Annotated in this window: 54 protein-coding genes, 2 pseudogenes and 1 riboswitch (1 of these 57 only partly in view); of the genes and pseudogenes, 4 read left to right on the top strand and 52 right to left on the bottom strand. The window is 41.7% G+C overall.

What is annotated here, in order from left to right; all coding sequences use genetic code 11:
- Window positions 1-181 precede the first annotated feature (181 nt).
- The 7 genes and pseudogenes from HMPREF0833_RS04660 to HMPREF0833_RS04685 all read right to left on the bottom strand — a co-directional run bounded on the left by HMPREF0833_RS04660 (window position 182) and on the right by HMPREF0833_RS04685 (window position 8,096).
- Window positions 182-2,500, bottom strand: coding sequence for an HAD-IC family P-type ATPase (locus HMPREF0833_RS04660; protein ID WP_041818335.1), 2,319 nt, complete (start codon window positions 2,498-2,500; stop codon window positions 182-184).
- A gap of 8 nt (window positions 2,501-2,508) precedes the next feature.
- Window positions 2,509-2,895, bottom strand: coding sequence for an SMU1112c/YaeR family gloxylase I-like metalloprotein (gloA2, locus tag HMPREF0833_RS04665; protein ID WP_013903945.1), 387 nt, complete (start codon window positions 2,893-2,895; stop codon window positions 2,509-2,511).
- Window positions 2,896-2,961: 66 nt separating this feature from the next.
- A pseudogene (locus tag HMPREF0833_RS11125) lies at window positions 2,962-4,425 on the bottom strand (DNA translocase FtsK); the annotation flags it as partial.
- A 143-nt stretch (window positions 4,426-4,568) separates the two neighbouring features.
- Window positions 4,569-5,322, bottom strand: a pseudogene (locus tag HMPREF0833_RS11130) (DNA translocase FtsK); the annotation flags it as partial.
- A gap of 101 nt (window positions 5,323-5,423) precedes the next feature.
- On the bottom strand, window positions 5,424-5,966 hold the full coding sequence (locus tag HMPREF0833_RS04675; RefSeq protein WP_041818338.1) for a hypothetical protein: 543 nt from the start codon (window positions 5,964-5,966) through the stop codon (window positions 5,424-5,426).
- Window positions 5,967-6,005: 39 nt separating this feature from the next.
- Window positions 6,006-6,482, bottom strand: coding sequence for a hypothetical protein (locus HMPREF0833_RS04680; protein WP_013903948.1), 477 nt, complete (start codon window positions 6,480-6,482; stop codon window positions 6,006-6,008).
- Window positions 6,483-7,175: 693 nt separating this feature from the next.
- Window positions 7,176-8,096, bottom strand: a complete 921-nt coding sequence (locus tag HMPREF0833_RS04685) for a DMT family transporter (RefSeq protein ID WP_013903949.1) — start codon at window positions 8,094-8,096, stop codon at window positions 7,176-7,178.
- Between the two features lie 174 nt (window positions 8,097-8,270).
- Between HMPREF0833_RS04685 and HMPREF0833_RS04690 the strand changes: the two genes are divergently transcribed.
- Complete coding sequence (locus tag HMPREF0833_RS04690; RefSeq protein WP_013903950.1) at window positions 8,271-9,116, top strand: peptidylprolyl isomerase; 846 nt, start codon at window positions 8,271-8,273, stop codon at window positions 9,114-9,116.
- Between the two features lie 449 nt (window positions 9,117-9,565).
- Here HMPREF0833_RS04690 and HMPREF0833_RS04695 read toward each other — a convergent pair whose 3' ends face one another.
- The 8 genes from HMPREF0833_RS04695 to tmk form a co-directional block, all read right to left on the bottom strand.
- Complete coding sequence (locus HMPREF0833_RS04695) at window positions 9,566-11,107, bottom strand: ABC-F family ATP-binding cassette domain-containing protein (RefSeq protein WP_013903952.1); 1,542 nt, start codon at window positions 11,105-11,107, stop codon at window positions 9,566-9,568.
- An 84-nt stretch (window positions 11,108-11,191) separates the two neighbouring features.
- Complete coding sequence (locus HMPREF0833_RS04700; protein ID WP_013903953.1) at window positions 11,192-11,545, bottom strand: arsenate reductase family protein; 354 nt, start codon at window positions 11,543-11,545, stop codon at window positions 11,192-11,194.
- Window positions 11,546-11,550: 5 nt separating this feature from the next.
- On the bottom strand, window positions 11,551-12,042 hold the full coding sequence (locus HMPREF0833_RS04705; RefSeq protein WP_013903954.1) for a methylated-DNA--[protein]-cysteine S-methyltransferase: 492 nt from the start codon (window positions 12,040-12,042) through the stop codon (window positions 11,551-11,553).
- Window positions 12,026-12,607 carry a GNAT family N-acetyltransferase gene (locus HMPREF0833_RS04710; protein WP_003008260.1) on the bottom strand — a complete coding sequence of 194 codons (582 nt, stop codon included), beginning with the start codon at window positions 12,605-12,607 and terminating at the stop codon, window positions 12,026-12,028. The genes HMPREF0833_RS04705 and HMPREF0833_RS04710 overlap by 17 nt, the downstream gene beginning before the upstream one ends.
- Before the next feature lie 17 nt (window positions 12,608-12,624).
- The gene (gene rsmI, locus HMPREF0833_RS04715; RefSeq protein WP_013903955.1) at window positions 12,625-13,482 is read right to left on the bottom strand and encodes a 16S rRNA (cytidine(1402)-2'-O)-methyltransferase; all 858 of its coding nucleotides are present in this window, start codon (window positions 13,480-13,482) and stop codon (window positions 12,625-12,627) included.
- Between the two features lie 2 nt (window positions 13,483-13,484).
- Entirely contained in the window at window positions 13,485-13,805 is a 321-nt protein-coding gene (gene yabA, locus HMPREF0833_RS04720) for a DNA replication initiation control protein YabA (protein ID WP_003005416.1), read from the bottom strand.
- A 9-nt stretch (window positions 13,806-13,814) separates the two neighbouring features.
- Window positions 13,815-14,708, bottom strand: coding sequence for a DNA polymerase III subunit delta' (locus HMPREF0833_RS04725; RefSeq protein WP_013903956.1), 894 nt, complete (start codon window positions 14,706-14,708; stop codon window positions 13,815-13,817).
- On the bottom strand, window positions 14,705-15,343 hold the full coding sequence (gene tmk, locus HMPREF0833_RS04730) for a dTMP kinase (RefSeq protein WP_013903957.1): 639 nt from the start codon (window positions 15,341-15,343) through the stop codon (window positions 14,705-14,707). Before tmk ends, HMPREF0833_RS04725 begins: the two co-directional genes overlap by 4 nt.
- Window positions 15,344-15,492: 149 nt before the next feature.
- Between tmk and HMPREF0833_RS04735 the strand changes: the two genes are divergently transcribed.
- Complete coding sequence (locus HMPREF0833_RS04735) at window positions 15,493-16,380, top strand: YitT family protein (RefSeq protein ID WP_013903958.1); 888 nt, start codon at window positions 15,493-15,495, stop codon at window positions 16,378-16,380.
- Window positions 16,381-16,421: 41 nt separating this feature from the next.
- Here the strand turns inward: HMPREF0833_RS04735 and HMPREF0833_RS04740 are convergent, their stop codons facing one another.
- The 13 genes from HMPREF0833_RS04740 to HMPREF0833_RS04800 all read right to left on the bottom strand — a co-directional run bounded on the left by HMPREF0833_RS04740 (window position 16,422) and on the right by HMPREF0833_RS04800 (window position 31,263).
- Window positions 16,422-17,078, bottom strand: coding sequence for a CBS domain-containing protein (locus tag HMPREF0833_RS04740; RefSeq protein ID WP_041818341.1), 657 nt, complete (start codon window positions 17,076-17,078; stop codon window positions 16,422-16,424).
- Window positions 17,079-17,252: 174 nt separating this feature from the next.
- Window positions 17,253-17,963: an ABC transporter ATP-binding protein gene (locus tag HMPREF0833_RS04745; RefSeq protein WP_003005434.1), complete on the bottom strand. Its 711-nt coding sequence runs from the start codon at window positions 17,961-17,963 to the stop codon at window positions 17,253-17,255.
- Window positions 17,963-18,727 carry an ABC transporter ATP-binding protein gene (locus HMPREF0833_RS04750; RefSeq protein ID WP_003005595.1) on the bottom strand — a complete coding sequence of 255 codons (765 nt, stop codon included), beginning with the start codon at window positions 18,725-18,727 and terminating at the stop codon, window positions 17,963-17,965. The genes HMPREF0833_RS04745 and HMPREF0833_RS04750 overlap by 1 nt, the downstream gene beginning before the upstream one ends.
- Window positions 18,727-19,674, bottom strand: a complete 948-nt coding sequence (locus HMPREF0833_RS04755; RefSeq protein ID WP_013903960.1) for a branched-chain amino acid ABC transporter permease — start codon at window positions 19,672-19,674, stop codon at window positions 18,727-18,729. Before HMPREF0833_RS04755 ends, HMPREF0833_RS04750 begins: the two co-directional genes overlap by 1 nt.
- A gap of 3 nt (window positions 19,675-19,677) precedes the next feature.
- A complete protein-coding gene (locus HMPREF0833_RS04760) occupies window positions 19,678-20,547 on the bottom strand; it encodes a branched-chain amino acid ABC transporter permease (RefSeq protein WP_021153669.1) in 870 nt (289 codons plus the stop codon).
- An 81-nt stretch (window positions 20,548-20,628) separates the two neighbouring features.
- Window positions 20,629-21,786, bottom strand: a complete 1,158-nt coding sequence (locus HMPREF0833_RS04765) for an ABC transporter substrate-binding protein (RefSeq protein WP_003016149.1) — start codon at window positions 21,784-21,786, stop codon at window positions 20,629-20,631.
- Between the two features lie 108 nt (window positions 21,787-21,894).
- Window positions 21,895-22,173, bottom strand: coding sequence for a DUF2129 domain-containing protein (locus HMPREF0833_RS04770; RefSeq protein ID WP_003013098.1), 279 nt, complete (start codon window positions 22,171-22,173; stop codon window positions 21,895-21,897).
- A 277-nt stretch (window positions 22,174-22,450) separates the two neighbouring features.
- Complete coding sequence (locus HMPREF0833_RS04775) at window positions 22,451-23,041, bottom strand: ATP-dependent Clp protease proteolytic subunit (protein WP_013903962.1); 591 nt, start codon at window positions 23,039-23,041, stop codon at window positions 22,451-22,453.
- 129 nt (window positions 23,042-23,170) lie between these two features.
- Complete coding sequence (upp, locus tag HMPREF0833_RS04780) at window positions 23,171-23,800, bottom strand: uracil phosphoribosyltransferase (protein WP_003005574.1); 630 nt, start codon at window positions 23,798-23,800, stop codon at window positions 23,171-23,173.
- A 219-nt stretch (window positions 23,801-24,019) separates the two neighbouring features.
- Window positions 24,020-26,680, bottom strand: coding sequence for a magnesium-translocating P-type ATPase (gene mgtA / locus HMPREF0833_RS04785; protein WP_013903963.1), 2,661 nt, complete (start codon window positions 26,678-26,680; stop codon window positions 24,020-24,022).
- A gap of 207 nt (window positions 26,681-26,887) precedes the next feature.
- Window positions 26,888-27,045: riboswitch (M-box (ykoK) riboswitch) on the bottom strand.
- Window positions 27,046-27,080: 35 nt separating this feature from the next.
- On the bottom strand, window positions 27,081-28,244 hold the full coding sequence (locus HMPREF0833_RS04790) for a MalY/PatB family protein (protein ID WP_013903964.1): 1,164 nt from the start codon (window positions 28,242-28,244) through the stop codon (window positions 27,081-27,083).
- A 1-nt stretch (window position 28,245) separates the two neighbouring features.
- On the bottom strand, window positions 28,246-29,343 hold the full coding sequence (locus tag HMPREF0833_RS04795) for a cystathionine gamma-synthase (protein ID WP_013903965.1): 1,098 nt from the start codon (window positions 29,341-29,343) through the stop codon (window positions 28,246-28,248).
- A 291-nt stretch (window positions 29,344-29,634) separates the two neighbouring features.
- Complete coding sequence (locus HMPREF0833_RS04800) at window positions 29,635-31,263, bottom strand: putative polysaccharide biosynthesis protein (protein WP_003014575.1); 1,629 nt, start codon at window positions 31,261-31,263, stop codon at window positions 29,635-29,637.
- An 87-nt stretch (window positions 31,264-31,350) separates the two neighbouring features.
- Here HMPREF0833_RS04800 and HMPREF0833_RS04805 point away from each other — a divergent pair, with 87 nt between their 5' ends.
- Complete coding sequence (locus tag HMPREF0833_RS04805; protein WP_013903967.1) at window positions 31,351-32,796, top strand: UDP-N-acetylmuramoyl-L-alanyl-D-glutamate--L-lysine ligase; 1,446 nt, start codon at window positions 31,351-31,353, stop codon at window positions 32,794-32,796.
- A 57-nt stretch (window positions 32,797-32,853) separates the two neighbouring features.
- Here the strand turns inward: HMPREF0833_RS04805 and HMPREF0833_RS04810 are convergent, their stop codons facing one another.
- The 7 genes from HMPREF0833_RS04810 to treP all read right to left on the bottom strand — a co-directional run bounded on the left by HMPREF0833_RS04810 (window position 32,854) and on the right by treP (window position 42,227).
- The gene (locus HMPREF0833_RS04810; protein ID WP_013903968.1) at window positions 32,854-33,504 is read right to left on the bottom strand and encodes a DUF1803 domain-containing protein; all 651 of its coding nucleotides are present in this window, start codon (window positions 33,502-33,504) and stop codon (window positions 32,854-32,856) included.
- Window positions 33,488-34,000 carry a YiiX/YebB-like N1pC/P60 family cysteine hydrolase gene (locus HMPREF0833_RS04815; RefSeq protein ID WP_013903969.1) on the bottom strand — a complete coding sequence of 171 codons (513 nt, stop codon included), beginning with the start codon at window positions 33,998-34,000 and terminating at the stop codon, window positions 33,488-33,490. Before HMPREF0833_RS04815 ends, HMPREF0833_RS04810 begins: the two co-directional genes overlap by 17 nt.
- Before the next feature lie 63 nt (window positions 34,001-34,063).
- Complete coding sequence (locus HMPREF0833_RS04820) at window positions 34,064-34,999, bottom strand: manganese-dependent inorganic pyrophosphatase (protein WP_003005572.1); 936 nt, start codon at window positions 34,997-34,999, stop codon at window positions 34,064-34,066.
- A 124-nt stretch (window positions 35,000-35,123) separates the two neighbouring features.
- Window positions 35,124-35,918 (bottom strand): pyruvate formate-lyase-activating protein, encoded by a 795-nt coding sequence (gene pflA, locus HMPREF0833_RS04825; protein WP_003017660.1) that lies wholly within the window; start codon window positions 35,916-35,918, stop codon window positions 35,124-35,126.
- Window positions 35,919-36,131: 213 nt separating this feature from the next.
- The gene (locus tag HMPREF0833_RS04830) at window positions 36,132-38,444 is read right to left on the bottom strand and encodes an endonuclease/exonuclease/phosphatase family protein (RefSeq protein WP_013903970.1); all 2,313 of its coding nucleotides are present in this window, start codon (window positions 38,442-38,444) and stop codon (window positions 36,132-36,134) included.
- 129 nt (window positions 38,445-38,573) lie between these two features.
- Window positions 38,574-40,196 (bottom strand): alpha,alpha-phosphotrehalase, encoded by a 1,623-nt coding sequence (gene treC, locus HMPREF0833_RS04835; protein WP_013903971.1) that lies wholly within the window; start codon window positions 40,194-40,196, stop codon window positions 38,574-38,576.
- A gap of 54 nt (window positions 40,197-40,250) precedes the next feature.
- On the bottom strand, window positions 40,251-42,227 hold the full coding sequence (gene treP / locus HMPREF0833_RS04840) for a PTS system trehalose-specific EIIBC component (protein WP_013903972.1): 1,977 nt from the start codon (window positions 42,225-42,227) through the stop codon (window positions 40,251-40,253).
- Window positions 42,228-42,407: 180 nt separating this feature from the next.
- On the opposite strand from treP, the gene treR reads away from it, so the two are divergent.
- Entirely contained in the window at window positions 42,408-43,121 is a 714-nt protein-coding gene (gene treR, locus HMPREF0833_RS04845; protein ID WP_013903973.1) for a trehalose operon repressor, read from the top strand.
- A gap of 135 nt (window positions 43,122-43,256) precedes the next feature.
- On the opposite strand, the gene tnpA is transcribed toward treR, so the two are convergent.
- The 17 genes from tnpA to HMPREF0833_RS04925 all read right to left on the bottom strand — a co-directional run.
- Complete coding sequence (gene tnpA, locus HMPREF0833_RS04850; protein WP_041818345.1) at window positions 43,257-43,721, bottom strand: IS200/IS605 family transposase; 465 nt, start codon at window positions 43,719-43,721, stop codon at window positions 43,257-43,259.
- Window positions 43,722-44,061: 340 nt separating this feature from the next.
- On the bottom strand, window positions 44,062-44,865 hold the full coding sequence (locus HMPREF0833_RS04855; protein WP_003005034.1) for an ABC transporter ATP-binding protein: 804 nt from the start codon (window positions 44,863-44,865) through the stop codon (window positions 44,062-44,064).
- A 9-nt stretch (window positions 44,866-44,874) separates the two neighbouring features.
- Complete coding sequence (locus HMPREF0833_RS04860; protein ID WP_013903975.1) at window positions 44,875-45,768, bottom strand: ABC transporter permease; 894 nt, start codon at window positions 45,766-45,768, stop codon at window positions 44,875-44,877.
- Between the two features lie 10 nt (window positions 45,769-45,778).
- The gene (locus HMPREF0833_RS04865) at window positions 45,779-46,756 is read right to left on the bottom strand and encodes an ABC transporter substrate-binding protein (protein WP_013903976.1); all 978 of its coding nucleotides are present in this window, start codon (window positions 46,754-46,756) and stop codon (window positions 45,779-45,781) included.
- A gap of 408 nt (window positions 46,757-47,164) precedes the next feature.
- Complete coding sequence (locus tag HMPREF0833_RS04870; protein ID WP_037608034.1) at window positions 47,165-48,514, bottom strand: hemolysin family protein; 1,350 nt, start codon at window positions 48,512-48,514, stop codon at window positions 47,165-47,167.
- 617 nt (window positions 48,515-49,131) lie between these two features.
- Entirely contained in the window at window positions 49,132-50,607 is a 1,476-nt protein-coding gene (locus tag HMPREF0833_RS04875; protein ID WP_013903978.1) for a M protein trans-acting positive regulator PRD domain-containing protein, read from the bottom strand.
- Between the two features lie 133 nt (window positions 50,608-50,740).
- Entirely contained in the window at window positions 50,741-51,868 is a 1,128-nt protein-coding gene (locus HMPREF0833_RS04880) for an AI-2E family transporter (RefSeq protein WP_013903979.1), read from the bottom strand.
- A 403-nt stretch (window positions 51,869-52,271) separates the two neighbouring features.
- The gene (locus tag HMPREF0833_RS04885; protein WP_013903981.1) at window positions 52,272-53,231 is read right to left on the bottom strand and encodes a hypothetical protein; all 960 of its coding nucleotides are present in this window, start codon (window positions 53,229-53,231) and stop codon (window positions 52,272-52,274) included.
- Window positions 53,231-53,650 carry a Panacea domain-containing protein gene (locus tag HMPREF0833_RS04890; RefSeq protein ID WP_013903982.1) on the bottom strand — a complete coding sequence of 140 codons (420 nt, stop codon included), beginning with the start codon at window positions 53,648-53,650 and terminating at the stop codon, window positions 53,231-53,233. The genes HMPREF0833_RS04885 and HMPREF0833_RS04890 overlap by 1 nt, the downstream gene beginning before the upstream one ends.
- Before the next feature lie 311 nt (window positions 53,651-53,961).
- Window positions 53,962-54,378 (bottom strand): DUF1492 domain-containing protein, encoded by a 417-nt coding sequence (locus HMPREF0833_RS04895; protein WP_013903983.1) that lies wholly within the window; start codon window positions 54,376-54,378, stop codon window positions 53,962-53,964.
- A gap of 23 nt (window positions 54,379-54,401) precedes the next feature.
- The gene (locus HMPREF0833_RS04900) at window positions 54,402-54,827 is read right to left on the bottom strand and encodes a hypothetical protein (RefSeq protein ID WP_174260430.1); all 426 of its coding nucleotides are present in this window, start codon (window positions 54,825-54,827) and stop codon (window positions 54,402-54,404) included.
- A 56-nt stretch (window positions 54,828-54,883) separates the two neighbouring features.
- The gene (locus tag HMPREF0833_RS04905; protein WP_041818494.1) at window positions 54,884-55,264 is read right to left on the bottom strand and encodes a hypothetical protein; all 381 of its coding nucleotides are present in this window, start codon (window positions 55,262-55,264) and stop codon (window positions 54,884-54,886) included.
- 46 nt (window positions 55,265-55,310) lie between these two features.
- On the bottom strand, window positions 55,311-55,919 hold the full coding sequence (locus HMPREF0833_RS04910) for a hypothetical protein (protein WP_013903986.1): 609 nt from the start codon (window positions 55,917-55,919) through the stop codon (window positions 55,311-55,313).
- A 102-nt stretch (window positions 55,920-56,021) separates the two neighbouring features.
- Complete coding sequence (locus HMPREF0833_RS10900) at window positions 56,022-56,183, bottom strand: hypothetical protein (protein ID WP_013903987.1); 162 nt, start codon at window positions 56,181-56,183, stop codon at window positions 56,022-56,024.
- A 41-nt stretch (window positions 56,184-56,224) separates the two neighbouring features.
- Window positions 56,225-56,386, bottom strand: a complete 162-nt coding sequence (locus tag HMPREF0833_RS04915) for a hypothetical protein (RefSeq protein ID WP_306420058.1) — start codon at window positions 56,384-56,386, stop codon at window positions 56,225-56,227.
- A gap of 23 nt (window positions 56,387-56,409) precedes the next feature.
- Window positions 56,410-56,886 (bottom strand): hypothetical protein, encoded by a 477-nt coding sequence (locus HMPREF0833_RS04920; protein WP_013903989.1) that lies wholly within the window; start codon window positions 56,884-56,886, stop codon window positions 56,410-56,412.
- 424 nt (window positions 56,887-57,310) lie between these two features.
- Window positions 57,311-57,671: the 3' portion of an AAA family ATPase gene (locus tag HMPREF0833_RS04925; protein WP_013903990.1), read on the bottom strand. Its footprint extends 869 nt past the window's final position; only the last 361 of its 1,230 coding nucleotides appear in the window; its start codon lies off the right edge, out of view — the gene reads right to left on this strand; its stop codon occupies window positions 57,311-57,313.

The raw sequence follows: 57,671 nt of genomic DNA on the forward strand, positions 1-57,671 counted from the left end.
AGAGGCTGGGACAAAAGTCCTAGCCTCTCAATTATTTTTGGATTGTCGAGCAAGACGCAGTGGTTGAGTGGGCTCTACTACGCTGATTTCATCAGCTTTTACAGCCCTACTCAACTGTGCGGAGGTGGGACGACGAAATCGAATTCTAACGAATTACCGATTTCTGTCCCACTCTCTTTTTTTATTTTTTCCGATGAAAGAACCAGCCCACTAGTTTTTTGAAGACTTGAATCAAGATGAGAGCAAGAACGGCCATGATGGCGCAGATAAGCAGCGTTTGAAGTCTCAAGGGGCTCATGTTGAAGAATCTACCTAGGATACTACTTGAAACCAGGAAGGCTAGGATATTTCCTAGAAGAACCAGTCTCTTGTAGTGATTGATAGGCTGGGATTCTTGGTAGATAATGGTAAAGCCGACGAAGGCCATCAAGCAGATGGCTGCACTTGAGAGCTCTTCCGATGTCATACCAAATGCTGAAGAGAGCAATACCAAACTGAAGATCAGTATAAAATCCGTCAAGGCAGCAGGTAGCGCATTTTTAAAGACCGTTTCGATAAAGCGCCCTTTGATGCGCTCGCTATTGGGCTCAAGCGCTAGGAAGAATCCTGGAATCCCAATCGTAAAGCCACTGATCAAGGACATCTGCGACGGCATGATGGGATAGGTAAAGGCTAAGAGCGTCACTGAGATAGCCAACAAAATAGAAAAGATATTCTTGATCAAAAAGAGACTGGCTGATCGTTGAATATTATTGACCACCCGTCGCCCTTCTGCCACGATGGACGGCATCTTCCCAAAGTCAGAATCCAGTAAAACCACTTGCGCCATCTTTTTGGTCGCATCATTTCCAGATTCCATCGCAATACTACAATCCGCTGTTTTGAGAGCCAGAATATCGTTGACGCCATCTCCAGTCATGGCGACTTTATGCCCCTTTGCCTGCAAGCCTTCTACAAGGCTTTTCTTTTGCTCTGGTGTCACTCGTCCAAAGACCGTATATTGACTCGCCGCTTGGTGCAAATCTTCTTCCGTCAGTAAGGTTCTGGCATCGATTAGATCCTCTGCTCCTTCAATGCCTGCTTTTTGTGCAATAGCTGAGACCGTAGCTGGGTTGTCTCCTGAAATGACCTTAATAGTCACTCCTTGTTGTTTAAAGTAGGCGAAGGTTTCTTTGGCATTTTTTCTCAACGGATTGGAGAGAATAATCCAGGCCACCAAGTCTACAGGAGCCTCTAAAGTCTCTCTCAGGTGATCTCCCCGATATTTCCCAAAGGCCAAGACCCGATTGCCTGCCTGAGTAGCAGGAGCTATCTCTTGTTCAAGCTCAGAAAAGCCCTCTCGTAAAACAAATTCTGGTGCCCCTAATACATAGATCCCAGATTCAAAGGCAATGGCCCCATATTTTTTCTTGGACGTAAAGGGCTGAATGTCGAGAGCCTTCCATGGCTGGCTTACTGGTGTCTTGTGAAATTTTCGGATGGCATCCATGGTATCGTTTTGATCCATACTAGCCTCTACATACTGAGCTAGAGCTTCCAAGTCTTGAGCGTCTTTAACTGGACGAATCGCTGTCACTTCCATACCTGGCTCTGTAATAGTCCCTGTCTTATCGACACAAAGGACATCCACGCGCGATAAGGTCTCAATCCCCTTCATGCTATTGAGCAGAACCTTTTCCTTGGCTAATCTGACAGCCCCCAGAGCCAGTGCCAAGGTCATCAAGAGATACAAGCCTTCTGGAATCATCCCGATCAAGGCCCCGACTGTTGAAGTCACACTGAGCTTGAGGCTATCGCCTAGGCTGATATAGCTACGAAGAAAAAGGAGCGAGCCTAGCGGAATGATAAGGAGACCAATGATCCCCACGATTCGGTTGACCGCATGGACCATATCGGACTCCTCATGAGACTTGACCTGCTTGGCTTCCAGGCTCAATTGGTTGATGTAGGACTCGTTCCCAACTTTTTCCAATCGCGCCAGTCCTTGACCAGCGATCACAAAACTACCTGACATGAGTGCGTCTTGCGCTCCTTTTTTGACCTCATCAGCTTCACCTGTCAATTGCGATTCATCGACTTTTAGCTCACCCTCCAGCAAAATCCCATCCGCATAGATCTGGTCTCCAGCTTGAAAGCGAACTAGATCGCCCTCCACCAGCTGGTCGATAGGTAGAGCGACTTCTTTTCCTTTGCGAAGAACGATCGCTTCACTCATATGCAGAAATTGCATCTGACGCAAGATCCGTCGAGAGCGGACTTCCTGCACAATTCCAACCAAGGAGTTGACCACGACAATCGGGACAAACAAGAGATTGTTCCAAGACTTCACTGCAACCAGCAAGAACGCTAAGACCAGGAAAATCAGATTAAAGTAGGTAAAGACATTATCTCGAATGATCTGCCCAATACTTTTTTCTGTCTTAATCGTGACCTTATTTTGCTTGCCCTCTTGGATCTTTTTCGCTACTTCTTCCTGACTGAGTCCTTCTAATCTAACCATTGCTTTCCTCACTCATGTATTTCCAAGGGCAATCCTTCTGGATCGAAGAAAAATGCCATCTTCTTGCCATCAAAGTCATCATAGCGAAGGCCTGTATTCTCAATACCTAGCTGATCCAATCTAGCTAGATAGGTCTCTACATCGTCCACTTTAAAGGCCAGATGACGCAGTCCCGCATGCTCGGGCAAGGGGAGCTTAGGCCGTACTGGGGCCGTCGGTTTGATAAAGAGTTCTAAAGTCAGCTCCCCCTGGCGGAGATTGATCAAGATATCTCCGCGTTCGGGACGGTCATACTCACTGACAATCGCAAAGCCCAACTGGTCCACATAAAAGTGCAACATGGCGTCGCGATCCCGTCCAATGATGGCAATATGATGAATCGTGTCTAACTTCATCTGGTCCTACTTTCTATTTTCTATAAAAAGAAAAGGGAGTGGGGCATATGCCCTTTTTCCCTATCCTTATGATTGTTGCAATACTTTTCGAGGCTTGGTCCCTTCAGCTGGTCCAATCACACCCGCTGCTTCCAACTCTTCCATGAGGCGAGTCGCCCGATTAAAACCAACCGATAAGCGGCGCTGGATCATCGAAGCACTGGCTTTTTGGGTCTCGATGACGAGCGCTTTGGCCTCTTCAAAGAGTGGATCGCCTTCGTCTGAGCCACCCATACCTCCATCAAAGTCTGACTCAGATACTTCACCTGGATCGAAGGCATCATCATAATCCGCTTCAGCTTGTTCTTTGACGAAGTTGACAATCCGCTCCACATCATCATCAGAGATAAAGGAGCCCTGCAGACGGATCGGATGATTTTCATCGATCGGTTTAAAGAGCATGTCTCCGCGACCGAGCAATTTCTCCGCTCCATTTTCATCCAAGATGGTCCGTGAGTCGGTCCCGGATGATACCGCAAAAGCGACACGGGAAGGCACATTGGCCTTGATCAAACCTGAGATAACGTCAACCGATGGCCGTTGGGTCGCCAAGATCATGTGGATCCCTGCTGCACGCGCCTTCTGTCCAAGGCGAATAATAGCATCTTCCACTTCTTTACTTGCGACCATCATCAAATCTGCCAACTCATCGACAATGACCACGATCAATGGAAGGGGCACTTGCTTCATCTCAGACTGGGCATTGTACTCAGCTACCTTGGCATTAAAGCCAGCAATATTACGAGCACCCACTTTCGAGAAGAGCTCATAGCGATTTTCCATCTCATCAACGACCTTCTGCAGGGCTCGACTGGCCTTACGTGGGTTGGTCACAACCGGAATCAAGAGGTGTGGAATATCATTGTAGACAGAAAGCTCCACCATCTTTGGATCGACCATCATAAACTTGACTTCGTCCGGACGAGCCTTCATCAAGATACTCGAAATAATCCCATTGACCGCTACTGACTTACCAGATCCAGTAGAACCCGCTACCAAGAGGTGGGGCATCCGAGCCAAATCAAAAGTCCGAGCTGAACCATCTACAGCCTTCCCAAGAGGAATCTCAAGGAGTTTAGCCGGGTCTGTTTTGGACTGCTCCCACAATTCACGGAAGGAAACGGTCGCAATCTCTGAGTTGGGCACTTCAATCCCGACCAGAGACTTCCCTGGAATCGGTGCTTCAATCCGCACATCCTTGGCTGCTAGAGCCAAGGCCAAATCATCTGCTAGGTTCGAAATGCGATTGACCCGCACACCGACAGCTGGCTTGACTTCATATTTGGTAACAGAAGGACCGATTTCTGCCCGCTCCACTGTCGCCTTGATATTGAAGCTTGCAAAGGTCTCTTCCAAAATGCGGATGTTCTGGCGAACGATGTTTTTCTCTTTTGATTGATTTTTCGGCTTGTCAGGTGCGAAGAGATCAATGGTTGGAAGCTTGTATTGAAGCAATTCCTTAGGTGTGAAATCCACTTGAACTTCTTCCCCATCGTCCTCGAATTCTTCGGCTACTGGAAGCTCTTCGTACGCTTCAGGCTCTTCAGGCCATTCTTCATCTGGCAGGTAGATTTCTGGTGTTGCCGGTGCAACAATTTCTGCTTCTGGGAAAGACTCTGTGAACGGCTGCTCCGCCAGCACCTCTCCCGTTTCAGGATCTACAGGATGCCCTTCCATTGAAAGGGGAGTTGGAAGAACTGCACTTGCTTCTTCTTGCTCTCTTTCAGCTGCCACAGCTTCCTCAGCAGCTCTCGCTTCCTTTTCAAGGAATTTCTGTTCGCGACGTTCTTTGCGTTTTTCCATAGAAGCATGGAAGGCTTCCGACCCCTTTTCAAACAAATCATAGATGGAGTAAGGACTCATCAAGAGAATCCCCAATCCAATAAAGAGAAGGCCAATAAAATAAGAGCCAATATTTGAAAAGAGGAAGGAAATCGGAGCATAAAGAAGGGCACCGATCATACCACCACCAGCAAAACTCTCCACTCGCAGATGAATCAGATCTGCCATGATTCTTGAAAAGGTGACCTTGATCCCATTATTGTCCAAATGAAGGGAGGATACAAAGAAGGCCTGAAACATCAAGAGAAGCCCAGCAAAGAAGCTTAGGAATCCTGAAATCACCCCTTCGTGTTTGTCCAGCCATTTAAAGGCATAGAGGTAGAAAAAAGTCGCTAAAATAGCCAAATAGGCTAAACTTCCAACAAAGAGTCGGATTAAGTTGTAGGCCAAGACCCCTACTGCTCCCAATTTCAAGGCCGCAAAAACTAAAACCAGACTAATGAGAATGGTCGCAATCATGCGATGAATCGCTTTTTTTCTTTCTAATTCTGCTTTGGACAGTCGTCTCGTCGACCGTGTTTTTTTCGATTGATTATTGTTTGCCATAACCTTTATTATATCACAATTCCAAGCCAGTTCTCTAGTAAAATCATTTCCGAACATTTGCAGCATAAAGCAAAAAAAAACAGCACCGAGTGGGTACTGTTTTAGATGTTTTTCTTAGGGTGGCGGTCAATGATGGCTTGATAGTCTTTCAGCGCTTGCTTTCCTTTGTCCGTCAACTGGTAACCCCGAATTGTGAACTGCTCCGCCAGTTCTTCCTCCGTAAAATGTTCAGCCAAAGCTTGGTTCAAATCGGCCGATTTCATCTTGGACAAACCCGCGACTCCCTTCTTTTTGAGAATGGCTTTTTTCATGGTCGCATTGATATGGTCCAATGAATCAAAAGCTGATTCAATAAAAGCATAGCCCTTGTCCACCAAAGCCTTCAAGTGTTCCGAAGCATGAATCCCATAGGTGTATTCAAAATACTTGGGAAACCAAGTCTCTGTCGTAAACGTTCCAAAATGGATCCGCCACAAGAGAATGATATCCCCTGCAAGCAAGCCATCTCGAAGGAGCTCCATATTTCGTTTGGAAACAGGTTTTGGATCTAACAACCAAGCTTCTAAATCTCTCTCAGGCGAAATATAGGGTTTCACCTCGTGATCGGAGTAAAATTTTTCTAGTATATCTGAAATAGTAGGCATCCTTTTCATCTTTCTTTTTAAAAAAACTAGACTGTATCCTTACCAATCTCTTTCAAGATGAGTCCATTCCGCAAACTCTTGATAGGTCTCTAATACCTTGGTTTGCTTCTCACCATCATTACTTTCATTTGTTCCAATCACTTCTAATTTATCTTGACCAAGTGGTGCAAACCAATGCCTAAGCATTTGGTAGGATTCTTCAACTGATATTTTTTTCTTCCGAAATGCCACTACCATTTTATCTTCTTTATTAGCCTTTCCTAACTGAATAAACTTAGGGTAGTCCTTTTCAAAGTTAATACAGTCACAATACGGATAAGAGAAGATAAAGAAATCACTATCGTTATAAACATTGCTATTATTGATGGCGTCTCCAAGTGATGAAGAATTATAACTAGTAGGATAATTTGTTCTGAAGAGTTCTTCTGTCGTTTCACCCACTATTTTGTTGGTAGTCAAGTCCATTTTAACAGTGATTTTGTTCTTTTTTTCATAATGTTGGAGTTTTAATAACAAATACTCCTTCCCATCTTCGAGTATGATGGTCCCTTGATTTTTTAAATAAAAGTTTTTATCATAATTCTTAACAACTTGGTAGAGATCAACCTTTTCAGGTTTCTTATCTAGATAATCTAAATCATAAACAATCGCATGCCAAGTCCACCCTTTTTTGGGTTCTTCATCTATTCCTTCGTTACTTGCAGTCCGTGTTTTTAAAACTAAATAACGATCACCAATTGATGCCCATCCACTAAAAGTAATGAAATTTTTAGATGCTCGAAAGGAGATAACTCGTTTCTCTTTATCAAGATAGTGTAATTCTTTGATCGATCCCGCATCATACCGTTCTCATTTTACTTTCTGTTCATTTTTTTGAACGTTTAAATTTTTCTTATAGACAATCATAGAGATAGATAGAATCGATATTAGAAGTAAAACTACAATTTTCCATTTTTTCATCTTCTTGCTCCACCTTTTTGATAAGTAATGACTAACGTTTTGCCTTTTCTAAAGAGGCTACTCATATAATTTTTTATACGTTCATTTTCCAATAAATCAACTTACCTCCCATCATACCGAATTTTCCATCTCTACGCAAGATCCTTCTTAATTAGTGATTTAGTCCAAAAAGAAAACACCCTCGTGGGTGTTAGCATTAATAGACTGAATCGCAATATCATCTTTTAAGTTTTACTTTTCTACCACTATCTAGTCTAAAGACGTCAGCAGACTATTTCCCACTATACCGACGATCACAATGAAGACCCCTAAAAATCCTAGTGGGGTTGGGATCTGATCTCCCAGAAAGAGACAGCCTCCAAATAAGGTGAAGAGGACCTCGCCGGCCTGGGTAGCTTCAACAACTGCTAACTGCTGATGGTTGTGTTTCACCAAGTTGGTTGCTTCAAAGAAGAGCATGGTCGCGATAACTCCTGAAAATACAGCTACGATCAAGGATTGGAGCATTTGCCCACCTGATGGCAAGCCTGCATCAAGTCCTGCAAAAACGGATAAGAGCAACCAAAAAGGAACACTCATTAAGGTCATCCCAAAGACCCGTTGGGTCGTTGACAATTGCTCTCCTTTACAATGAGCCAGCATCTTGCGATTTCCTAACGGATAGGAAAAAGCAGCGATCAAAATTAAGATACTAGCTCGCACCACGCCTTCTCCGAGACCTCGTCCAAAATATGGAATTTGAATCAATACGATTCCTAACAAAATCAGCAAAGTCATTCCTAACTGTTTTCTTGGAATCTTTTGGCCAAAAAGTGGGGTCAGAAGGAGACCCGCTAAAATCGTAATCTGCCAGGTCGCAGCCACAAACCATGATTCTCCATAGATAGAAGCCATCGATAAGGGCGCATAAAAGAGACCAAAGCCGACCGTACTCCAGAGCAACCAAGTCCACGGGGCTCGTGCAATTGCTGACAAGACACCCTTCAACTCGCCTTTCTGCCAAACTAAAACAGCCATCATGGGCAAACTAAAAAGGTAGCGCAAACTAGCACTCCACATCCAGGAACCACCTGCCAGGTTCATGCTTCGATTAAAAATAAAGGTAAATGCAAAAAAGAGAGCACCTAGGATACCAAACCAAAGGGCTCTCGCAAAATGTGATGATTTCATTTTTTGATGATCGTTCTCCTGTAGTCATCCTATTATACAGGAATTCGGAAATACTTTCATCTATTTTCTGCAAATTTTCAGAATAGTGTTTTCGCCTTAAATTTTATCCAGATTTGAAAGTATCGCAAAATTAAGGTACAATAGAAAAAGACAACTATGTTGGAAAGGAAGAATATGAAAAAATTAATCGCACTACTATTATTTTCCGGCTTGGCTTTAACAGCTTGTTCGTCCAATAAAACAAACGCTAACTCTTCAAGCTCAAGCAAAGAAAAGACAGAGCAGACAGCAACTTCCAGCTCTAGTGAAAAAGATCAAAAGAAAATTGAAGAAGAACAAAAGAAATTAGAACAACTGCGCAAAGATTTTAACGATGCCATGACCAATGAAAATGCCGTCTTCCCACAACTCTCAACTGATGTGGCTGAAGACGAAGCAGAGGTTAAAATCACAACAACTGAAGGCGATATCACTGTGAAGCTCTTCCCTAAATATGCGCCCCTTGCAGTTGAAAACTTCTTGACCCACGCAAAAGAAGGCTACTACAATGGCTTACTTTTCCACCGTGTCATTAACAACTTTATGATCCAAACTGGGGATCCTAAAGGAGACGGTACGGGTGGCGAATCTATCTGGAAGGGCAAAGACAAATCCAAAGATTCAGGTACTGGTTTTGAGAATGAGTATTCTCCATACCTTTACAACCTTCGTGGAGCCCTTGCCATGGCCAATTCTGGTCCAAATACCAATGGTAGTCAATTCTATATCAACCAAAATAAGGATGATATTTCAAGTAAACTTCCAACTGATCGTTTCCCAACTAAGATCATCGATGCTTATAAAAATGGTGGAAATCCAACCCTTGATGGTGGCAACTACACTGTCTTTGGCCAAGTGATCGATGGCATGGATGTGGTCGATAAAATTGCATCTGCCGAAACTGATGATAAGGACAAACCAAAAACAGACATCAAGATTGAAAAAATCGAGATTTTAAAAGACTATAATTTCAAAAAATAATGAAAAGAGAACCGAGAGGTTCTCTTTTTAAGATATTGATAAACATTTTACATAAAATTAGCTAATAGATTCATTGTAAAAAAATGAATTCTAATTTTTTAAGTCATTCATCTACTGAAACTTTCCGCCGTGAGCAAAGTGAGGCTGGGACAAAAGTCCTAGCCTCTCAATTATTTTTGGATTGTCGAGCAAGACGCAGTGGTTGAGTGGGCTCTACTACGCTGATTTCATCAGCTTTTACAGCCCTACTCAACTGTGCGGAGGTGGGACGACGAAATCGAATTCTAACAAATTACCGATTTCTGTCCCACTCTCACTCGGAATTATTGAGACCTTAGGCTCAATAATTAGTCATGGAACTTCGCAGAAGTTCGCTGACGTCCGTACTCACCTAAGGAAAGTTTCTAAGAAGAATCTGAAAAGAGAACCATGCGGTTCTCTTTTTGTCTTTACGTCAATTCATTAAAGTCCCAGATTTGGTCCATCCAGCCTTCATAGAAGTCTGGCTCGTGGCAAACCATGAGGATCGATCCCTTGTACTCTTTCAGAGCCCGTTTCAATTCTTCTTTGGCATCCACATCCAAGTGGTTGGTCGGCTCGTCTAGTACCAAGACATTATTTTCACGATTCATCAAGAGACAGAAGCGTACCTTGGCTTGCTCTCCACCGGATAACACCTGGATTTGGCTCTCGATATGTTTGGTGGTCAAGCCACAGCGGGCAAGGGCGGCACGAACTTCTGCTTGGTTGAGAGCCGGAAAGGCATTCCAGACTGCTTCAAGCGGTGTCTGGCGATTGCCACCTTCGACCTCTTGCTCGAAGTAACCAAGTTCTAGGTAATCTCCCCGCTCTACTTCTCCAGCAATCGGTGGGATGATTCCCAGCAAGCTCTTCAAGAGAGTGGTTTTCCCGATCCCGTTAGCTCCGATGATGGCTACCTTTTGATTGCGTTCAAAGGTTAGGTTCAAAGGCTTGGTCAAAGGACGGTCATACCCAATCTGGAGATCCTTGGTCTGGAAGATAAAGCGACCAGGAGTCCGGGCATTTTTAAATTCAAAGGATGGCTTTGGTTTCTCACTTTGCAACTCAATGAGTTCCATCTTGTCCAGCTTCTTCTGACGAGACATGGCCATATTCCGTGTAGCCACACGCGCCTTATTGCGGGCTACGAAATCTTTCAAATCAGCAATCTCTTTTTGCTGGCGCTCATAAGCCGCTTCCAATTGCGATTTCTTCATTTCATAGACTTCAAGGAATTGGTAGTAGTCTCCTGAATAGCGGGTTAACTGCTGATTTTCCACATGGTAGACGATGTTGATCACATCATTCAAGAAAGGAATATCGTGAGAAATGAGGACAAAGGCATTTTCATAATTTTGCAAATAGCGCTTAAGCCAATCGATGTGCTCTGCATCCAAGTAGTTGGTTGGCTCGTCCAAGAGAAGGATATCTGGTTTCTCAAGTAAGAGTTTGGCCAAGAGGACCTTGGTCCGTTGCCCACCTGACAAGGAGGTCACATCCGTATCCATGCCAAAGTCCATGACCCCAAGAGCACGCGCCACTTCATCGATCTTGGCATCCAAGGTATAAAAATCACGACTTTCTAGACGCTCTTGGAGTTCTCCTACCTCTTCCATCAGAGCATCGACATCGGCTCCCTCTTCCGCCATGGCCATATAGAGGTCATTAATGCGAGCTTCAGCTGTGAACAACTCATCAAAAGCGGTCCGTAAGACATCGCGAACTGTTTGTCCTTCTTCTAAGACCGAATGCTGATCCAGGTAACCTGCCGTCACATACTTAGACCACTCCACCTTTCCTTCATCAGGTTGCATTTTACCTGTCACGATACTCATGAAGGTCGATTTCCCTTCACCATTGGCCCCGACAAGACCGATATGCTCTCCCTTTAACAAACGGAAAGACACATCCTCAAAAATCGCACGGTCCCCAAAACCGTGGCTTAAATTTTTCACTTCTAAAATACTCATGCTTGACTCTCTTTCATTGAATTCACTCGTATGATTATATCATCTTCACTGCAAAATGAAAAGGGAGCCCAACTCCCTTTTCTTTTACAAAACTAAGTCTGCGTACGGTTTCCGGTAGCCCACTTGAACAACTTTTTCGTCTTCTACAAGCAGAGGCCGCTTGATCAGCATACCGTCTGAAGCAAGGAGATCCGCCGCTTCTTTCACTGTCAGTTGATCCACCTTATCTTTCAAACCGAGTTCACGGTATTTCATTCCGCTAGTATTGAAGAAAGACTTGATCGGTAGGCCAGATGCTGCCATCCAGTCTTGCAATTCTTGGCTAGTCGGTGTTTCTGTGACAATGTTTTGGCTTTGAAACTCACATTGGAGACCGTCCAATTCTGATTTAGCCTTTCGACAAGTCGAACATTTTGGGTATTCAATAAAGGTATACATCGCTTTTATTTCTCCTTCCAGGTAATTCCTTCATGGTGTAAGAGCCAGCGTTTGCGATCAAGTCCAGACGCATAGCCCATCAGTTGTCCATCTTTTCCCATCACACGGTGACAAGGGACTAAGATCGTCAAGGGATTGCGTCCAACAGCCTGTCCCACGGCTTGGGCTGAACCACAAGAAAGATCCTGGGCAAGCTGGCCATAGGTTTTGGTCTCACCATATGGGATCTCTCGCAACAACTGCCACACCCGCTCTTGGAAGGCTGTCCCTTGCGGTGCTAGTGGAAAACTGATAGTGATTGGATCTCCCGCAAAATAGTGGTCCAACCACTCCTTCACCTTCTCATGGTAGGGATGGACCTGTTCCAGCGCCCCATAGGGATCAGGTGCCTCTTCTTTCGGATCATAAAAATCAAGCTCAACAAGGCCTTCTTCACTGACAACGATCGAAAGAAGCCCCATAGGGCTTTCATAAAATTGTTTAAGATAGAGAGTCATTGTAGGCTGCTTCCGCTCTTTGGTCCCAGCGGTCCTCTTCTGAGACCACTTGGAATAGACTAGTTTCTGCTTTTCGTTTGATCTTTTGATAAGCCAGACGGACTCCATCAATAGGGACCTTTCCACAATAATGGTAGCCCAATTTTTCAAGCAAATGTTGCATGACCAGATTATCCGGGTGCGTATCGCAACGGAAATCCGGCCCTTTTTCTCCTTCGATTAAACCTTGAAGGAAGGTCTGAGCCACCCCTTTGCCAGCAGCTTCTTTAGCTACAGCGACGCGGTGAAAAGTGACATACATATAGTTGTCATGCTCCCACTTGCCATCGTAAATCTCATTATAGGCCGCTTCGTTGCCCTTGTAGACAGCTGCATAGGCGACAACTTCCTGATCTTCAACTGCCACATAGCCACGACTTTCTAGAATATCCTCAAAAATGATCTCTTCATCTGGATAGCCATCCTGCCACTGGTCGACCTGTCTTTGAGCCAGGCTTTCCTTGGCATCTTGGATGATTTCCATAATTCGCTTAATCTCGTTGGGATAAGCCATTCTAATTTCCATCCTGCTTCCAACCTTTCCTAGTCTTGATGGTAACGAGCATAGAGCTCACTCTTTTGCAGGCCGTATTGTTTGGCGACCTGTTTAATTGCTTGATTTTTCTTCATGCCCTCTTGGACCAAGGTATCGATTTCTTGGATCAAGTCGACCTCTTCTAGATCTAGCTCTTCTTCCTTGGCTCCTTCGACAATCAAGAGGCATTCCCCTTTGAGGGGATTTTCTTCAAGAAATGCGACTAACTCAGAAATACTGCCACGAGTATATTCCTCGTAGATCTTGGTCAATTCACGAACCAGGACAACCGGACGATCCCCATAGACAGCCAACATATTCTCTAAGGTTGCCTTCACTCGATGGGGAGACTCATAAAAGATCTGGGTCTCAGGATAGGCCACTTTTTCTTGGAAAAAGGCCTTCTGTTGCCCCTCTTTGCGAGGCAGAAATCCATAAAAAATATGAGGTTGAGGGGCTAGGCCACTGGCAATCAAACCCGTTATACCCGCACTAGGACCAGGCACAGCTACGACAGGAATCTCTCGTTCGATCGCTGCCTTGACCAAATCATGACCGGGATCAGAGATACTAGGGAGTCCTGCATCTGAGACTTGCGCCACATCCTTTCCGGATTCTAAATAGGCGATCAGATCTGGAATTTTCTCCATGGCATTGTGCTCATGAAAGCTAGTCTGGGGCGTCGCAATCTCAAAATGCTTGAGCAAGAGGCCTGTATTTCTAGTATCCTCAGCTGCGATCAAGTCCACATCCTTTAAGGTCTGGACCATGCGGTAACTCATATCCTCCCGGTTACCGATCGGTGTTGGGACCAGGTAAAGCACCCCTGTTTTCTTTTCCCCTTTAAAACTTCGTTGGATCTGCATGCTTACTCCCTAAATAACAACTCGTCACAAAACATACACTCTTCATCGTTCTCACGGCGTTGACCGTAGGAATAAGTGCAGATATGAAAACCGTCGTTGTAAATACGTTGCAAATTTTCACGACCATGGTGTTGGGACTTGGCGGATGAGGTCTTCTCCACTTCCCCCAAACGCTCTCTCAATTTATCATTTTCTAAGCGAAGAGCTGTATTTTCTTCGATGACTTGTTTCAAATTTTTCTTGATGGCTTCGACTTCAGCCAAGGTGACCAACAAATTCTGAGAAAAGCCGTCTAAAGCATCAAATAATTCTTTTTTATTCATTCTGACTCCTTAACTTTCTAAGCTCAAAACCATATATTCTAGAGCATTTTGAAAAGAAACATTGGCCTTCCACATGGTGCGAGCAAGACTCAATTTCTCAAGCAACTGCTGGGATCTACTAAAGCGCAACTGCTCTTCTAAAGCCAACTCCATCAAACGAAAGGCCTGGTTTTGTTTTTCCTTATCATCTGCTAAGCTCACCAAGCGGGTCACTTCCAAATAAGCACGATTCAAATTGGATTGACAACGTTCGATGAACTGATCACAAACTTTTGCCAGTTCAAAAAACGTAGCATTCTTTTTTTGCTGCTCTGCATCTTCGAGACTAAAACTAAAACGAGCTACTAAATTTGCCTGTGATTTGATCAAGCCTTCTTTTTCTAGTAGTTCGGTTAGGTAGGCTTGCTTTTTAGGAAAATGGACCTGCTGAGCCCGACTCTTGATGGTCGGTAAGATCAAGTTTTCATCGGAAGTCAACAAGAAGAGATAGATCTCACTCTGGGGTTCTTCCATGACTTTCAAGAGAGAGTTGGCTGCATTGGTATGCATCTTATCCGCATCTTGGACGATAAAGACCTGCCGGCTCCCTTCAAATCCTGATTGAGAAAAGTCTTGAACCAGCGAACGAATGCGGTCGGTCTTAATGATCTGGTTGACTGGACGCACGATCTTTACGTCTGAGAATTCTTCTTCTTCAATCAAGCGGCAGGAACGGCATTTGCCACAAGGCCAGACTCCCTGCAAATCTTCGCAAAATTGACTTTGAGCTAGCAAGAGGGCCATCTCAAAACTGGCAAAAGAGCCTGTAAAGAGATAAGCATGACTAAGCTGTTTGTGTTCTAAGATCTGGGTGAAACGCTCCACCAATTCCGGCTGGAGCTGTTGGATCTCTTCTAGCTTCATTTCAATATCCCCAAGCGAGTTTCTAAAACAGCCAAGACATCCGCAAAGACTGCTTCAAAGGATTGACTGGCATCGATTTTCACAATGCGCTCTGGTTCCTTTTCATACAAGGCCAAATAACCTTGTCTGACTTTTTGGTGAAGCTCCAAACCTTCCAAATCTAAACGATTGACTTCCCGCTCTTGGTTTTTCGCAATTCTAGCGAGCCCTTCTTCGACATCCAGATCAAAGTAAAGGGTGAGATCTGGTTTAAGACCATCTGTCGCGAATTGATTGAGCCACTCGATATCTTCCACACTCAAACCGCGACCATACCCTTGATAAGCGACCGAGCTATCAATAAAGCGGTCCATCAAGACAACCTTCCCAGCTGCAAGGGCTGGCAAGACACGTTCCACCAAATGCTGCCGGCGACTAGCAATATAAAGCAACAACTCGGTCTTGGCATCCATACGAGTATGGTCTGGATCTAAAATGACTTGGCGGATCTTTTCTGCAATGTCTACACCGCCTGGTTCACGGGTTGTAATAAAAGGAATTCCTTTTTCTTCAAGTAGAGGCAAAACGGCTTCTAGGACCGATGATTTCCCCGCTCCTTCTGGACCTTCAAATGAAATTAATGTACCGTTTACCATAGTATCCTCTTTCTAGTTTTCTACTTTTTATTTTACCAAAAATAAGGGTAAAAATCTTGTATTTTAGGAGAGAAAATTTTTCAAAGTCATTTTCATTTTTTCACTTTTTTGTTACAATGTTCTTATAAAGTTTTAGGAGACAACCTATCATGTTTAAATTTAAAGATATTCTGGCTATCATCTTGGGGGCCGGCATCTTTTCGTTTGGGATCTATTTTTTGGTCATTCCCTTTCACTTCTATGAAGGAGGAGCGACAGGGATTACCTTAATCACCTATTACCTCTTAAAAGTCCCCGTATCCCTGATGAACTTGCTGATCAATATCCCTCTTTTCATTCTGGCTTGGAAACTGCTGGGCAAGAAATCTCTTTACCTGAGCTTACTGGGGACTTTCTCGGTTTCCGCTTGGATGGCGATTTTTGAAGCGATACCCCTCAGCCACCGCTACCATCACTTCATCTTTAACGCCTTTAAAGGAGATATTCTGCTTGCCTGTATCGCCTCAGGGGTTGTACTTGGTTTGGGGCTAGGGATTATCTTCAATGCTGGAGGAACCACTGGAGGAACAGATATCCTCGCTCGCATCTTTAACAAATACACTTCCCTCAGTATGGGAAAGCTCATGTTGATTGTAGATGCCATTGTTCTGACAACTGTGGTCATTGTCTTCCAAGATGTCCGTACCGCTATGTACACCCTCTTCTTTATCCTGATTGACACCCTTGTGATTGACTTGATTGGAGAAGGTGGTTTTGCTGGAAAAGGCTTCCTCATCGTTACATCTAAACCAGAAGAAATTGCCCAAAAGGTATCTGACGACCTGGGTCGCGGGATTACCTTTATCCGCGGGATGGGCTATTACAGCCGTAAGGACCTGGATATCGTCTACTGTGTCGTTTCACGGAATGAGATGAAACAAATGAAAGACATCATCAATCAGATTGATCCATTCGCCTTTATCACCATTTCAGAAGCCCATGAAATTCTCGGCGAAGGCTTCACTTTAGATAAAGAAAAACAACCCATTACCCGTTAATAGAAAAATCAGGCTGGATGACGTCCAGCCTGATTTTTCTATTAAATAGCTTTTGCGGTTGTTCGAGTAATTTCATCGACTTTCAAACCGTTGGCTTCAAATTTACTACGGATTCCTTCTAGATCTGTCACCCCATCAATTTGAACCTCGATAACGACACGATCGTCTTTGGTTGGGATATTGACTGTATTGGCGATGTTATATCCTTCTTCTACAATCAAGTGAATGATTTGTTCTAGAACGCCAACCTTATCTTCTGTCACAAAGCGAACACGAACTCCTTCCTCACCATAACCGGATACTTCAAGGAAGGCACGGAAAATATCACGGTCTGTGATGACACCAGATACTTGCTCATTGTCCACGACTGGAAGAATTCCCACCTTGTTCTTATACATGAGGTAGGTCGCATCTTCTAAGCTAGCAAATTTAGAGACAGTAATGACATCGCGAAGCATGACATCTTTAACCTTGGTCTTGTTCAATAGATAGTTCATCTCAAAAATAGACAAGCTTGTTGCTTTAGATGGACTTGCTTCTGCAATCGTACCTTCTGTCACCAACCCAACCAATTTATCATTTTCAATGACTGGCAAACGGTGCAAACCTTGTTCCCGCATCAAATCTGCCGCATGGGCAATTGTAGTATCTGGACTAATGTAAACCACTTTACGTGTCATAAAATCTTTAACAGCCATAACAAGTTCTCCTATGCTTTTATTAGTTTTATTATACTTGATTTTAAGAATGATTTCAAACGCTTTCAGCAGTTTTCTCTTGTTTTCAAAATTTAGAAAAATCAAACAAGAGAGATGAAAAAAGAAAGGTCTTCAGGACCTTTCTTTTTGACATTCTAGTGAACTTTAGAAATCTTATCCACCAAGGTAAGCCTTGCGGACTTCTTCTGAGGCTAAGAGTTCTTTTCCTGTTCCGGTAAGAACGACTTTCCCTGTTTCCAAAACATAACCGCGGTCTGCGATGGCAAGAGCCTTGTTGGCATTTTGCTCGATCAAGAGAACAGTTGTCCCTTGTTTTTGGATATCTTGGATGATATCAAAGATTTCTTGGATAAAGATTGGGGCCAATCCCATAGAAGGTTCATCCAGAAGCAAGAGTTTTGGCGTTGACATAAGTGCACGACCCATTGCTAGCATTTGTTGTTCCCCACCAGATAAGGTTGCTGCATCTTGGTTCTTCCGTTCTTCCAAACGTGGGAAACGGGAGAAGACTTTCTTCAAGTTAGCTTGATTTTCTTCTCGATCTTTCTTCAAGAAAGCTCCCATCTCCAAGTTTTCCATAACAGTTAAGCCTGGAAAGACGTGGCGGCCTTCTGGAACTTGAGAGAGTCCTGCTGCTACAATCTTTTGAGCCGGAACCTTTTGAATCTCCTGACCCAAAAACTCAATTTTCCCAGCACTTGGACGCACCAAACCTGAAATGGTACGAAGAATGGATGTTTTCCCAGCACCGTTAGCACCGATAAGAGAAACAACTTCCCCTTCGTTTACCTCGAAACTGACATCACGGACAGCCTGGATCATGCCGTAGTGTACAGAAAGATTTTCAACTTTTAACATAGACATTAGGCTTCACCTCCTAGATATGCTTCGATTACGCGTTTGTTGGTCTTGATTTCATCTGGCGTACCATGGGCAATCAAGCGACCGTATTCCAATACATAAATCCGTTCTGTTACTTCCATAACCAAGCTCATATCGTGCTCGATCAGCATGATCGTAATATTAAATTCTTTTTGAATGCGACGGATCAATTGGGTCAATTCTGCTGTTTCTTGAGGGTTCATCCCTGCAGCAGGCTCATCCAAGAAGAGGATTTTTGGCTCTGTAGCAAGGGCACGAACGATCTCCAAGTGACGTTGTTGTCCGTAAGCTAAGTTTTTGGCCAAGGTATCTGCTTCTTTTTCCAAACCAAAAATCGCTAACAATTCAAGAGCTTTCGCTTTCAAAGCTTCTTCATTCTTGTAATAGCTTGGCAAGCGGAAAAGACTCGCAAAGACATGTGGTTTGTGGTGATTGGCAAAGGCAATCAAAACATTGTCCAACACGCTCAAATCTTTAAAGAGACGAATATTTTGGAAAGTCCGTCCCAGACCACCTGCAGCGATTTTATAAGGTGCTTTACCATTTAGTAGCTGACCATCTAAGGTAATGGTCCCTTCACTTGGTTCATATACCCCTGTTAGGAGGTTGAAGAGGGTTGTTTTCCCGGCACCGTTGGGCCCGATCAACCCAACCAATTCCCCTTCATTGAGTTCCATGGTCACATCCCCAACGGCTGTCAAACCACCAAAGTTTTTTGTTAAATTTTTTACTTCAAGAAGTGCCATTAGTTAGCCTCCTTTTTTGAGAGTAGTTTTTTCAAGCTGAATTCCCATGTTCCAAGAAGACCACCTGGACGGAAGATCATCACGAGAATCAAAGCCAATGAGTAAATGATCATACGTACACTTGAGAAGTCTTGAAGCACCATGTTCAAGATACCCAAGACGATGGCTGCCACAACTGTTCCTGACATTGATCCCAAACCACCAAACACGACAATGATCAAGACATTAATAGTATTGGTGAAAGAGTAATCTTTAGGAACAACAGAGCCGATAAAGCCAGCTTGGAGAGATCCAGCAATCGCCGCTGTGATCGCACCAAATACAAAGGCGATGACTTTGACTTTGGTCGTATTGATCCCAACAGATTCTGCTGCGATTTCATCTTCACGAACAGAAAGGGTAGAGCGTCCAATTGGACTGCGTAAGAAGTTAATTGTAAAGATCGTTGTAATCACAACAAAGAGGTAAACCAATTGCCAAGTTGTAAAGGCTGGCAAACCAAGGATCCCAGCAGCCCCATTGGTGAGAGTACCACCATTAACGATCAAGATCCGGATGATTTCAGAAACCCCAAGTGTCGCAATTGCAAGGTAGTCCCCTTTCAAACGAAGGGTTGGAACCCCAACGATCAAGGCAACGATACCAGCAATCAAAGCACCTAAAACCATCGCACCAAAGAAAGCACCATAGGTTGGTGATTTGGAACCAAGAATAGCTGCAGAGTAGGCACCAATCGCCATAAATCCGGCATGCCCGAGTGAGAATTGACCTGAGAAACCAACAATGAGGTTCAAGCCAACTGCAAGGATAATATTAATTCCGATTTGTTCCAAAATTTGGATATAGAAGAGGTTGAGCACACCTGCTGCAACCAAGACTTGGATCAAGGCAAAACCTGCGACCAAAAGACCAAGCCAGACTAAATTCACTTTTAAATTTTGTTTCATGGCTTACACCTTCTCTTTCACATTTTTACCGAGGATACCTGCTGGACGGATGAGCAAGATCACAATCAAGATGGCATACACAATGGCATCACGGAAGTCTGAAAGACCAATCGCTGTAGCGAAGGTTTCCAACAAACCGATAACAAATCCACCTAGGGCAGCACCTGGAATAATTCCGATTCCTCCAAGAACGGCCGCGACAAAGGCTTTGATCCCTGGTGTCATCCCCATCAAAGGCTCGATCGAGTTGTAATACAAACCAATCAAGACACCACCAGCACCTGCCAAGGCTGATCCCAAAGCAAAGGTAAAGCTGATCGTACGGTTTACGTTGATCCCCATCAACTGAGCGGCATCACTATCGACAGATACAGCCCGCATGGCTTTCCCCATCTTTGTCTTTTGAATAATAAATTGAAGAGCGACCATCAAGAAAACAGACACTCCCAAGATCATCAACTGAATATTGGAGATTGAAATAGGACCGAAGTTGTAACGAACCGTTTTAATCACTTGCGGGAAGGAACGGGTATTGGCCCCTACGAAGAAGACCATCCCATATTCGAGCAAGAAGGAAACCCCGATGGCTGTGATCAAGGCTGCAATCCGAGTCGAATGACGAAGCGGACGATAAGCCAGATATTCAATTACAACCCCTAAAATAGCTGTCCCAACCATCGCTAGGAGCAAGGCTACAAAGAAGTTCACTTTCCACGAGTTCAATAAGAAATATCCCATAAAGGCACCTACCATGTAGATATCCCCATGGGCAAAGTTGATCAATTTGATAATTCCATACACCATGGTATAACCAAGGGCCAAGAGTGCATAGACACTCCCCAAGATTAGACCGTTCACTAATTGCTGGAGCATTTGAACCATCCTTTCTAACAATAAAGAGCGAGGCCAGGAATTTTCATTCTCCCAGCCTCTTGTACAAACAACAAATGATAATTATGGTTTAACAGACTCAACTGATTTGACTTTACCATCTTTCAAGCCAATCATAAGAGCTGATTTAACCGGGTTGTGGTTCTTGTCAACTGACATTGTACCAGTCACACCTTCCAAGTCTTTCAACTTCGCAAGGTTGTCTTTCAATTCGACAGAGTTCTTAGCACCTTTAGATGCTTCGGCAACCATGTAAACTGAATCATAAGCCAAAGCTGCGAACATTGAAGGTTCTTCATTGTATTTCGCTTTGTAGGCTTCTACGAATTTCTTGGCTTTATCAGTCATTTCACCTTCAGTAGAGAATCCAGCTACGTAGTAGATGTCTGTAGCTGCAGCAGGTGTTGCTTGTTCAACGAATTTAGCATCGCTAAATCCATCCCCACCAATGATTGGTTGTTTGATTCCCATACCACGCGCTTGGTTTACGATCTTACCAGTTTCTGTGTAGTAACCTGGAAGAACAATCGCATCGAAGTCTTTATCTTTGATTTTTGTAAGGGCAGCTTGGAAGTCTGTATCCTTAGATTGGAAGGTTTCTGTTGCTACGATTTCACCTTTGTAAGATTTCTTGAAGGCTTCAGCAATCCCTTTCGCATAGTCAGATGAGTTATCGTAGTAAAGAACGACTTTCTTCGCTTTCAAGTTATCCGTGGTGTATTTGGCAATGATTTTTCCTTGGAAGCTATCGATGAAGGTTGCACGGAAGAGGTATTCTTGACCTTTTGTCAAATCATCTTGAGTTGCAGATGGTGTAACCAATGGAACACCTGCTTTACCAGCATTGGCAACCGCTGCTGCAGTGGCACCTGAAGTTGCAGGTCCTACAAGAGCATTTACTTTTGATTGAGTGACAAGGTTTGTAGTGACTGTAGCTGCTTCAGCTGTTTCAGATTTGTTATCTTTATCTGTGACAACGATCTTCTTACCGTCAGCTCCACCCTTAGCGTTGATTTCATCAACGGCTAATTGAGCACCTTTTTGTTCGGCACTACCGTAGGCTGCTACTTCACCAGTTTTTTCAAAGTTAAAACCGACTTTTAGTTCTTTGCCGATTTCGTTACCGGTTGTGTTTGAACCTGAAGTAGAAACTTCACCACAAGCAGCAAGAAGAGCGACACTTGCAATGGTTAAAAATGAAAGAGCAAATTTTTTCTTCATTTGTAATGATCTCCTTAAATGAATCTTAAAATAAATACATTAAGAATATACCGAATTATCTGACAATTGTCAATAAAAAAAGCGCAATCCATCAAATGATTGCGTTTTCTAACCTTCTGTGACCACAGATGGGGTCTCCAATCGTTGTAAACTCCCCACAAAATCTGTATCTAAATCTTTGAGATGGCAAGGCAAGACCTTTTTGACATAACGTTCTTTCTTTAAGTCTTCCATGACTTGATCGGCCTTGTCGCTGTCCACATACAATTGGACATAACGGCATTTCTTAGAATGGTACAAGACATCTCCGACAGATTGTAATTTTTTCCCATCTCGATTGTAATACAATTTAACAATCAAGCCTGTTCTTTCTTGTTTCTCAAACATGGTTAATCCCTTTCTCGTTCTGTTACTAGTATATCAAATTTCAAGAAAAAGAACTACTCTTTTATGAGAGCAAAAAAGAGAGTGGGACAGAAATCGGTAATTCGTTAGAATTCGATTTCGTCGTCCCACCTCCGCACAGTTGAGTAGGGCTGTAAAAGCTGATGAAATCAGCGTAGTAGAGCCCACTCAACCACTGCGTTTTGCTCGACAATCCAAAAATAATTGAGAGGCTAGGACTTTTGTCCCAGCCTCTTGACGGACCTTCCCATAGGATGGTTTAGTCCAATTTATTATTGGCCATGATTTCATCAATAAAGCCATATTCAAGTGTTTCTTGCGCGCTCATCCAATTGTCACGTTCAGCATCAGCATGCACTTTTTCAATGGATTGACCTGAATTGTTCGCAAGGATTTTTTCCAAGTTATTCCGTGTTTTGAGCAAGTGTTCTGCTGCGATCGCCATATCGGTTTGTTGGGTACCACCACCAGTACCACCCATTGGTTGGTGAATCATGTACTCTGCATTTGGCAACATGAAGCGTTTGCCCTTCGCACCGCTTGAAGCAATGATAGTTCCCATAGAAGCCGCCATCCCCATAACAATAGTTTGGACATCTGACTTGATAAAGTTCATGGTATCTACGATGGCGAGACCTGCAGAGACAGAGCCACCTGGAGTATTGATATACATATAGATATCTTTTGTATTATCTTGGGCATCCAAGAAGAGCAATTGAGCGATAATGGAGTTAGCCATTTGGTCCTCAACTGGTCCTGTTACCATGATAATTCGATCTTTCAACAGACGGGAATAAATATCGTAAGAACGCTCTCCACGACTGGTTTGTTCAATAACTACTGGAATCATCTATTCTTCTCCTTTAGTATCCATTCATTCTCACGATTCGTGAGGTTCAAAGTATATGTGCTATTATAAACCAATGGTCAAAAAAGGTCAAATCTAAAGCACCTTTCGGACTTATAATGAATGGTTTCTTTATTTGGTACCGAATAAACGGTCACCTGCATCTCCAAGACCAGGAACAATGTAGCCATGTTCATTCAAATGATCATCGAGGGCTGCTGTAAAGATATCAACATCTGGGTGAGCTTCTTGAAGAGCTTTCACCCCTTCTGGCGCTGATACCAGGCAGACAAATTTAATATGGCTAGCGCCACGTTTTTTCAAGGAATCAATAGCTAGAATAGCGGATCCACCCGTAGCAAGCATAGGGTCTACTACAAAGATGCGACGTTGATCGATATCTTCTGGCAATTTCACCAAGTATTCAACTGGTTTCAGAGTTTCCTCGTCACGGTACATCCCGATATGTCCAACCTTAGCAGCTGGTACCAAGCTCAAGAGACCATCGACCATCCCAATCCCTGCACGAAGAATTGGGACAATAGCCAATTTCTTCCCTGCAATCTGTTTTTGAACCGTTTTAGTAATAGGAGTTTCAATCTCAACATCTTCAAGAGGCAATTCACGCAAAACTTCGTAGCCCATCAACATAGCAATTTCATCTACCAATTCACGAAAGGCCTTCGTAGAGGTATCCGTGCGGCGGAGAATAGACAATTTGTGTTGAATCAGTGGATGTGTAATAACTTCTAATTTTCCCATTTTGAGATCCTTCTTTCTAAGCTGTTATTATTCAAAAAAGAGCCATGATAAAAGCGGAGTCAAGCTCTACTCTTTCTTTCAGTCCCTCTTTGATACTCACAGCACATGGAAATCTTCATTTCCAACTTTACATTCTTCTTATTATACCAAATTTTACAAAAAAAAGAGAGCCCTTACACTTAATTTTTTAAGTTCGGACTCACTCTTTCTATAAATAAATTACAACCATTCTTTGTATTTCTTAATATAGATACGTTTGACAACCGTCACACTCAGCATATAGAGGACGATAATCGCAAACAATAGAACAAAGTATAATCCATTTAGTTGGCTCAACTTCAAGATAGAAGCCAAAGGACTATATGGAAGGGAGGTTACAAAGAAGGCTGCTACTAGGGTCGTCACCACGACTGAGAAGGCTGGACGACTTTGGATAAATGGAAGTTTTGGTGAACGCAACATATGAATAACCATCGTTTGAGACCACATGGATTCGATAAACCATCCGGTTTGGAAAACCATGATAAAGGCTGCTGCATCTACTGCTCCATGGTTGTACCCATGACCTAAAATCATTGGGACAACAAGGAAGTAAAGAAGCATGTAGGTAATAATGTCAAATACAGATGAAATTGGACCGATCCAGGCCATGAAGCGCATGATGGAATTTGCTTCCCAGATACGAGGTTTCTTAAGGAAATCCTTATCGACATTGTCAAAAGGAAGGGCGATACAGGAAAGATCATAGATAAGATTGAGCACAATCAAATGAACGGGGGCCATAGGAAGGAAGGGCAAAAAGATGCTGGCAAAGAGAAGAGAGAAGATGTTCCCGAAGTTAGAAGAGACCGTCATCTTGATGTACTTGGTCATATTGGCATAGACCTTGCGGCCTTCAACCAAACCTTTTTCAAGGACCATCAAGTCCTTATCCAGAAGGATGACATCTGCCGTTTCTTTGGCAATATCAACAGCGGTATCCACGGAGATCCCAACGTCTGAGACCTTCATGGATGGAGCATCGTTAATACCATCTCCCATGTAACCAACCTTGTGGCCATTGTTCTTGAGACTGAGGATGATCCGCGCTTTTTGATCGGGTGATAGTTTGGCAAAGACCGTTGTTGTTTCTACAACTTGTGCTAACTCTTGGTCTGTCATCGTATCGATTTCGCTTCCCAAAAGAATCCGCTCGACATCTAGTCCTACTTTTTCACAGACAGCTTGGGTGACCTTTTCATTGTCCCCAGTTAAGATCTTGGTGGTTACCCCATATTCTGCAAGAGCTTTGATTGCGGGAGCTGCAGAAGGTTTTGGTGGATCAAGAAAGGCAAGGTAACCGGTTAGGATCATATCTCCTTCATCTTCAACACTAAAGATTTCATTTTCGTCCAAGTCAGTTTTGTAGCTGACTCCCAAAACACGAAGTCCTTGTTCATTTAATTGAGCAACTTCAGCAAGGACCTCTTGACGAACTTCATCTGTCAGGCGTTTAATCTCCCCCTTGTATTCAACATAAGTCGATACAGAAAGCATTTCTTCCAAGGCACCCTTGGTCACCATGCTGACCACATCGTCTTCGTCTTTGACAATGACACTCATGCGACGACGTTCAAAATCAAAAGGCAATTCATCAATCTTATGGAAAGTTTGATCCAGATCGCGAACGATTTCATGTTTCTTGGCTTCTTTCTGGGTCCGATTGATAATCGCCCGGTCCATCAAATTTTTTAGCCCGGTTTGGAAATAGGAATTCAAGTAAGCCCGGCGAAGAACTGATAGATCCAAATCGCCATGGATATCAAGCGGATACTCCAAAACGATTTCATCTTGGGTCAAGGTACCTGTCTTATCAGTACACAAAATATCAATAGCCCCAAGGTCTTGAATGGCATTGAGTTTTTTGATAACGACTTTTTCCTTGGCCATGATGATGGAGCCCTTCGCAAGACTCGCTGTAATAATCATCGGCAGCATTTCAGGAGTCAAACCAACCCCAACGCTGAGGGCAAAGACACCTGCTTCTAACCAGTCACCATCTGTGAGACCATTGATCACAAAGACAACGGGCACCATCACTAACATGAGCCGAATCAAGAGCCAAGAGATGGTATTCATTTCTCTCTCAAATGAGGTTGGTTCGTCATAGGTGTTGATGGTTTGCTCAATAGCTCCCATCATGGTTTCATCCCCCACGACCAAGACCAAGGCTGTTGCCCGTCCGGAGATGACATTGGTCCCCATAAAGGCCAAACTTTCACTTTCCAAGAGACTATCTAGATTTTGACTGTCGGCTTTTCTGAGACAAACTTTTTCAACAGCATCACTTTCCCCTGTGAGGCCAGATTGTTGGACAAAGAAGTCACGGGAATCAATCAAGACCACATCTGCTGGAATCATATCGCCGGCACTTAGTTTGATCACATCTCCTACGACGATTTCATCGATCGGAATTTCTTGTTCCGACCCATCACGAAGAACGGTCGCTGTATTGACAATCATACGTGATAAGTTGCTGGCAGCTTTATCACTCCGCAATTCTTGAATGAAGCGGATACCACCAGAGATCAAGACCAAGGTCACAATGATGATGGAGGTTGTTGGATCCTGTTCACCTGGTTTTGCTAGCCAGACATTGGTGATGAAGGAAACCAGCGCAATGACCAATAAAATCACCGTAAAAGGATTGATGATCGATTCGTAGATCTTTTTGATCATGGAATCTTCTTGACCTTTTGTGATGACATTTTCGCCATAGGCATCACGGTTTTCTTCTACTTGATCGTCAACCAAACCAAGGGCACTGGTTTTGTAGGTGGCAAAGGTGCTTTCAAGTGGTTCTTGAAGAGCAGCAATGAGTCTTTCTTTATTTGTTTGCATTGGTATCTCCTTTTTCAATCAGGAGCCAATCACTTTTGGAGTCCCTACGACACAAATCAGCGATTGGCTGGTTCGGTGCGGTTCGGGATGATCGTCGATTTGTATCATAGCTCTCTCCTTTCTCTTTTCTTGGTAAGGCATAAAAAAGAGTCCTACCCTCGATCGGTAGGACTCATGAAACTCGTCATTAATTTTTCAATCAAAACTCTCAAAAAACTGACCGTCCAAGCTTTAGCTCCACAAGGCAATGAAATGAGCTTAGTCTTGACCTTTGCGATCAGGACTGTTGACCAACGAGTAGTGTCTCCACTGCTTTGCGGTAGTCATCCGTATCCTTGTGGTAGCCTCACCTACCGTATTTCGAGTTTATTGTACTCCTTCACTTACAGAAAGTCAACACTTATTTGTGAAAAATTTCCACCAAGCGTTTGGTGATTTCTTCAATGAGGGTGAAAGGGGCTGCTACATTGAGGCGGGCATGCAAGTTTCCTTCTTTTCCAAAATCTGTTCCACGGTTCAAAATCAATTTGGCTTGGTCATGAATTTTAGCATGCAGCTCATCATCGCTATAAGGATAGGCGGAAAAGTCCAACCAAAGAAGATAAGTTCCTTGGGGCTTCATGACACGGATATGGGTCTTTTCATGCAGTTCATCTACGACATAGTCAATGTGTTTTTCAAAGACTTGCTTGAGCTCTGTCAACCAAGGTTTACCATGGCGATAAGCCGCTTCTGTTGCAATATAGCCCAAGCCTGAGATTTCATGTTGGTTATTGGCCAATTGTCGTTGTTTAAAAGCCGTACGAAGCTTTGGATTTTCAATGACCACATAGGAATTTTTTGTTCCTGCAATATTGAAGGTCTTGGTTGCACTGGTTAAGATAAAACTGAAGTCTTTAAAGCTTGGATCAACCGTATTAAAGCTGGTATGACGGTGACCAAACAAGGCCAAATCTTGGTGGATCTCATCTGAAACGAGAAGGACACCATGTTTTTGACAGAGGTGGCCGATTTTTTCCAAGACTTCACGATCCCATACACGGCCTCCAGGATTGTGCGGATTGCACAAAACATAGAGTTTAACGTCTTGCTCCACAATGTCTTTTTCTAGCTGATCAAAATCAATTTGGAAAAGACCGTCTTTTTCGACTAACGAATTTTCGATCAATTTTCGACGATTGAGTTTGACACTTCGTGCAAATGGAGGATAGACCGGTGTATTGATTAAGACCGCATCCCCTTCCTTGGTGAAGGCTTGAATAGCTGTTGAAATAGCTGGAACAACACCTTCGATAAAGACGATCGCTTCCTTGTCAAAGGAATAGCCGTGCTCTTCTTTTTCCCAATCAAGGATAGACTGGTAGAGGCTATCCGATGCATAGGTGTAACCATAGACCATTTGGTCAGCATAGCCGATAACAGCTTCTCGTACTTCTGGAATGACATTAAAATCCATATCCGCGATCCAAGCCGGAATGATTTCTGGATCTGTTTCTGTTTCTTTCCACTTGTAGGTATGGTGGGTCAAGCGATTCGGTAAAGTCGTGAAATCATATTTGGTCATCTTAAGCCTCCAATGCTTGTTTCAAATCTTCAATCAAATCATCCGCTTCTTCGATTCCGATGGACAAACGAAGAAGATCATCTGTCAAACCGTATGAATGGCGAACCTCTGCAGGAATGTCTGCATGAGTCTGAGTGGTAGGATAAGTGATTAAGCTTTCAACTCCGCCAAGACTTTCTGCAAAGGTAAAGACTTGAAGGGAATTCAACAAGTTGGGAATTTTTTTCTCATCTTGAATTTTAAAGGAGACCATTCCACCTTTTCCAGTGTAGAGGACTTCTTTGACCTGAGGGGATGTTTTCAAAAACTCGACCACCTTGCGAGCATTCTCTGTGGAGCGCTCCATCCGAATAGAAAGCGTCTTGAGACCACGGATCAGCAGATAGCTGTCAAATGGGGAAAGAACAGCACCTGTCGTGTTCAGATTGTAAAAGAGTTTGTCATACAAGTCTGCCTCATTTGTCACGACAACACCAGCCAAGACATCGTTGTGACCAGCTAGGTACTTGGTTGCTGAATGAAGAACAATATCAGCACCCTCTTCAATCGGACGTTGATAGATCGGGCTATAGAAGGTATTGTCCACCACGACTTTGGCACCTTTTGCATGGGCCAATTTGGCTAAATAAGCAATATCAAATTCCAACATCAATGGATTGGTTGGTGTTTCAATATAGAGGACATCTACCGGATCATTATCTAGATGGTGGATCAGTTCTTCTTCTGTATTGGCATAGGTGAAAGAGAAACGACCTTCTTGCTCTTGTTGGTTAAACCAGCGGAAAGAACCTCCATAAAGGTCACGAACGGCCAAGACTTTTGAACCAACAGCGAAAATGCTAAAAGCAAGTACGATGGCTGACATTCCAGAGCTTGTCGCCAAAGCATAGTCTGCACTTTCGATAGCTGCCAAAGTCTTCTCCGCTGTTGCGCGTGTTGGATTTTTCGTACGGGTATAGTCAAAACCTGTAGACTGACCAAATTCTGGGTGTTGGTAAGTCGTAGAGAAATGCAAAGGAGTCGTCAAAGCTCCCGTTGCTTGATCCGACTTGATTCCTGCCTGTGCCAAGATAGTATTAATATTGCGTTTTTTACTCATATTGCCCTCCGATAAATATTCAATCTAACTGATTACTATTTTATCACTATTATGAGGAGAGCGGTTTTCCCATTTCCAAGACCTAGCTATAGCTTCAAACTATAAGAAAAGAGAGTGGGACAGAAATCGGTAATTCGTTAGAATTCGATTTCGTCGTCCCACCTCCGCACAGTTGAGTAGAGCTGTAAAAGCTGATGAGATCAGCGTAGTAGAGCCCACTCAACCACTGCGTCTTGCTCGACAATCCAAAAATAATTGAGAGGCTAGGACTTTTGTCCCAGCCTCTCAGGTTTATTTCATTCGGAATTTTTGTCTGAGACGTGTGGCTTGACCTCCGATAAAGCGGTCAAAATATCGTAGCCATAATCCTAAGGCTCCATAAATAGCAACTCCTAATCCGCCAATGACGATGATATAAATCATGCTCGATACACGACCATTTGGTGGGAAAATCCAGCCCAAAATCAAGCCTGCAATCAAGACTCCAAGTAGCATCACCACGGTCAGAATAGAACCAAGTAAGGTGCGCTTAAAGACGATGGTTCGATTAAACTGAGTGATGGTTTGGATCTCTCGATACATGAGAACAATTGGCACCATTAACGCAATGGTCGTTGACAAAAGTGGTCCATAAGAACGAAAGACCAAAATAAATGGAATTTGTAGGACCAATTTCACCACTACACCATAAAAGAAATAGCGAATAGCCTTGCGGTTTTGAAAGAGGGCTTGAATCATTGGAGACAAGACCATATAAAGACCTAAAATAATGGTCTGCAACATCGCTACAATGAAGAGTCCCAATGCTAAGCTATCTGGTTGCCCATAGAAAACCGTATAAAGTGGTTTTGCGACCGCAACTGCACCAAAGGTCGCTGGAAGCAAGAAAGCCAATAACATGGTCAAGTTATCCTGTACGAGCTTCCCAGCAGCTTTTAGGTCACCCTTCACGTAATTCTCTGTCAAAAGAGGAATTCCGACTCCCCCAATCGAAGTCGCTACTGCGATCAAGATCATAGTAATTTTGTTTGGATTAGCAGAGAAATAACTAAACATGACCAAGAGCTGTTTCTGACTATAATCTGTGAACCAGGACATAATATTAATAAAGGTCATCTGGTCGACAATTTGGAAGAGCTGGATCGCGGAACCAGTAATGATAAAAGGAATGGCTTCCCGTATAGTATCGATCAAGAGTGCCCGGGTATCAATTTCTTCACTTTCCTCTTGTTTTTTAAAAATAGATGAGAGCAAGCCTGTCTTTGCAAGGTAGTAAAAGAGAACCAACAAGCTTGCTACCATTCCGATAAAGGCAGCAAAGGTTGACTGCGTAACAGCTTGCACATAATCTCCAGAGCCAATCTTCATAATGAAGAAGGTCGTGAGCAACATCCAGATGACCCGAATGACTTGTTCTGCAATCTGGCTTATAGCGTAAGGCTTCATGTTGTTAAAACCTTGGAAAAATCCCCGAATGACACTCATCGAAGGAAAGATCAAGACAGCCCAAGAAAGGCTCTGCATGATCGGAATCAACTCTTTCCCCCCACCTGAAAGGCTAGCAAAGACAGGAGATAAAAGATACATGAGAATGGCAAATCCAAGGCCTAGAATTCCCATGAATTTCAAGAAGCCCCGAATCAAAGCAAAACTATGATCGGCTTGGTCCCGGGTATTGTATTTGGCTACTTGCTTGGCAACAGCTACGGGTACTCCGGCTGTCGAAATCAAGAGAAACCAAGCATAGATATTGTAGCCCATTGTAAAAAGACCATTGGCTTGTGGCCCATATTTGCCCATCCAAATATACCAAGGAATAATATAAGCAGCTCCTAGCAAACGGCTGATAAAGTTGCTGGCTGTCATCCAGGCAGTCCCGCGAAGCATCTGGGCTTGCTGGTCATTTTGTTCGTGACTCATTGGTGTCCTCTTTCGTTTCTTCTTCTCTTCATTATAAACTTTTCCATGACACTTGTAAAATAGGGACTTTAGGTTTACAATAGTTTTATGATTACAATTGAACAAACCCTCAACATTTTAAAACATGACCAAAATTTCCGAGAAGTTCTAGTAAATGGTGAATACTACTACCATTTAGAAGGAACACGTTTTGATGCCATTAGCTATGATAGCCGTAAGGTTTCTGCTAGCACCCTCTTTTTTGTCAAAGGGGCCAACTTCAAAAAAGAATACCTGGAACAGGCTATTTCTAATGGACTCGGTTTTTATGTCTCTGAAAAAGATTATGAAGTTGGTATTCCTGCCATCCTCGTCAATGATATCAAACAGGCCATGAGCTTAATTGCCATGGAGTTTTATGGGCACCCTGAGAAACAATTAAAACTATTGGCCTTCACAGGGACTAAGGGAAAGACAACAGCGGCCTACTTTGCTTACCATATTTTGGAACAAAGTCACCGACCAGCTATGCTGTCTACCATGAATACAACACTGGATGGTAAAAACTTCTTTAAATCAACCCTGACAACGCCAGAGAGTTTGGATCTTTTTGCTATGATGGCCCAGGCAGTAGCCAATGATCGGACTCACCTGATTATGGAAGTTTCCAGTCAAGCTTATCTGGTGAAGCGGGTTTACGGTCTTACCTTTGACGTCGGTGTTTTTCTCAACATCAGTCCAGACCATATTGGACCGATTGAACACCCAACTTTTGAGGATTATTTCTACCACAAACGTCTCCTCATGAAGAATAGCCAAGCCGTTGTCATCAATAGCGATATGGATCATTTCCAAGTTTTAGCGGATCAAGTCGCGAACCAAGACCACGATTTTTATGGAAGCCAGTCTGAGAATCAAATTGAAACCTCCAAAGCTTTCAGCTTCTCAGCCACTGGTAAGCTAGCAGGCGACTACGATATCCAACTGATTGGCCATTTTAACCAAGAAAATGCTGTAGCAGCAGGTCTTGCCTGTCTTCGTCTAGGTGCGAGCCTCGAGGATATCCAAAAAGGGATTGCTAAGACGCGAGTTCCTGGCCGAATGGAAGTCTTGACTCAGAAAAACGGCGCTAAGGTTTTCATCGACTATGCCCATAATGGAGATAGCTTGAAAAAACTGCTATCAGTTGTTGAAACCCATCAAACGGGGACTATTTCACTGGTTCTTGGATCAACTGGGAACAAAGGAGAGAGCCGTCGCAAGGACTTTGGCTTACTCTTAGAAGACCATCCTGAAATCCAAGTCTTCCTCACAGCGGATGACCCCAACTATGAAGATCCTTTGGCTATCGCTGAAGAGATTAGCAGTTTCATCACGCGCCCTGTTGAGAAAATTTCAGATCGAGAGCAAGCCATTCAACTGGCCATGGCAACAACCAGCAAGCCTGAAGATGCCGTCATTATCGCCGGAAAAGGAGCGGACTGCTACCAAATCGTCAATGGCGTAAAAGAAGAGTATCCGGGTGACGCCACCATCGCTGAACGTTATTTATAATCAAACGATAATCAAACGATAATCAAACGAAACAAGGCTAGGAAGTTTTCCTAGCCTTTATTTTTTTATAAAAATGAATCGTTCTTTATCAAATTCGACAGCTAACTCATACTTCCCATCTTCATTTTGAATGATGTAGCCCAATAAAACTAAACTGTCGACAAAGATGTCTCTGCGCTTTTGCTGGACTTCTTCTTTTTTGAGGAACTTGAGCAAAAAGCTGGTCATATACTTGAGAGCATACTCGGGATTGACATCTCCCAAAATAGCATAGAGCGTTTCTTGCTCCTCTGTCAAAGGGTATTGGTGTTTCACCTTGTAGAAGTAATTGGAAAGGGTCTGTGCATTTCGCGCAAAGTCCGTCTCCTCCACCAAAATCGCTTCATTGGTAGTATTGCGGAGTTCTGTTTGGAAGACCTTAGCTTTTAATTCTTGATAAACTGCACTGTCCTCTCGAACAAAGACCTCTTGATCCAAGTCAACAAGATCAGCTGACTCCAAGAAGGGCAGGTTGAGGGTGTAGCGTTTATTTTCTCGAAGGATGAAGCCCGCTTTGATATATTCCTCCATCAGCTTATCCACTGGTTGATCTGGAAATTGGGCCTTGATTTGCCGCAGGATCACATCGTCGTGCTGATCCAAATAGTTGATCAAGTCCTTGAAAAATGGCTGACGTGTCAAACGTGTGGGATTAATGATTGTAATCATCCAAATACCTTTCTTTAAACTGTAGCTGTGGTGATTGGGCTAATAGACTAGGATTGGTCCCGGGCTGATCTAAAGGAACTGCTAGACCAAGCTCTCTGTAGTAATCTTCCCAAAACGAACTAATCTCTTGTTCTCCTTCCCCAAACTTCATGGGAATGGTCTCAAATATAGGAAGTAGTTCAGCAATGAACTGGGAACAGTAATAACCATCTCCATCCGGATAAAAGGAAGCATTGTAGGGAGACCCTAAAAGGTTTTCTGCCCGCTTTTTGACCTCTGGACAATCAATCCGCGCATAGCGATAAAGGTCATAGACTTTCCCATCTTCAAAGAAATCTTCGGGAGACTGGGCAAGGACACCACCTTCCACCCTAGCATGATAAATAAAGCCGTCTAAAAAGAGAGCCACATGGCTATACTTGCCAGTAGATGCCTGGATGGCCTGTCCCATATCTGACAAGTCCTTTACAAAAATCAAATCACCATTTTCTAGCATGATCTACTCCTAGCAAAAAAGGAGTTTCGACTCCTTTTTAACGATGGGTTTCCCCATCAATCCTTATGCATTAAAGCTTTCAGTCAATTGAGGAACCACTTGTTTCTTACGTGAAACGGCACCTGGAAGGAAAGCATGGTTGTTTTCAAGTTTGAAGTTGAAGGCTGCTTCCACCTTGTCCATATTGGCACCAAGAGCCAAAATTTCTGAGTTTGAGTTGACAATATCTGTAATCATCAAAACAAAGTCAGAGTATCCGTTAGCTGCATTGGCAGCTTGGATGGCTGCTTCAATTTCAGCTTGGCGTTCCAAAACTTCAGCAATATCAACTGTATTGACCTGAGCCACACGAACGTTATTTCCGTTCAATTCAAAAGTCTTGGCATCGATGTCGATCAATTCTTCTGCTGATTTGCTTGCCAAGTTAGTACCAGCCTTGAGCATTGCAAGACCGTATTCTTCCAAGTTGACACCAGCCAATTCAGCCAATTCTGGCGCAATCACTTTATCAGATGGGTGTGTTGTTGGAGATTTCAAAAGAAGGGTATCTGAAATCAAACCTGAAAGCATCAAACCTGCCAATTCTTTTGGTACTGCTACACCGTGTTCTTTGAACATGCGGTAAACGATAGAAGATGCTGATCCAACTGGTTCCAAACGCATGTAAAGTGGGCTAGCAGTTTCGAAGTTAGCCACACGGTGGTGATCCACCACACCGTAAACTTCTACTTCAGCGATATCTGAAACAGATTGTTGGAATTCATTGTGGTCCGTCAAGATGACTTGCTCTGCACCTTCTGCTTTAGCAGATGTGATAACGCGTGGTGCTTCCACACCAAAATAGTCCAATACAAAAGCTGTTTCTTCATTTGGAGTTCCAAGAGCCACTGCTTCTGTATCCAAACCATATGCTTCTTTTGCAAGATAAGCAAAAGCTACAGATGAGCCGATAGCATCTGAGTCAGGATTTTGGTGACCAAAAACAAGAATTTTTGACATATTTCTACCTCTTTATTTCATTTATAGATTCACTCTATTTTAACACGTTTTTCCGTTTAAAGAAAGGGAAGAACAATGCATTTCACTAGAAAAAACAGTTGGGATTGCCAACTGTTTTTCTTCTTTATCCTTTGACCCGTTTCAGGTAATCTTGGTAACTTTCTGTTTCCATCAAATCTTTTGCATTTTGGACCCGTTCTTTTGTCGGTGGTTTCACACCCTCCAATTTGTACGGAATTCCCAATTCACGCCATTTGAATTCCCCCATAGTATGGTAAGGCAGAATTTCAAATTTATCGACATTTTTAAGGGTTTTAACAAATTTTCCAAGCTCGATCAAATCATCATCTCGGTCCGTTAAACCTGGTACCAAAACGTGACGAATCCAGACTGGTTTTCCAATATCAGATAGGTACTTGGCACAAGCTAGAATGTTTTTATTGGTTTGACTGGTCACAAATCTGTGTCGTTCATCATTGATTTCCTTGATATCCAGGAGCACCAAGTCAGTCACTGCCATCAAGCGGTCAAATTTTTCCAAATAACGAGGCGTATTCCGAAAAGGAAGAGCACAGGTATCCAAGGTACAATGAATGCCCAACTCTTGAGCCTTAGTGAAAAGAGCAATCAAGAAGTCAATCTGCAAGAGGGCTTCTCCACCACTGACTGTGATCCCACCTTTTTGGCCCCAAAATCCACGATAACGGAGGGCTTCTTCTAGGACATCATCCACTGTCCGTTCACGGGACTTGTTGGTTTCCATTGCCCAAGTATCTGGATTGTGGCAGTATTGGCACCGCATTTGACACCCTTGAAGAAAAACAATAAAGCGGATCCCAGGCCCATCTACTGCTCCAAAACTTTCTGTTGAGTGTACCATTCCTGTTACTTTTCCATAGTCAACTGTTTCATTTTCCATTGAGGAACCTCTTCTCTTGAAAACGTTTTATGATTTTATTATAACACGATTCCATCTATTTTAAAGAGTTGAAGCTTCTTTTTGAAAAGAAACTGTTCTTTTCAGTAGTTTTCATTGTCCTAGTACAGTTTCCAATATGGGACTATCTGTCCTGTATTTTAGGAGAAAAAAGGAGCCAGCGACTCCTTTTTTAGATCTTTCTTACAAAACACGTTAATGAGTAGTCTTTTTCTTCTTGTTCAAGGCAAGACTCATCGTAGCTACTGCCACTCCAAAAAGAGCTAGATAGCTTGTTTCTTGTCCAGTAGATGGAAGGATTTTCCGCTTGCCTGGTGTCTTGGTTTCTGTTGTTGCCTCTTCCTTGTCGTCTTGCTTCTCATCTTCGTTCTTGCCCTTCTCTTTGCTTTCAGATGTTGAACTCTTTTGTTCATTGGCTTGAGTCTGATGAGGGACTAGTTGAGATCCTGTATTCGATGAAGAAGGGCTGGTTTGATCCGTTGATTGTCCCGTATTTCCTTGTTGATCATCTGTCGGCGTTCCTGAAGTTTGTGCTCCACTAAATTCGATTTGGACCAAAACAGGATCATGGTCTGATGCACGACCGTGTTCCTTCATAAAGGAAGCATTGATATGGACTGGTTCAAACCTTGCTTTGGCTGCCATGTTGTTTGAGATAAAAATGTTATCCAAAACTTGATTGCTTCCACGATAGAAATAGGAATAGCGATCGCCTGCATCATGTTGGTCCATTAAGTTGGTTAGTTCATTGCCCGCAAGGATCTGTGCCGTGGTTGAGAAATCGTAATCATTAAAATCACCCGTCAAAACAAAGGTGGTCTTCGAATTTTGCTTCAAGCCTTCTTGGACGAATTGATGAATGACACTGGCTTGTGCTTCACGAGTTGGCAAGGTATGTTCCACTGCTGGTTGGCTTGCCCCATAAATAGCATCATCTCCGATTTTTGATTTCAAGTGATTAGCAATCACCACAACTGGTTGGCCTTTGAATTCAAACTCAACGGCTAAAGACTTGCGAGTATGATCAAACGATGGGTCATTAGGGGCAATCCGAGCTGGATTTTTAACCAGGTGTCCCTTGTCAAATTGTGCTGCTTCGTTGCTAGTTGCTGCCTCTTTTTTGGCTAAGCTCACGCGTTCTGGATTGTAGAGGATTCCCAAACGAATATTCGAACCAGGCTTTCCTCCGTCAGCGCCATCTACTGGAGCAACTTCCGTATACTCATAGCTCTTGCCACCCAATTCCTTGATCCGATTGGCTAGTTTGCGTCCACTTTCAACACCACTTGTCGTTCCGTCATCCACACTACCATTATTGTCCTGCACTTCGATCAAAGTAATGATGTCTGGATTGTGAATTTCATGGATAAAGGAATTGGCAATCAGCGTCACCTTATCCTCTGGGGTTTCATTTTTGGCATTGTTGGCCGAGAAATTTTCAATATTGTAGGAAGCAATGGTCAGCTTGTCCTCACTTGGTTGGGTTTGAGCTGCTTGACGCTGCAAGCCACCGTCTTGGACTGTCAACTGTTGAGAAGGTTCTAACTTATAAAAGCTATTCCGATACGTTACCACTCCTGTTACGTCTTCTGCAAAGTAATCCTTGGCTTTTGCGACAAACTGATTCCCAACATAAATCGGGATCGTCGCTGTATTTTGCGCATGTGGCCGTAGATTCAGACCTCCAATATTGTTTAAAGGAAGACCTGTGAAATCTTCTCCCAATACATAGATATCTCCTTTGTACTGGGGACCAAGGACATGCGGTTTCTTCACCACCGTGAGCATTCCTTCCAGGCTTTCCCAATAATCGAGAGCATCAGTTTCTGGAGCATAAGCAGTCGGATTAGGCTTCACCTCCGCTGGCATCCCTGCAGTGAGATTCACAGCTTCTGGAAGAGGGGCTGTCCCATCTTTTGTGATCCAAGCATCGACTAACATGGTCACCGTTAAACTATTCGTTGGTTCCTTAAAGGTCTTCCCAGCTCCCAAGGTAACCTCTTCCATATAGCCTTCCTTGACGGTACCAGTGATTTTAACCTTGTCACCGACTTTCACCTTGTATTTGGAAACAACATAAATCCCATCTGAGGTCCGACTATTGCCATCCGATTCAATATCTTGGGCATAAAAACCATAGCGGTCTGTTTTCGTCACCACCACATTTTTGATGGCTACCTTTTGGCCTTCAAGTGGAGAGCGTTGCGATTCCCCTTGAATTTCCCCGATCTTAACCGTTTTCTCCTCAGTATCGTCTGAGGAACTGCTAGATGTCTCTTCTTTATCACTCGAAGCTCTCGTCGTAGCTTCTGTAGTTGTTGTTGTAGCGGAAGTCGAACTATTTGTCGAGCTCTCCTCGCTACTAGTATTCGTCACAAGCGCTGGCTCTGAAGTCGAAACTGTGGTCTCGTCTGCAACTACCGTGAGGGCACTGCTAAAGACCCCCAACTGACTAGCCAATAAGGTGGCTACTGCTAATAATCGAATCTTTTTTCCATGTTCTTTCATACTATTCTCCGTACATAAAAATATTTCCTCTTTTATTATAAGGGAATGACTTTGCGTTTTCAAGCGCTTTCAAAAATATTTTTCAAAAATAAAAACACTTCGACCCAAAAAGATCGAAGTGTAAAATACTTAAACTAAAATCGCCAGTGTCTGATAAGGTTTGAGAATTACCTTTTCAGCAAGCTCTGCATCGTCATAGTTGGACAAGAGCACGCGCCCTGTTTGGTAGTCTTCTGGAATCGCTACTTCGACTTCACTTCCATAGAAATGATTGAGTACCAAGAGTTTTTGACCATCTAAGTGGCGTTCAAAAGCGTAGACTTCTTGACTATCCTCCAATGCTGGCAGGTAGCTTCCTTCTGAAATGATCGGCATTTCTTTACGCAAGCGAATCAATTCTTTATAAAATTTAAAGATTGGACCATCCATTTCCTTTTCAACGTTGATGTCTTTATAGGACTTCCCAACTTTCAACCATGGAGCGCCTGTTGAAAAACCTGCATTTTCAGAAGCATCCCATTGCATAGGCGTACGTGAATTATCACGGGATTTGGCTTGAATGATTTGGAAGGCCTGCTCAGGTGACTTACCTTGATCCAAAAGCATCTGGTAAGCATTGATGGACTCGACATCCACATAATCTGCCATCGAATCATAGTCTGGATCAATCATGCCGATTTCTTCGCCCATATAGATATAAGGGGTCCCACGTGACAAGTGAATGCTAGCTGCGAGCATGGTCGCTCCTTCATTGCGGAAGTTCTTGATATCTACAAAGCGATTCAAAGCACGAGGTTGGTCATGGTTATTCCAGAAAAGGGCACTCCAACCACCACGTTCACTCATTTCCTTGCCCCAAGTGTGATAGAGACGTTTGAGCTCTTCAAAATCAAAGGGAGTAATGGTCCATTTTTGACCATCTTCATAGTCTACTTTAAGATGATGGAAGTTAAAGGCCATAGACAACTCGTGACGCTCCGGTGCCGAATAGAGAACACAGTTATCAATGGTTGTCGATGACATCTCTCCAACTGTCATAAAGCTATCGTCAGCGCCAAAAGTCGCTTCATTCATCATGTGAAGATAGTCATGGACAATGGGTTTATCTGTATAAGCTGGTTTCCCTTCATTTTCAGGGCAATCCACCAAGACTTCATCTTTCCCAATCAAATTGATCACATCGAAACGGAAGCCTTTGACGCCCTTGTCCCGCCAGAAGTTGACCACCTTAAACAACTCCTTACGAACATTGGGATTGCGCCAATTGAGGTCTGCCTGCGTCACGTCAAAGAGGTGAAGATAGTATTTCCCTGTATCTCCAAAAGGAGCCCAGGCAGAACCACCAAATTTAGATAACCAATCAGTTGGTTGGTCCTGAATGAAGAAGAAATCTTGGTAATACTTATCCCCAGCCAATGCCTTTTGGAACCACTCATGCTCCGTTGAGCAATGGTTAAGTACCATGTCTAGCATGAAGTCAATATTATGCTCTTTAGCGACACGGACCATTTCTTCAAAGTCCGCCATATCCCCAAAGACAGGGTTAACAGCTGTGTAGTCTGAAATATCATAGCCATTATCACGCTGAGGACTTGGATAGAACGGATTGAGCCAAACCATATCAACTCCCAACTCTGCTAGATAAGGAATCTTTTCAATGATTCCTCTGAAATCACCGATTCCATTTCCTGTAGTGTCCTTATATGATTTTGGATAAATTTGGTAAACAACCTTTGTTTTATCTAATGCCATTTGTTTAACCTCTTTTTTATCAAAGGGTGGACCGTAACGTCTCCACTCCTTCGCTTATTTCGTTCGATGAGCAATCATGAGAACATCGCCACGCTTAATATCACGTGGAAGATCCCCTTCAACATCTGCTTGGAAATCATCTTGATTGGTAATGATAACGGGCGTCTCAGTGATCAAACCAGCTTCTTTGATAACATTCGTATCAAAGCTAATCAATTGTTGACCAACAACAACTTTATCCCCTTGAGCAACGTGAGCCTCAAACCCTTTTCCATCAAGGCTAACCGTATCCATACCAATGTGCATCAATAATTCCACGCCTTCTTCAGAAACGATACCGACTGCGTGCTTAGTTGGGAAGAGTACTGTCACTGTCCCATTAACTGGTGAAACCAATTCCCCCTGGCTTGGTTCGATGACGACACCTTGTCCCATGACACCTGATGAAAAGACTGGGTCTGTGGCTTGGCTAAGCGGTTTAACTTGTCCATCAAGTGGGCTCACCAGTTGGACTGTTTTTACAAGGGCTGTTGGTTCTGTATGAGCTGCAAATTCTGGTTCTTCTTGAGCCGCAAACTCTGCTTGAAGCTCTGTGCTATCTTCTGTTTTTGTGAAGAGACCAGCCTTGCGGAAGAAGAAGGTCAAAGCTATAGGAACTACTACCGCTACAACCATAATCATTGCGAACGGCAACATATATTGTGGTTGAATGGATAGAATCCCTGGCAGCCCACCAATTCCGATAGATGCTGCTGTGATGTTAAAGGTAACAGAGAGAAGACCGGCGATAGAAGAACCAATCATTCCTGCTACGAATGGATAGATGTACTTGACATTGACCCCAAAGAGGGCTGGTTCTGTCACACCAAGATAGGCTGAAATTGTTGCTGGAAGAGAAATCTGAGCTTCCCGTTCATCATGACGGTGCATGAGGAAATAAGCAAAAACAGCTGAACCTTGAGCAATATTTGAGAGGGCAATCATTGGCCAGAGACCTGTGCCACCTGCGTCCGCAATCAATTGGGTATCGATGGCATTGGTCATGTGGTGAAGACCTGTGATCACAAATGGCGCATAAAGAGCACCAAAAATAGCACCAAAGAGCCATTTAACAGGTCCTGTTAAACCAGCAAGAACAACGGTTGACAGACCTTGACCGATTGACCAACCAATTGGACCAAGAACCGTATGGGCCAAGATAAGAGCTGGAATCAAAGACAAGAAAGGTACAAAGATCATTGACACCACTTCTGGAATGTGTTTGCGCCAGAAGATTTCAAGGTAAGAGAGGGACAGACCAGCAAGCAAGGCTGGAATAACTTGCGCCTGATACCCAATTCGATTAACCGTGAAGAATCCAAAGTCCCACACCCAATTCTTAGCAATTTCTGCAGCAGGTGTTGAAGCAACGGAATAAGCATTTAGCAATTGTGGAGAAACCAAACAGATCCCCATAACAATTCCCAAAATTTGACTGGTTCCCATCTTACGAGAAACAGACCAAGTGATCCCTACCGGTAAGAACTGGAAGATGGCTTCACCTGGTAACCAGAGGAAATGGTTAATTCCTGCCCAAAATTGAGAAACTTCTGTAATGGACTTACCATTTAACATCGACCAATGAACGCCCTCAAGGACATTACGGAAACCAAGAATCAATCCCCCAACGATCAAGGCTGGAATAATCGGTGTAAAGATTTCCGCCAAAGTTGTCATAACCCGTTGGACAGCATTTTGATTGCTCTTGGCTGCAGACTTAGCTGCTTCTTTTGAGACTCCTTCAATCCCAGACACGGCTGAGAAATCATTGTAAAAAATTGGTACATCGTTTCCGATGATGACTTGGAATTGACCTGCATTGGTAAAGGTTCCTTTCACCGCAGGGATGGATTCTATGGCCTTGATGTTGGCTTTCTTCTCATCTCCTAGTACAAAGCGCATCCGTGTCGCACAGTGGGTCACGGCAGTGACGTTTTCTTTGCCTCCGATTGCTTGGAGCAGATCCTTAGCTTCTTGTTCAAATTTTCCCATTTGATACACCGCTAGCTTCAGCTAGCATCTCCTTATGTTTATTTGTTGATCTCCATCAACTGACAAAACCAATTGTAAACGATCCCAAACTTGTCTGCAACTTGTTTGTGGTTTTTTTGCTATATTTTTGATAAAATTTAGGGTGTTGTATGTAAAAAAACAGACAAGCGAGTCCAAATCATGAAAAAATACCAACAAATCTATCAAATTTTAAAAGAACAAATACTAGAAGAAAAATATCTAGTCGGGGATTTTCTGCCTAGCGAGAACGACTTAAAAGAGCACTACCAGGTCAGTCGAGATACCATCCGTAAGTCCCTCAATCTCTTGCAGGAGGAAGGCTTTATCAAGACTGTTCAAGGAATGGGATCGCAAATTTGTAGGCAAGCTCACTTTGACTTCCCTGTTTCCCAATTAACCAGCTATCAAGAAATCGTCAAAGCTTCTGGTCTTCGCTCAGAAACTAATGTCATTCGTTTGGAAAAGATCAGTATTGATGAAAAAGGAGCTAAAAAGACAGGCTTCCCCCTTCACCGTTTGGTTTGGAAAGTAACCCGACAACGGGTAGTGGATGGCGTCGCTTCTGTCTTAGATATTGATTACCTAGACAGAGAGCTGATCCCTGGCCTAACCAAGGAAATTGCCCAGCACTCTATCTACCAATATATAGAAGAAGACTTGAAATTGCAGATTGGCTATGCAAAGAAAGAAATTTTGATTTCACCAATCGATAATCGCGACAAAATCTTACTGGATCTTGGAAAAGACCAACACGTGGTAACGGTCCGTTCCCAAGTTCACTTAGCAGACGGACGCCAATTCCAGTTCACCGAAAGCCGACACAAATTAGACAAGTTTCATTTTGTCGACTATGCAGAGCGGAGGAAATCATGACCACCCGTCAAACGGGTGGTTTGTACCAGGGCTATAAGCCCAGATAACTAGCCAGCGCCTAAAGACGCTGGCTTTCACTTTGTTCAAGCCTTATTGCATTTGACTCGTCACAGACCTCTCAAAGAGGTATACGTACTACTTGCCACTATCCCTAAAGGGATCTTCATATTCTTTTACACTCAACTTATCTAAAGCAATATCTTTTCGCTCTTGTTCCTGAATGTATTTCTTTATTGTGGCTTCGTTGAGGCCAACTGTACTTACATAATATCCCTCTGCCCAAAAATGTCGATTTCCAAACTTATATTTCAGATTGGCGTGTTTATCGAACATCATTAGAGCGCTTTTACCTTTTAAATATCCTATGAAACTTGTAACACTAATTCTAGGTGGAATGCTTACCAACATATGAACATGATCTGGCATTAAATGGCCTTCGATAATCTCAACACCTTTATAACTACATAATCTATGGAATATTTCTCCCAAACTACTTCGATATTGATTATAGATCACTTTTCGTCTATACTTAGGGGTGAACACAATGTGATATTTACACATCCATTTTGTGTGTGATAAACTATGTGCTTTTTGAGCCATATTTTTCTCCTCTCGCTTTACAATTGGCTTGAACACCTTAATTGTATCGCGTTTGGAGTTTTTTTGGTATAACCTTCGATGCGCACCCGCATAGCGGGTGGTTTTTTTGTCTCGCACCTAACGGAGCGAGACGGACTGAAAGTCACATAAATAATTGAGAGGCTAGGACTTTTGTCCCAGCCTCTCAATTATTTTTGGATTGTCGAGCAAGACGCAGTGGTTGAGTGGCCTATACTACGCTGATTTCATCAGTTTTTACAGCTCTACTCAACTGTGCGGAGGTGGGACGACGAAATCGAATTCTAACGAATTACCGATTTCTGTCCCACTCTCTTTTATTTTATCCTAATACCAATTCATCACTCACCAGGGTTTCACCACTGTTTTGTTGGAAAAGGCGCATCAAATCTTCAACCGTTAGGTTTTTCTTTTCTTCTCCTTTGACGTCGACAACGATTTTGCCTTGGTAGAGCATGATCAAGCGGTTGCCGTATTCAATGGCATGGTTCATATCATGCGTAATCATCAAGGTTGTCAAATCATGGCTTTCCACGATCTTTTGTGTCAATTCCATGACCATTTCACTAGTCTTAGGATCGAGCGCTGCGGTATGTTCATCCAGAAGCAAGAGTTTGGGTTTGACCAAGGCTGCCATGACCAAGGTCAAAGCTTGACGTTGCCCACCAGACAAATATTGGGTATCCACCTTGAGGCGGTTCTCTAAACCAATATTTAATTCCTTCAAGGCTTCACGGAATAATTCGCGATCTTTCTCCCGAACTCCCCAGCTCAAACCACGAGATTTCCCACGACGTTGGGCAATCGCCATATTTTCTTCAATGGTCAAACGAGAAGCTGTCCCCATCTTAGGATCTTGGAAGACACGCGCAATATCTTTCGCACGCTTACGAACACTCGTATTTTTGATGGAGTTACCTTCTAGCAAGATATCCCCTTCATCCACAACTAGATTTCCTGCCAAGATGTTCATCAAGGTTGATTTCCCAGCTCCATTTCCACCGATGACCGAAATGAAGTCCCCTTCTTCTACTTGGAGATCCAAGCCTTTTAAGACATGGTTTTCATTGACTGTGCCTGCTTCAAATGTCTTATGAATACCTTCAATTGATAATAATGTTGCCATACTTTTCTCCTACTTATTTCCTAACTTCAATCCGCGAACACGAAGACGTTTTTGCGCCTCAGGAGCGAACAAGACAATCGCGAGCAAGATCGCATTGAAGAGACGAACCATATTTTGATCGAGATTTGGGATCTCATAAATATTTAAGATAATCAAACGGTAAACAATGGCTCCAACCCCGATGGAAAGCAAGCGCCAACCAATGGTCAATTCGTGGATCAAAACTTCAGCGATAATCACAGCACTCAAGCCGACTACGATCGTCCCTGTACCAGAAGTCACATCTGAGAAACCATCATTTTGTGCAAACATGGCTCCACAAAGGGCAATCAAACCATTGGAAATCATGTAGCCCAACATCTTCATGTTATCTACATTGACCCCATTGGCCTCACTCATTGGAATGTTATCACCAGTCGAGCGCAAAACCAAGCCAAGTTGCGTCTTCATTAAGAGAGTTAACAAGATACAGACGATGATCAAGCAAGAAATGCTAATCAAAAAGACAGCTTCTTCATTAGAAAGACCTAATTTCATCACACTCTTGAAAATGGTACTAGAATCTCCGATAGAAAGGTTAGGAACCCCTCCCATGATTTTGATATTGATAGAGTAGAGACCCGTCAAAGTGACAATCCCTGTCAAGAGGGCTGGAATTTTCATTTTTGTATGGAGAATTCCAGAGACCAATCCTGCGATCATTCCGGCTAGGAAGCCTAAAAAGGTTGCAAGCCAAGGGTTTCTTCCTGCTTGAATTTGGGAAGCTACAACTGCTGCCCCAAGTGGAAAGGCGCCTTCTGCCGTCATGTCGGCAATATCTAAAATTCGAAATGTTAAGTAAACACCGATCGCCATGATCGACCATAATAAACCTTCTGATAAACTTGATAAAACGAAATTCATCTCAAACCTCCTATTTTTCTACCTTCAACGAGCTAATATCAATTCCAAGCTCTTTAGCCATCTCTTTATTGGTATGCAATTCTAATTTTTCAGGTGTTTCAACTGCGACTTTCCCAGGTTTCTCACCCTTCATGATGCGAATGGCCATCCGAGCAGCTTGTCTTCCCAATTCCTCATAATCGGTACCAAAGTTGTACAAACCACCAGTAGCCACCATTTCAGCAGATCCACCAAAAACTGGTACCTTATGACTGATGGATACCTGTTTGACAGTGTCTATTGTAGAAGAAATGATGTTATCCGTCGGAACAAAGACGATATCTGCTTCTGACATGATACTGTCTGCTGCAGCTTTCACATTGTTACTATCGATGATGGTTTTTTCAACCACTTGATAGCCTTTAGCCTCTAAAATCTTCTTCGCATTGTCTTTTTGGACGACGGAGTTAGGCTCACTTTGCGTATAGAGGATCCCAACTGTTTTTGCCGTTGGAAGTACTTGCTTAATCATGTCTACCTGTGTAGAGATCGCATCTTCTGACTGGTCACTTGTCCCCGTGATATTTCCACCTGGTTCCTTCAAGTTTTTCACCAATTTCGCTGCCAATGGATCGGTCACAGCTGAGAAGACAACCGGAGTTGTTTTAGTGGTATTGGCCAAACTTTGTGCAGAAGGGGTTGCAATCGCAAAGACTAGATCACTTTCTTCCGCTAATTGTTTGGAAATGTTTTTCAGATTTCGTTGCTCTCCTTGAGCATTTTGGAAATCAATCTGGATATTTTTCCCATCCACATATCCCTCTTTCTTCAATTCATCGATAAAGCCTTTCCGTGTCGCATCGAGAGACTTATGGGTGATGTACTGGGAAATCCCAATCCGAAAGACATTATCCTTTTTAGCATCCTTCAGATGGTGTAAGGTCACCAATGATGTTAACAGAAGGCCTACGACCAAAACTGGCGCCAGTAATTTTTTGACTACTTTCATTTAAAACTCCTTTTCTGCAAAATAAATAAAAAATCCGCTTAGATCATTCTCTAAACGGATGCTTGAAATTCTCCAACAAGTTACAAAACCTCGGTCCATTTAGATACTAGCTCTATGGACCATCATCAAAAATCTTAGCCACATAGATACAAACAAATTGCTTGGGTTGTTTGCATCCATGAGATCATGTCTACAAACACTATCTAAAGTAGCTAAAGTAAAATTTTTGAATTGAAATGGCTTGTTGCTTCATGTTTATTTATCTGCTTTCTTTATTTATGGGTATTATCTTACCTTAATTTTTTTTTGCTGTCAAGACTATTTCAGAAATTTTTAAAATTTTTTGAAAATTCAACTAGCCCTGACAAGAAAAAAACAGAGGCTGGAACACGTCCAGGCCTCTATTTTCTAATCTTCTTTTGATTTGGTTTCTTCATCTTCTTCGACGATTTCAGAAATTTCAACTTTCACCTTGGTCACACGACCGTTTTTCACCTTGTCATTAGTCAAGATCAAGTGTTTCTTTTGACTATCGACTTCACAGCTGAGGCGTTCTTTCAAGGATGGAATCCGCCCAACTTCAGTCAAATAATACCCTGCAATAGTATCCACATCATCACTTTCCAACTCAACGCCAAAGTATTCATTAAAGTCGTTTAGTGACATAGCTCCTTGCACGACATAAGTATTATCCCCAATTTCAAAAACATCAATTTCAGCTTTGTCAGTCTCATCGTCAATTTCACCGACGATTTCTTCCAACAAGTCTTCGAGGGTAACCAATCCAGACATCCCACCGTATTCATCGAGCAGAATGGCCATTTGATTTTGCGTATTACGCAATTCCTTCAAAAGATCATCCACAAAAATGGTTTCTGGAACAAACAAAGGTTCTTGTAAAATCTTTCTTAAGACAATATTATCAAAGCCATTGATAAATCCTTCGTTCAAGAGACGTTTGGTATGGATGAGGCCGATGACATTGTCCTTGTCATCATCATAGACAGGAATCCGTGAAAAGTTTTGCTTGAGGATACTTTCAATAATTTCTTTGGTATCATCATTGATATCAACCATGAAGGCATCTGTCCGTGGGACCATGACTTCACGCGCTACCATTTCATCTAATGAAAAGATCCCTTGGAGCATCTCAATCTCGTCAGCATCCAGTGTTGCTTCACTATTGGTCAGCATATACTCGATTTCATCCCGCGTCATCTTTTCATCCGGATCATCGAATTCCATTGGCGTGATACGGCTCAAAAGGTTGGTCGACGCTGAAAGCAACCAAACAAAGGGGCTGACAATTTTTCCTAATAGAATCACAATCGGAGCTGTTCGAACAGCCAACTCATCTTTCAAGTTCATAGCGATTCGTTTCGGATAGAGTTCGCCAAACACGATCGAAATATAAGTCAAAAATGCTAGAGATAAAAAGCTTCCAGTTGCCAGAGCCGTTTTGGTATTGCCCATCCATCCAGCAATGACATGTCCAAGGCTATCCGCAAGACTCGCCCCAGATAAGATGGTAATCAAGGTGATCCCCACCTGAATAGTGGATAAGAAATGGTTGGGCTGTTCCAAAACGCTAAGAAGACGAATATATTTTTTATCCCCTTCTTCAGCTTTTTGCTCTACACGAGAACGATTCAACGATACCATTGACATTTCAGTCGCCGAGAAAAAGGCATTCAACAATGTCAAAACAATCAATAAAATAAATTCCAGTAAAATTTCCTGACTGCCAGGGTCTTCCATGGATAATTTCCTCCAGTATATAATATTGTATATTATACCACAAAATAGGAGAGCCTGCATTCTTATATTCATTTTCTTTTTTTACCATCAAAAAATCAGGAACAGGTCCTGATTTTTTAATGTGGATAAATTGTTTTTTCACACAAAATAACTTAAGTGACGCTTAAAACAATATATACTATTAGTGTTATTCTAACCTACACTGAAACTTTCCGCCGTGAGAAAAGTGAGGCTGGGACAAAAGTCCTAGCCTCTCAATTGTTTTTGGATTGTCGAGCAAGACGCAGTGGTTGAGTGGGCTCTACTACGCTGATTTCATAAGCTTTTACAGCCCTACTCAACTGTGCGGAGGTGGGACGACGAAATCGAATTCTAACGAATTACCGATTTCTGTCCCACTCTCACTCGGGAGTTTTGAGAGTAAAACAGTTTGGGAAACTGTTTTAGCCTGAACCTAAAAATTAAAAAGCGAAGGGGTACAAAACAAATTGAACACGTGCTGCGGATCGTGATTTAGTCATGGAACTTCCTGGATTTCTGAAATCATCCACTGGAAAATTTCACCTGACGTCCGTTCTCACCTAAGGAAAGTTTCTAGGAAGACTTTGTCTTTAGTATTATGCACTGGTGAAATCATAAAAGAAGGCATTGAGTTTTTCAACCAGCTCAAGTGAGGATAGGCTACTTGTACAGATAAAGGGTTTTTTCTTTAATTCTGGCATCATAAAATTAGCTACCACAACGTCTGCATCCGAAGCTTCAATATCTTTCACTGTCAGATTGTATTTGATCATCTGTGAAAATTCGAAGTTATCTGTACAATAGAAATTAAGGAAATCAATCATAGATTTGGCATGGTGATCGTCAAAACGACTAATGATCAAGACCTTAATCGATTTCCGACGACGCAATAACTGCGGTAAGAGACGCTCCCAGTGGGTGTAGACCGTATAAATCATATGCTTGAGGATCTCCTCATTCAAATCATGCTTCATGGTCTTCATATAAGTAATCAAATGATTCTTCAAATCATCATAGAAAGCTGGGAAAATGCTCATAAAGTCTTCGTTTGTATTGGTTTTAATATCAAATAAGAGAAATTCAGAGAATAATTCTCTGCGAACTAGGTGAGACGTATTATGGACGTGCATTAACATCTCATCTAAATTTTCAATTTCTAAATCATAGGTATAACAAAGATCCTTAAACATATCTTTGATAAAGGTTGTGGAATTTTTAGCATATTCATCTGTCTTAGAAGCTTCAATCAAACTTTCTGGACTAAAATAGAAATTCTCTTGAATAAAGATAATGAAGAATTGTTCCAGTACTTTTTCATTTAACTCCACCCCCAGTTGTAAGCTAAAATAGCGCAACATCTCCTCGACATTCTCCACTCCTTGATACAACTCCTTATATTCATCAAAAGTGGTTGGCATATCAATAAAATAGCCTTGCTTGATCCGAGATAGATATACTGTCAAGAGCACTTTATAAGACTTGATAACAGAGAAGGTCAGTGGATAACCATAGAGCTTGAAGAAAAAAGTGATTAAGTCCGTCACGGCATTCTCTTTAAATTCAGGAAAAGGCCACTCCATGTAGTAATTCCGCTCCGCAAAGTACTGAGCATAAAAGAAACGAACATCCGTTTCATCTCCAATAAGATTCAAGGGATTAAGATTAATCTTCACATTGTATTTCGTTTGCAACTTTTGATTAATGGTCCGAATTAAGCGATAAAAAGATTGATAGCTGAGATTAAACTTCTTACAAATAAATTCATTGGACACATCCTTATGAAAAAATAAATATTCGATCAATGCAAATGCTTGCGATTCTTTATAAAAGTGATGATAAACTACTTCTAGTCCAATAGAATCCTCGTAAGCGATTTTGATTCCGTTAGTGGAAGATTCAATCAAAAATTCATCAAAGGTACTACGAAGATTGGATAAGTCTTCTTTTAAAGAACGTTCTGTACAGTCTAGTCGGGTTGCCAATTCTTTTAAGTGGAACCATCTTTTTTCTTTAATCAAGATTTCCAATAATTGTAATTGGCGTCTTTGTTTTTTCGATAAGAGGAGTCTCATCTTTTTCAACCTTTCTTCATAATTTTTTCAGAATCATTTTTATTTTAACATATTTAACAGAAGTTGTAGTTTTTTTTCTGCAACATTTCAAAAAATAGATAAAAAACTCTAAAGCCCAATTGGGCAATAGAGTCTAAGATTTGTTAATAATTCCGAATTCTTCTTTCTTCTTCTGCTCTTGGGCCGCACGATGGTTATCATATAAATTCACCAAGAATTTCACAATTTCTTTCCCAATTGAATAGACGGGGATGGCGACCACCATACCAATAATTCCGTAGATATTACTAGAAAGCAGTAAGAGGACCATAATGGTAATCGGGTGAACTTTCATCACGCCTCCAACGATGCGAGGATAAAGAATATTTCCATCGATCTGCTGAATGATCAACATATAGATGACCGCTTTAATCATCATGTCCATATCTGTGAAGGCATAGGTAATGATCATCGGAATCAAACCAATGGTCGGCCCTACATAAGGGATGAGATTGGCAAGCCCAGAAAAGATAGCAAAAACCAAAGCATACTTCAAGCCAATAAAACTATAGCCGATATAAGCTAGTGTTCCAATGATCAAAGCATCGATCGAAATACCACTAATGTAGCGGGAGACCGTTTCATTCAAACTAACCAAGAGGCTTGAAATATGGAGTTTGTCATTACGTAAAATGGTTCGCTCTAACATCGGCAATAACTTCTTCCCATCGACCAAGAAATAAACCAGGAAGATCGGTGTCATGATTAAAATAAAAACCGTATTGACAATAGTGTTAACTACACTTCCCAAGCTGTTTGTGACACTATTTAAGAGATTTTGAAGGATATCCATATAAGAGAGATTCAATTGTTGAATCGTTGATTGGATATTAATATTTTGAAACAAAGGATTGGTCGATAGTTTTCGAACCAAACTTTGGACTTCCCAATACAATCCTTGGGTCGAATTGATCAAGCTAGTTAACTGATTAATCAAGATTGGGAGCAGATAAAAGATTCCTAGACCAATGATACCAAATAAGAGAACCAAGGTAATCAAAATTCCAAACACACGCTTGATTTTTAAGTGTTTTTCCAACAATTCAACAACCGGATTGGTAATATAATATAAAAAGCCTGCAATTAAAAATGGTAAGAGGATGGTATTCAGAACAGATACAAATGGCGAAATCAAAGTCCCCATTGATTTCCAAATATAGAAAATCACCGTCAATAATAAGATCTCACATGTCCAGAATAACAATTTACTATTTCGAAACATTCCCTACCTCCTGTTTTCTATTCTACCATATTTTATGATAGAATTTCAAACAGCATTTATTAGAGTATATTAACAGTCTGTAACCTTAATTTAATAACATTTTTCAGCTTTTAATGGTTCATTTAACATCATTAGATCACTCCCCAAACTCCGCAAATAACTGAACAAAAAAACGACCCTCAAGGGGTCAATCATTTACGAGTTCAGCAGGCAAGATCTAGCACCCTCACACGGTGCTTTTTTTATCTTCAAAAATGGTAGGTGTCCCACCTCCTACCGCAGAATAATCTGTTTCAAGGGGAGATGGAAAACCTACCACATATTTAATTATAGCATATTTTGTCATAAACAGCTCTAATCTTATTCAAATATAAAGAATATTGATAAAAAACAGTATCTTCTATTATTTAGCAAAAAAAGCTGAGAAGACAATCATAATAATACAACAAACAATAAATATTAAAAAATATCCATGTCTTTTTAAACTATGAGTAAATTTTCCACATGGATTGTTACAATCACAAGAATTATAACATATTGGTTTTTCGATAATCAGTGATACCCAATATAACAAAGAATACAATACTGTAATCAAAAAACCAAATAAAAATGACGACACTAATAGTGTTTTACCAACAGAAACTTTTGTTTGACTTAAGCTTGCTATGATATCTGATAGTGCACTAAATCCACCAAACATCACAAAAACAAACGAAGAAAACACCCCGAGAATTGCAATGAAGTCAGTATATATTGAAGTTTTTGTCGTTTTGACGTTGTCTAACTCATTCGATACTTCCTGCAATGTCTCCTTAGATTTTTCAGATTGATTCTGGAAGTCGTTCGCTAGATTATCTAATTTTCTTTTGCTTTCATCTAAAACTGAATTCAATTCACTAACTTCAATCTCAGTCTTTTGATATAAGTTTTGATATTGGGCGTTTGCTAACTTTGTATGTTCTAATAGTTTGTAAAACGCTACTATAGAATTATTGTACGGGTGCACCTTCTCTGGTGTTATTGTTTTTCCAGAAAAAGTTTTTTTATTTAAAAATTCTGTAATTATTAAACTAAGAGCAGAATCCATTTGCTCCATTAAAAAATCAAAACTTTCAGATAACCCATCCGTGCCGTCCGTCTTTGAATTAAAATCAATTACCCGAGTAGTGACTGAAGCATAGGGAATTCTTCTTATGTCCTTATCTCTTATTAACTCGATTAATTTTTGTACTTCTTCTTTGACAAGGTCATCCTTTAAAACAAATTCCAAATCTCCTGATTTTTCCAAAAGAGCATCATACTGATTTAAAATTTCTGAATAATCAGTGTCAATGCTCTTTTTAATATCATTGATTGTAATCACTAAATATCCTCTAAATTGTATTCTATATTACTTCTAAAACCAACGATTTTATCTTTATTTTCTTCCCAAAAAGGTACCTGATGACTCTTCCTCACCAAGCTAGAAACAGTTTCAGATAAATACTCTTTAATTGTACCATTAATCTTCTTTAAATCATCAGAAGCTTGAAAAAGTCCTATGATAGGAGAAGAACCAAAGCGTTTGAAACGATCATATTGTGATTTTACCACTGGGCCATATGCCCAAACTAAAAATGGTTCATCATACAATTCTGACAACTCATCCATGGACATAAGTTGTTTCTCTTTTGCATCTTTCATAGCAAAGTACATTATCTTTTGTAACTGTAAATTACTTATACTTGTTTTATTATCTTGCGCAACTGCAATTATATGATTAGCTAATTTTTCCATTGTCATCACAGTCACCTCCTTATTTTAATTATATCACATTCGTCAAGTACTATATATTGTGTTCTTTATTATAAAATCACACACTTTATATTGTGTGTTTTTATATTTAGTGCATAATCAATGAAATTGCAGACTAGTCAATCTAAGTGATAATAGTTGCCTGTTAGTGGTCCTTATATCCTCTTTTAAATTCTTTATTATTTTAAATCGTATACTATTATCCAACGGTTATTTTTTATTTTACTTTTAAAGGTTCAAAAACGGAATTTTTCGTACAAAATAGGGCGCGTCCTCTTTCTGAATGAAGTATAGCCCCGTTATTTAACAACAGGGGCTAAAATAGCCTCTAAATTACGAATTGCGCTACTCTTAATACGGTTGATAGTGGTTACTGAACAATTCAGTTCCCTTGCTGTACGTTCCTTTGAATAACCATGAATATAGAAAAACCTTAATACAAGTACTTCTTTTGTATCTTCTAATCTCTCAATCGCATTTACTGTTTCTGTTCGATTATCTAGTAACTGAACAAGTTCCCTATAGATCTGATCTGACTTATCAATGATATTAATATTGACATCTTCAACTTTGTTTCCTCTCTTTGTCCTTATCAGATCATGAGATAGAACTTTTCCTTTTAGAATTGAGGACTCTAAGACTATCAATTCATTTTTTAACGTTCTCATGTCCAAATCAAAGTTTTTCAAGCGATTTAGTCGCTGTTTTAGATTCATGTTTTATCTCCTAATCAAATACATCAAAACCAAGGTTCAGGGTGTTTTTCTTCCACTATTGGCTCATAGAGATTAGGTTGTTTACTTGAAATTGGTAACATTCCATCTCTTTCAGGACTGATATTCTTATAACTAGCAAGCCATTCTTTTCTAGTTATCGTATGGTATGGATCAGATTCATCGTGATAAAGAGGTTTGATTCCCTCGTCCACTCGAATATAATCTATTCTATCTTCCACAGTTGGAAAGAATATCATCTCTTTAAAACCATCTGAAATGGTTCTACGATCCCAGCTAACATCTATATTATCAAATATGATAATACTATCATCATTAAAGGTTCTTAATACCGCCAAGGCTTCATGGTCTAGATAGTCTTTGCCGTTCACTTCGATATACTCAAGCCCCTTTTTCGATTCAGATATAAAGACAAAACCGCCGTTTCTCATCTTTTGTATCTTCTTTAGTTCTTTAATCCTCTTTAATAGATCTCTTCTTACCAACTCTAATTCCCCTTGTCCTCAATGCTTATAATTGTTTCTAACTCTTCCAGCTTTTCTATAATTGCTTCATTTTCATAAGCTTTATAGGCAAACTCAAGAATAGTCCTCGCTGATTGTTGCCGTGCATACGGGCTGATAGTAGGATCATTCATGATAGCTGTTAGGACTTCCACAGCGTCCACAGCCACACTATTCAGCCTGCTTGTAGCCTGCTCCATTGCTTGGTTTCTCATCTTGCGGTATGCACTTCTTACCGTGGTTTTAGCCATGTAACGCTGTGCCGTGCGTCTAGAGATTCCCACTTTTTCGCAAGCCTCGCCCACAGTTGGGGCAAGCATTAAAGCCGTCAGGAACTTTTGCTCTTTTAAAGTTAAATCTTCCATGCCTACCCCCTCTCTATCGGACATTCTGAGGCGATTTCAGACAATTTCAAAGCCCATTCTCTTCAAAGTAACGGTCAATCGCCATTTCATCAGGCTTTACACTCACGTTTGCCACAGCAAGCTGGATCTTATCACCGTTAATTTGTAATTGGCCGTGGAAAGTTGCTACTTGTTGCTTCAAAAAGTCAGTCAGTTTTTCAATACGCTCTTTCTGATTGTACTTCTCATAGTCAACAAAGATTAAATCTGTATTAGATCTAGCGATCTCACTTAACTTTTTAATTGCTAGCGGTTTGTTCTTGTATTTCTCAAGATATTGCTCAAACTCTTCCCGTGAAATGTTCTTTGTACTTTCGATCAACATTAATTCAGCCACATCATCAGCGGTTACACTCTCCTCTTTTTCTTCAAGTGCTTGCATTTGTTTAGTACGCTCTTGTTCAATATCTGCCAAGATCTTCTCATAGGTCTTGCGTGAATACGCTTCTCCCTCACTCTTGAGATCTGATAGCTTGATTTCAGCTTGTTTGCTACCCAGCATACCACCAGAAACTTGTCCTTTCATTTGTTCCTGCAATTCAATGTACGCCCGCATATAGGCTACTTTCTTGTTTGCAAACTCTTTAAGTTCGCTCTTAATAGTTGTGTACGTCATTTTTACCTCTTTTCTGTACCTAATCAAAAAACCGAGAATGAACCCTCATGAAGCTATGCCAATCTTCATGAAATGTTTCACCCTCGGTTGTTCCGATAGATACTATTTAATTGTTTCAGCCTTTTCTAGATAGCACATTTTGCCATCTTGATAGACTAGTGTGACTTTCCCGTATTCGGGAACTCTCACACTTTCTATTATACCATTTTTAAAATAGAATAGGTAGCCCTCTTCCATTTTTTTGATTAAAATTTGTTCATTCATGTTTTACTCCTTTGTAGTTCTTGAGGTATTCCTGTTGTTGACTAGGTTTCATTTTTTAGAAAACGTTCAACCTCTTGTGATGTTACAAATCCATTTATAAAATCCGCTGTAAATTGTAATAGATTAGGATTTTCCTCCTTTACTCCATTCATAAAAGCGTCAAATTCTTCTTCAGTCATGTTATTTAAGTCTGTTACTGTCATGTTTTTTCTCCTTTTTTTATTTTTCAATAATCAATACCAACAAATTTTTTACGGTTATCGAGAATAATATACCCCTGTTGTATAGCTAAAATTACAAAATATTTTAGTAGTTTGTCTTCATGCTTCAAGGTTTGGACAAGCTCACTGTTTTTAAAAGTTTCCCATTCAGAAATATAAGAAGCAGAACCTCCATTTTGTGGTGGAAGAAGATCCAATTCACTTTCTTCCATCTTCTCATATATACTCTTTGTGATGTACCTTAAACGTGGGTTTTTAGAAAGCAACTCCCTGGACTGCTTTCCATAATTCCTACCTTGCCACTTACAAATAGCTTTATCAAATACTAAATACTTTCTTACTCTATCAAAAATATATCTCATCGGTTCGTTCTCACCAGCCCACTTAATAACCTCTCCAATATTTTCCATGTAGGGCATTGACTTGAAGGCTAAAAAATTTTTGTCTTGGATAACTCGTTTATTTAATCTCTTCTTTACCACTAGTTCACTACTCCATTTTTTACAATATATATCCGCGCAACGTGGAAGTGTTAAAGGACAGGGTTACAGGGGGCGTAGCTCAATCGCCCCTGTTCCTGTTCCTTACTTCCACATTTCACGAAAATTGGACAAACTAGAATTGACGCTAGGCTATTCTAGTCATGTCCCTCCTTTTACATCTGTAAAATTTACAAGTATTTACAATCTTTTACAACTCCTAAAAAATCCAATAACACCAATGTTTTTCTAGTTATGTTTTATAATTTACAAGTGTAAAAAAATAACTGTTTTACATCTTTTACAATGAGTTGTAAATTTTACGTTTGTAAAGGTGTAAAATCATGTAAAATTTTTACACTTTTTTTACACCTTTTTACAACTTTTACATTTGTAAAGTTTACAACTCTTTACATATTTAACGTTGTTAATAAGCAGGATTTTCTTGTATCATTCCATCGATGACCACTATGTTATTATCGGACTCATCAATCAATTTATCTAAAGTAGGTCTGCTGATTTTGGCAAAACGAGAAAGCTCTGACTTATTGGGTAGTCTATTATGCGCCTGTTCAAAGTTTGCTATCATAGATTTTAATTTGTTTGTCGCTTTTTCTTTCGTTTCTTCATTAGCCCATGCTTTTTCTTTCTGTTCTTTGGAAAGTGGTAACCCTGGTTCGTGATAGGCTAATATTTTCTCCTTATCATTTATCAACTGTGGGTAGTAGAAAAGAAAATTTTTCTCCCCGTCGTAATCAGCTTCCGAGGTGACCGCTTCAAGTCTCCAA

The sequence above is a fragment of the Streptococcus parasanguinis ATCC 15912 genome (assembly GCF_000164675.2).
Lineage (GTDB): Bacteria > Bacillota > Bacilli > Lactobacillales > Streptococcaceae > Streptococcus > Streptococcus parasanguinis.

Coding starts and splice junctions, on each gene's coding strand:
- tnpA (WP_041818345.1), bottom strand. CDS start 43,721: ATGGCTCAAAAAGCACATAGTTTATCACACACAAAATGGATGTGTAAA.
- HMPREF0833_RS04890 (WP_013903982.1), bottom strand. CDS start 53,650: ATGACAATGGAAAAATTAGCTAATCATATAATTGCAGTTGCGCAAGAT.
- HMPREF0833_RS04660 (WP_041818335.1), bottom strand. CDS start 2,500: ATGGTTAGATTAGAAGGACTCAGTCAGGAAGAAGTAGCGAAAAAGATC.
- upp (WP_003005574.1), bottom strand. CDS start 23,800: ATGGGAAAATTAGAAGTTATTACACATCCACTGATTCAACACAAATTG.
- tmk (WP_013903957.1), bottom strand. CDS start 15,343: ATGGTAAACGGTACATTAATTTCATTTGAAGGTCCAGAAGGAGCGGGG.
- HMPREF0833_RS04915 (WP_306420058.1), bottom strand. CDS start 56,386: ATGACAGTAACAGACTTAAATAACATGACTGAAGAAGAATTTGACGCT.
- HMPREF0833_RS04860 (WP_013903975.1), bottom strand. CDS start 45,768: ATGAATTTCGTTTTATCAAGTTTATCAGAAGGTTTATTATGGTCGATC.
- HMPREF0833_RS04760 (WP_021153669.1), bottom strand. CDS start 20,547: ATGCTCCAGCAATTAGTGAACGGTCTAATCTTGGGGAGTGTCTATGCA.
- HMPREF0833_RS04735 (WP_013903958.1), top strand. CDS start 15,493: ATGTTTAAATTTAAAGATATTCTGGCTATCATCTTGGGGGCCGGCATC.
- HMPREF0833_RS04900 (WP_174260430.1), bottom strand. CDS start 54,827: ATGAGAAACGGCGGTTTTGTCTTTATATCTGAATCGAAAAAGGGGCTT.
- HMPREF0833_RS04795 (WP_013903965.1), bottom strand. CDS start 29,343: ATGAGTAAAAAACGCAATATTAATACTATCTTGGCACAGGCAGGAATC.
- HMPREF0833_RS04870 (WP_037608034.1), bottom strand. CDS start 48,514: ATGGAAGACCCTGGCAGTCAGGAAATTTTACTGGAATTTATTTTATTG.
- yabA (WP_003005416.1), bottom strand. CDS start 13,805: ATGAATAAAAAAGAATTATTTGATGCTTTAGACGGCTTTTCTCAGAAT.
- treR (WP_013903973.1), top strand. CDS start 42,408: ATGAAAAAATACCAACAAATCTATCAAATTTTAAAAGAACAAATACTA.
- mgtA (WP_013903963.1), bottom strand. CDS start 26,680: ATGCAAACAAATAAAGAAAGACTCATTGCTGCTCTTCAAGAACCACTT.
- HMPREF0833_RS04880 (WP_013903979.1), bottom strand. CDS start 51,868: ATGTTTCGAAATAGTAAATTGTTATTCTGGACATGTGAGATCTTATTA.
- HMPREF0833_RS04800 (WP_003014575.1), bottom strand. CDS start 31,263: ATGAGTCACGAACAAAATGACCAGCAAGCCCAGATGCTTCGCGGGACT.
- HMPREF0833_RS04700 (WP_013903953.1), bottom strand. CDS start 11,545: ATGTATACCTTTATTGAATACCCAAAATGTTCGACTTGTCGAAAGGCT.
- HMPREF0833_RS04765 (WP_003016149.1), bottom strand. CDS start 21,786: ATGAAGAAAAAATTTGCTCTTTCATTTTTAACCATTGCAAGTGTCGCT.
- HMPREF0833_RS04705 (WP_013903954.1), bottom strand. CDS start 12,042: ATGACTCTCTATCTTAAACAATTTTATGAAAGCCCTATGGGGCTTCTT.
- HMPREF0833_RS04865 (WP_013903976.1), bottom strand. CDS start 46,756: ATGAAAGTAGTCAAAAAATTACTGGCGCCAGTTTTGGTCGTAGGCCTT.
- HMPREF0833_RS04895 (WP_013903983.1), bottom strand. CDS start 54,378: ATGAATCTAAAACAGCGACTAAATCGCTTGAAAAACTTTGATTTGGAC.
- HMPREF0833_RS04685 (WP_013903949.1), bottom strand. CDS start 8,096: ATGAAATCATCACATTTTGCGAGAGCCCTTTGGTTTGGTATCCTAGGT.
- HMPREF0833_RS04755 (WP_013903960.1), bottom strand. CDS start 19,674: ATGAAACAAAATTTAAAAGTGAATTTAGTCTGGCTTGGTCTTTTGGTC.
- HMPREF0833_RS04745 (WP_003005434.1), bottom strand. CDS start 17,963: ATGTCTATGTTAAAAGTTGAAAATCTTTCTGTACACTACGGCATGATC.
- HMPREF0833_RS04830 (WP_013903970.1), bottom strand. CDS start 38,444: ATGAAAGAACATGGAAAAAAGATTCGATTATTAGCAGTAGCCACCTTA.
- pflA (WP_003017660.1), bottom strand. CDS start 35,918: ATGGAAAATGAAACAGTTGACTATGGAAAAGTAACAGGAATGGTACAC.
- HMPREF0833_RS04740 (WP_041818341.1), bottom strand. CDS start 17,078: ATGGCTGTTAAAGATTTTATGACACGTAAAGTGGTTTACATTAGTCCA.
- HMPREF0833_RS04910 (WP_013903986.1), bottom strand. CDS start 55,919: ATGACGTACACAACTATTAAGAGCGAACTTAAAGAGTTTGCAAACAAG.
- HMPREF0833_RS04675 (WP_041818338.1), bottom strand. CDS start 5,966: ATGCCTACTATTTCAGATATACTAGAAAAATTTTACTCCGATCACGAG.
- HMPREF0833_RS04905 (WP_041818494.1), bottom strand. CDS start 55,264: ATGGAAGATTTAACTTTAAAAGAGCAAAAGTTCCTGACGGCTTTAATG.
- HMPREF0833_RS04805 (WP_013903967.1), top strand. CDS start 31,351: ATGATTACAATTGAACAAACCCTCAACATTTTAAAACATGACCAAAAT.
- treC (WP_013903971.1), bottom strand. CDS start 40,196: ATGGCATTAGATAAAACAAAGGTTGTTTACCAAATTTATCCAAAATCA.
- treP (WP_013903972.1), bottom strand. CDS start 42,227: ATGGGAAAATTTGAACAAGAAGCTAAGGATCTGCTCCAAGCAATCGGA.
- HMPREF0833_RS04775 (WP_013903962.1), bottom strand. CDS start 23,041: ATGATTCCAGTAGTTATTGAACAAACCAGTCGTGGAGAGCGTTCTTAC.
- HMPREF0833_RS04815 (WP_013903969.1), bottom strand. CDS start 34,000: ATGCTAGAAAATGGTGATTTGATTTTTGTAAAGGACTTGTCAGATATG.
- HMPREF0833_RS04770 (WP_003013098.1), bottom strand. CDS start 22,173: ATGTTTGAGAAACAAGAAAGAACAGGCTTGATTGTTAAATTGTATTAC.
- HMPREF0833_RS04875 (WP_013903978.1), bottom strand. CDS start 50,607: ATGAGACTCCTCTTATCGAAAAAACAAAGACGCCAATTACAATTATTG.
- HMPREF0833_RS04810 (WP_013903968.1), bottom strand. CDS start 33,504: ATGATTACAATCATTAATCCCACACGTTTGACACGTCAGCCATTTTTC.
- HMPREF0833_RS04750 (WP_003005595.1), bottom strand. CDS start 18,727: ATGGCACTTCTTGAAGTAAAAAATTTAACAAAAAACTTTGGTGGTTTG.
- HMPREF0833_RS04855 (WP_003005034.1), bottom strand. CDS start 44,865: ATGGCAACATTATTATCAATTGAAGGTATTCATAAGACATTTGAAGCA.
- HMPREF0833_RS10900 (WP_013903987.1), bottom strand. CDS start 56,183: ATGAATGAACAAATTTTAATCAAAAAAATGGAAGAGGGCTACCTATTC.
- HMPREF0833_RS04790 (WP_013903964.1), bottom strand. CDS start 28,244: ATGACCAAATATGATTTCACGACTTTACCGAATCGCTTGACCCACCAT.
- HMPREF0833_RS04690 (WP_013903950.1), top strand. CDS start 8,271: ATGAAAAAATTAATCGCACTACTATTATTTTCCGGCTTGGCTTTAACA.
- rsmI (WP_013903955.1), bottom strand. CDS start 13,482: ATGCAGATCCAACGAAGTTTTAAAGGGGAAAAGAAAACAGGGGTGCTT.
- HMPREF0833_RS04725 (WP_013903956.1), bottom strand. CDS start 14,708: ATGAAGCTAGAAGAGATCCAACAGCTCCAGCCGGAATTGGTGGAGCGT.
- HMPREF0833_RS04820 (WP_003005572.1), bottom strand. CDS start 34,999: ATGTCAAAAATTCTTGTTTTTGGTCACCAAAATCCTGACTCAGATGCT.
- gloA2 (WP_013903945.1), bottom strand. CDS start 2,895: ATGAAGTTAGACACGATTCATCATATTGCCATCATTGGACGGGATCGC.
- HMPREF0833_RS04710 (WP_003008260.1), bottom strand. CDS start 12,607: ATGGAAATTAGAATGGCTTATCCCAACGAGATTAAGCGAATTATGGAA.
- HMPREF0833_RS04695 (WP_013903952.1), bottom strand. CDS start 11,107: ATGAGTATTTTAGAAGTGAAAAATTTAAGCCACGGTTTTGGGGACCGT.